General features: G+C 41.4%; 44 protein-coding genes, 1 pseudogene and 1 other annotated feature. Of the genes and pseudogenes, 3 read left to right on the plus strand and 42 right to left on the minus strand.

Going from position 1 to position 49,927, the window contains the following annotated elements; translation table 11 throughout:
* Positions 1-48: 48 nt before the first annotated feature.
* Together I4V44_RS13220 and I4V44_RS13225 are read right to left on the minus strand one after the other, a co-directional pair.
* Positions 49-1,254, minus strand: a complete 1,206-nt coding sequence (locus tag I4V44_RS13220; protein ID WP_196002836.1) for a hypothetical protein — start codon at positions 1,252-1,254, stop codon at positions 49-51.
* Between the two features lie 520 nt (positions 1,255-1,774).
* Positions 1,775-2,095 (minus strand): nucleotide pyrophosphohydrolase, encoded by a 321-nt coding sequence (locus tag I4V44_RS13225; protein WP_196002837.1) that lies wholly within the window; start codon positions 2,093-2,095, stop codon positions 1,775-1,777.
* 105 nt (positions 2,096-2,200) lie between these two features.
* On the opposite strand from I4V44_RS13225, the pseudogene I4V44_RS18330 reads away from it, so the two are divergent.
* Positions 2,201-2,284: pseudogene (locus I4V44_RS18330) on the plus strand (DUF6783 domain-containing protein); the annotation flags it as partial.
* A 68-nt stretch (positions 2,285-2,352) separates the two neighbouring features.
* Here I4V44_RS18330 and I4V44_RS13230 read toward each other — a convergent pair.
* The 22 genes from I4V44_RS13230 to I4V44_RS13335 form a co-directional block, all read right to left on the minus strand.
* Positions 2,353-4,170: a DUF6320 domain-containing protein gene (locus I4V44_RS13230; RefSeq protein ID WP_118593294.1), complete on the minus strand. Its 1,818-nt coding sequence runs from the start codon at positions 4,168-4,170 to the stop codon at positions 2,353-2,355.
* Positions 4,167-5,117, minus strand: a complete 951-nt coding sequence (locus I4V44_RS13235) for an alpha/beta hydrolase (RefSeq protein WP_207744258.1) — start codon at positions 5,115-5,117, stop codon at positions 4,167-4,169. Before I4V44_RS13235 ends, I4V44_RS13230 begins: the two co-directional genes overlap by 4 nt.
* Positions 5,118-5,258: 141 nt before the next feature.
* Positions 5,259-6,407, minus strand: coding sequence for a beta-aspartyl-peptidase (gene iadA / locus I4V44_RS13240; protein WP_044952676.1), 1,149 nt, complete (start codon positions 6,405-6,407; stop codon positions 5,259-5,261).
* 32 nt (positions 6,408-6,439) lie between these two features.
* Positions 6,440-7,960 (minus strand): putative basic amino acid antiporter YfcC, encoded by a 1,521-nt coding sequence (gene yfcC, locus I4V44_RS13245; protein WP_118593293.1) that lies wholly within the window; start codon positions 7,958-7,960, stop codon positions 6,440-6,442.
* A gap of 137 nt (positions 7,961-8,097) precedes the next feature.
* The gene (locus I4V44_RS13250) at positions 8,098-9,087 is read right to left on the minus strand and encodes a guanosine polyphosphate pyrophosphohydrolase (protein WP_062807829.1); all 990 of its coding nucleotides are present in this window, start codon (positions 9,085-9,087) and stop codon (positions 8,098-8,100) included.
* A 100-nt stretch (positions 9,088-9,187) separates the two neighbouring features.
* On the minus strand, positions 9,188-9,775 hold the full coding sequence (locus I4V44_RS13255; protein ID WP_118593292.1) for an ATP-binding cassette domain-containing protein: 588 nt from the start codon (positions 9,773-9,775) through the stop codon (positions 9,188-9,190).
* 71 nt (positions 9,776-9,846) lie between these two features.
* On the minus strand, positions 9,847-10,635 hold the full coding sequence (locus I4V44_RS13260; RefSeq protein ID WP_118593295.1) for an ABC transporter permease: 789 nt from the start codon (positions 10,633-10,635) through the stop codon (positions 9,847-9,849).
* Positions 10,613-11,587 carry an ABC transporter substrate-binding protein gene (locus tag I4V44_RS13265; protein WP_243102261.1) on the minus strand — a complete coding sequence of 325 codons (975 nt, stop codon included), beginning with the start codon at positions 11,585-11,587 and terminating at the stop codon, positions 10,613-10,615. Before I4V44_RS13265 ends, I4V44_RS13260 begins: the two co-directional genes overlap by 23 nt.
* 90 nt (positions 11,588-11,677) lie before the next feature.
* Complete coding sequence (locus I4V44_RS13270) at positions 11,678-12,526, minus strand: glucosaminidase domain-containing protein (protein WP_243098031.1); 849 nt, start codon at positions 12,524-12,526, stop codon at positions 11,678-11,680.
* A 1-nt stretch (position 12,527) separates the two neighbouring features.
* Positions 12,528-13,382: a bifunctional 5,10-methylenetetrahydrofolate dehydrogenase/5,10-methenyltetrahydrofolate cyclohydrolase gene (locus I4V44_RS13275; protein ID WP_019161829.1), complete on the minus strand. Its 855-nt coding sequence runs from the start codon at positions 13,380-13,382 to the stop codon at positions 12,528-12,530.
* Positions 13,383-13,552: 170 nt separating this feature from the next.
* Positions 13,553-14,182 (minus strand): cyclodeaminase/cyclohydrolase family protein, encoded by a 630-nt coding sequence (locus I4V44_RS13280; RefSeq protein ID WP_008703872.1) that lies wholly within the window; start codon positions 14,180-14,182, stop codon positions 13,553-13,555.
* Between the two features lie 92 nt (positions 14,183-14,274).
* The gene (locus I4V44_RS13285) at positions 14,275-14,943 is read right to left on the minus strand and encodes a DUF3786 domain-containing protein (protein ID WP_118572220.1); all 669 of its coding nucleotides are present in this window, start codon (positions 14,941-14,943) and stop codon (positions 14,275-14,277) included.
* A 120-nt stretch (positions 14,944-15,063) separates the two neighbouring features.
* Complete coding sequence (acsV, locus tag I4V44_RS13290; RefSeq protein ID WP_118569228.1) at positions 15,064-17,004, minus strand: corrinoid activation/regeneration protein AcsV; 1,941 nt, start codon at positions 17,002-17,004, stop codon at positions 15,064-15,066.
* A 123-nt stretch (positions 17,005-17,127) separates the two neighbouring features.
* Positions 17,128-17,913 carry a carbon monoxide dehydrogenase/acetyl-CoA synthase methytransferase subunit gene (gene acsE / locus I4V44_RS13295; protein ID WP_008703879.1) on the minus strand — a complete coding sequence of 262 codons (786 nt, stop codon included), beginning with the start codon at positions 17,911-17,913 and terminating at the stop codon, positions 17,128-17,130.
* Between the two features lie 100 nt (positions 17,914-18,013).
* The gene (gene acsC / locus I4V44_RS13300; protein WP_118569229.1) at positions 18,014-19,372 is read right to left on the minus strand and encodes an acetyl-CoA decarbonylase/synthase complex subunit gamma; all 1,359 of its coding nucleotides are present in this window, start codon (positions 19,370-19,372) and stop codon (positions 18,014-18,016) included.
* Between the two features lie 22 nt (positions 19,373-19,394).
* Positions 19,395-20,339: an acetyl-CoA decarbonylase/synthase complex subunit delta gene (acsD, locus tag I4V44_RS13305; RefSeq protein WP_118633017.1), complete on the minus strand. Its 945-nt coding sequence runs from the start codon at positions 20,337-20,339 to the stop codon at positions 19,395-19,397.
* Positions 20,340-20,746: 407 nt separating this feature from the next.
* The gene (gene acsB, locus I4V44_RS13310; RefSeq protein ID WP_118331015.1) at positions 20,747-22,873 is read right to left on the minus strand and encodes an acetyl-CoA decarbonylase/synthase complex subunit alpha/beta; all 2,127 of its coding nucleotides are present in this window, start codon (positions 22,871-22,873) and stop codon (positions 20,747-20,749) included.
* A 26-nt stretch (positions 22,874-22,899) separates the two neighbouring features.
* Entirely contained in the window at positions 22,900-23,664 is a 765-nt protein-coding gene (locus I4V44_RS13315) for an ATP-binding protein (protein WP_019161837.1), read from the minus strand.
* Positions 23,665-23,708: 44 nt separating this feature from the next.
* The gene (gene cooS, locus I4V44_RS13320; protein ID WP_118610664.1) at positions 23,709-25,601 is read right to left on the minus strand and encodes an anaerobic carbon-monoxide dehydrogenase catalytic subunit; all 1,893 of its coding nucleotides are present in this window, start codon (positions 25,599-25,601) and stop codon (positions 23,709-23,711) included.
* Positions 25,602-25,867: 266 nt separating this feature from the next.
* Entirely contained in the window at positions 25,868-26,638 is a 771-nt protein-coding gene (locus I4V44_RS13325; RefSeq protein WP_008703890.1) for an ATP-binding protein, read from the minus strand.
* Positions 26,639-26,730: 92 nt separating this feature from the next.
* Positions 26,731-26,913: a CooT family nickel-binding protein gene (locus I4V44_RS13330; RefSeq protein ID WP_008703891.1), complete on the minus strand. Its 183-nt coding sequence runs from the start codon at positions 26,911-26,913 to the stop codon at positions 26,731-26,733.
* A gap of 13 nt (positions 26,914-26,926) precedes the next feature.
* Positions 26,927-27,322, minus strand: coding sequence for a hypothetical protein (locus I4V44_RS13335; RefSeq protein WP_008703892.1), 396 nt, complete (start codon positions 27,320-27,322; stop codon positions 26,927-26,929).
* A gap of 345 nt (positions 27,323-27,667) precedes the next feature.
* Between I4V44_RS13335 and I4V44_RS13340 the strand changes: the two genes are divergently transcribed.
* Positions 27,668-28,495, plus strand: coding sequence for an aldo/keto reductase (locus I4V44_RS13340; RefSeq protein WP_096788350.1), 828 nt, complete (start codon positions 27,668-27,670; stop codon positions 28,493-28,495).
* A 282-nt stretch (positions 28,496-28,777) separates the two neighbouring features.
* Here the strand turns inward: I4V44_RS13340 and I4V44_RS13345 are convergent, their stop codons facing one another.
* From I4V44_RS13345 to I4V44_RS13360, 4 genes are read right to left on the minus strand one after another with little or no spacing between them, the layout of a single operon-like run.
* Positions 28,778-29,797 (minus strand): NAD(P)H-dependent glycerol-3-phosphate dehydrogenase, encoded by a 1,020-nt coding sequence (locus I4V44_RS13345; protein WP_118572219.1) that lies wholly within the window; start codon positions 29,795-29,797, stop codon positions 28,778-28,780.
* Between the two features lie 14 nt (positions 29,798-29,811).
* Positions 29,812-30,456: a glycerol-3-phosphate 1-O-acyltransferase PlsY gene (plsY, locus tag I4V44_RS13350; RefSeq protein ID WP_196002838.1), complete on the minus strand. Its 645-nt coding sequence runs from the start codon at positions 30,454-30,456 to the stop codon at positions 29,812-29,814.
* Positions 30,457-30,458: 2 nt separating this feature from the next.
* Positions 30,459-31,784, minus strand: a complete 1,326-nt coding sequence (gene der / locus I4V44_RS13355) for a ribosome biogenesis GTPase Der (protein WP_025577071.1) — start codon at positions 31,782-31,784, stop codon at positions 30,459-30,461.
* Complete coding sequence (locus I4V44_RS13360; RefSeq protein WP_025577072.1) at positions 31,747-33,129, minus strand: DUF512 domain-containing protein; 1,383 nt, start codon at positions 33,127-33,129, stop codon at positions 31,747-31,749. The genes der and I4V44_RS13360 overlap by 38 nt, the downstream gene beginning before the upstream one ends.
* A gap of 315 nt (positions 33,130-33,444) precedes the next feature.
* Between I4V44_RS13360 and I4V44_RS13365 the strand changes: the two genes are divergently transcribed.
* Positions 33,445-34,614, plus strand: a complete 1,170-nt coding sequence (locus tag I4V44_RS13365; protein WP_020994041.1) for a ribose-phosphate pyrophosphokinase — start codon at positions 33,445-33,447, stop codon at positions 34,612-34,614.
* Positions 34,615-34,741: 127 nt separating this feature from the next.
* Here the strand turns inward: I4V44_RS13365 and pgeF are convergent, their stop codons facing one another.
* From pgeF to I4V44_RS13435, 14 genes are all read right to left on the minus strand, one after another.
* Entirely contained in the window at positions 34,742-35,593 is an 852-nt protein-coding gene (gene pgeF, locus I4V44_RS13370) for a peptidoglycan editing factor PgeF (protein ID WP_196002839.1), read from the minus strand.
* Between the two features lie 60 nt (positions 35,594-35,653).
* Positions 35,654-36,019, minus strand: coding sequence for a YraN family protein (locus I4V44_RS13375; RefSeq protein WP_008703904.1), 366 nt, complete (start codon positions 36,017-36,019; stop codon positions 35,654-35,656).
* A 109-nt stretch (positions 36,020-36,128) separates the two neighbouring features.
* Positions 36,129-36,884: a ribonuclease HII gene (locus tag I4V44_RS13380; protein WP_196002840.1), complete on the minus strand. Its 756-nt coding sequence runs from the start codon at positions 36,882-36,884 to the stop codon at positions 36,129-36,131.
* Positions 36,881-37,726, minus strand: a complete 846-nt coding sequence (gene ylqF, locus I4V44_RS13385) for a ribosome biogenesis GTPase YlqF (protein ID WP_020994042.1) — start codon at positions 37,724-37,726, stop codon at positions 36,881-36,883. The genes I4V44_RS13380 and ylqF overlap by 4 nt, the downstream gene beginning before the upstream one ends.
* Positions 37,727-37,732: 6 nt before the next feature.
* Positions 37,733-38,338 (minus strand): signal peptidase I, encoded by a 606-nt coding sequence (gene lepB, locus I4V44_RS13390; protein ID WP_022380756.1) that lies wholly within the window; start codon positions 38,336-38,338, stop codon positions 37,733-37,735.
* Positions 38,339-38,411: 73 nt separating this feature from the next.
* Positions 38,412-38,759: a 50S ribosomal protein L19 gene (gene rplS / locus I4V44_RS13395; RefSeq protein WP_008703911.1), complete on the minus strand. Its 348-nt coding sequence runs from the start codon at positions 38,757-38,759 to the stop codon at positions 38,412-38,414.
* A gap of 127 nt (positions 38,760-38,886) precedes the next feature.
* Positions 38,887-39,762, minus strand: coding sequence for a methionyl aminopeptidase (locus tag I4V44_RS13400; RefSeq protein WP_008703912.1), 876 nt, complete (start codon positions 39,760-39,762; stop codon positions 38,887-38,889).
* A gap of 208 nt (positions 39,763-39,970) precedes the next feature.
* Entirely contained in the window at positions 39,971-40,903 is a 933-nt protein-coding gene (locus tag I4V44_RS13405) for an OmpA family protein (RefSeq protein ID WP_055052420.1), read from the minus strand.
* 15 nt (positions 40,904-40,918) lie between these two features.
* On the minus strand, positions 40,919-42,559 hold the full coding sequence (locus tag I4V44_RS13410) for a MotA/TolQ/ExbB proton channel family protein (RefSeq protein ID WP_008703914.1): 1,641 nt from the start codon (positions 42,557-42,559) through the stop codon (positions 40,919-40,921).
* Positions 42,560-42,836: 277 nt separating this feature from the next.
* The gene (locus tag I4V44_RS13415) at positions 42,837-43,451 is read right to left on the minus strand and encodes a histidine phosphatase family protein (protein WP_022379995.1); all 615 of its coding nucleotides are present in this window, start codon (positions 43,449-43,451) and stop codon (positions 42,837-42,839) included.
* Positions 43,451-45,868, minus strand: a complete 2,418-nt coding sequence (pheT, locus tag I4V44_RS13420; protein WP_196002841.1) for a phenylalanine--tRNA ligase subunit beta — start codon at positions 45,866-45,868, stop codon at positions 43,451-43,453. The genes I4V44_RS13415 and pheT overlap by 1 nt, the downstream gene beginning before the upstream one ends.
* A gap of 104 nt (positions 45,869-45,972) precedes the next feature.
* Positions 45,973-46,992: a phenylalanine--tRNA ligase subunit alpha gene (pheS, locus tag I4V44_RS13425; RefSeq protein ID WP_026648180.1), complete on the minus strand. Its 1,020-nt coding sequence runs from the start codon at positions 46,990-46,992 to the stop codon at positions 45,973-45,975.
* Between the two features lie 183 nt (positions 46,993-47,175).
* Positions 47,176-47,407, minus strand: a binding site (T-box leader).
* 59 nt (positions 47,408-47,466) lie between these two features.
* A complete protein-coding gene (gene gltA / locus I4V44_RS13430) occupies positions 47,467-48,861 on the minus strand; it encodes an NADPH-dependent glutamate synthase (RefSeq protein WP_022379996.1) in 1,395 nt (464 codons plus the stop codon).
* Entirely contained in the window at positions 48,861-49,748 is an 888-nt protein-coding gene (locus tag I4V44_RS13435; protein ID WP_055052424.1) for a sulfide/dihydroorotate dehydrogenase-like FAD/NAD-binding protein, read from the minus strand. The genes gltA and I4V44_RS13435 overlap by 1 nt, the downstream gene beginning before the upstream one ends.
* Positions 49,749-49,927 lie beyond the last annotated feature (179 nt).

Here is a 49,927-nt window from a genome sequence, read left to right on the forward strand (position 1 = left end):
AAGAAAACCGATGGCTTTGACTGTTATTAGTCTACACCATCGGTTTTCTCATGTCCAGCTAACCTCTGAACAGTAACCAAACCATTCTTTCTGCCTTTCCAAATCGCGAATTTGGGTAATCTTATTTTGTACTGCACACCTCTTATATAATTCATACGTAGTTAAAACCAAAATCTCCGAAGGCAAATATTTAACAGCCTTAAACATCTCAACCTCACTGTCATCAAAATAATCTGCCTCGTTTTTATTATTTCCTTTTTCATATTTATCTGCAAACTGTCCTTTACGAATTACTTCCGTCCAATAACATGCATTTTCCTCTGACATAGATATATTTATTAAGTATCTAAATACATCTTCTCTTGTAAATGGATATACACTAAACAATATATTCTCATCTACTAATTCCGGATAGTTTACATCTGCCATGCATAATGCCAATATTTCCATCATTTCAAACTCGGTATCAGGTTTGAGATATTGAAATCTCACTTCTTCTTCCGGGGTCATAAATCCTGTTTCAATCATATTTCCCCATGAACAAACAAAATTTTCTGTTTTGTCAATTTTTAAGCCCTCGCAAATATCCATATCAAGTTTTGTAGTTCTTTTTGTTGGTAGGAAATAATAGATTTCCGCAATAAATTCTTCTGTCTCGTTGTAAGCACTTGTCGTTTCTTCTATTAACCCTATAGAACCATCTGTTAATTTGACACAATTCTTAATGTAATCTAATTTAGTCTTGCCTTCTGGTAAAACAGCAATCCCTATTGGTTGTATTTCATCTTTTTCCACAGAACCCAACCACAGAATTTCCTGTCCACTATCATGAAAGAATGCTTCTATTTCCCGTTTCGCCGTATTATAAAACAGTTCTCCAACTTCATATTCCGTCAAAGAAAGATTTGAAAAGGGATAATTTATACTCGTTGTCTTCATAGCATCATAAGGCAGCAGATTGAACAAGCCAAGAATAAACACACAAGACTGCGTTCTTACAGTAACTGTCAAATCATATTTTCTTGCCAAATTTCCAATAAACGCCGCTACCCATAATTGTTTCAAAATTTCTTTATTTTCCTTTACTTTCTCCCGAATGAAGTTCATTCCCATTGCATATGCTTTATTGATTTCGTCTTCACACGCTTTTTCATTTCCTTGACAATATCTATTCAAATATCCTCGGTACAACTCTTTGCAATACTGCTCAAATTTCTCCCAACCACTTGTATAAATAAATTCCATTTTTTCCATTCACAGTTCTCTCCTCTTTGGTTTTTATAAATAAATCTTAACTCTTCACATGTACCAAAAAAGGAACACGCTTTGCCCCCTAAAAAAGGCCGCATTTCTGCGACCTTTCCTTCCGCTATCCTCTATCCCCTCTCTTTACCTCACCTCATAAACGACCTTCACAAAAGCACCTCTTTTGTTACATCTATATGTAAAGAACTATCTGTTTTTTTACATTTAAAACACGCTATACCAAGTTGTAAAGATTTTACTTTCAACTTCATTTATAAAAAAAGCTATAAGATTCCACTATTAGAATTCTTACAGCTTTCATTCTCATCATGTCACATCCCTAAATTATAATTATTTATCTTGTAACACTCACACAAAAATCTATGGGTTATTTTCGGGTTATTTCTTCCCCACAAATATCTTCCAAGTATTGATTTTACTGACTTTTTAAGGGGTTCTTCGAAGAGTGCCGTGGCATATAAATAGTATTTTTATCATTGTTCTTATAACGCCTCTTCCTTTTCCACTATTATAGCTGATCGTACTTGGCCGCACTCCCTTTTGCCTTATCTACCGGATACTTTGCTTCATTCTGCGACATCTTCATATTTATGATTTCATCTGCATCCAGTTCCAGTTTGCCTAACAGATTCTGACTATAAACCAAAACATCCGCCAATTCCTCCTTGACATGTTGCAGATCATATTCTTCATCAGACCACTGAAAACACTCTAATAACTCTGCTGCCTCAATTACGATTGATTTTGCAAGATTTGCCGGCGAATGAAACTGATCCCAGTTTCGATCTTCTGTAAATTTTCTAATTCTGTCTATTGTTTCATACTTCATAATTAAATACTCCTTTATTTTGCTACTTCTAACAATGCTTTCTGACAAAGTGAAATTATTCAGTTCAGCATTTTTAGAGCGTGTCTGAAAAAGGCTTTCTGCAAGATGTGCGTCACAATTTGTGGGATATTTTGCCCGGATGAGGGCGCCGTAGTGGGCTACGGCAACTGAATTCGGGTGAAATATCCCGCAAAGTGGGGCGTGCAGATTGCGGGAATGATTTTTCAGACACGCTCTAATGTTTCATCAACACTATTTTATACATGCAGATTTTTCTGCATCTCTTCTTTAAATTCTCTTCCTTTAAACAATATCACTGCTACAAGAAACAGGAAACATATTAACGCTCCAAACATACTTACTGTTGGATTTTTCACCACTTTGCATAAGAGTAAGATTCCCGGAAGAATCAATCCGTATCCGGCAGCCATAATTTCGTAAATAAGATACTCTCGCACAGGGCTTTTCCGCACCTTAGCGGTTACAAACATCGCTATAAGTGTAGATACACTCATGATTGGCAGCACAAGATCTACAGACCAACTGTGCCAACCGGTCAGTGCATCCCATATAAAGCAGATAATAGTACCGATAAAAAGCTGCCACATCGCATTTTTCAGCAAGTTATAGCGTTTAAAAAAGCCAATCGATGAGGCAATCCACATTGTCACAACGCCTCCGGCTGTAAATAAGGTCCAGCGAATTCTAGGATGGAAATTACACTCCGTAACAAGCATTGCTGCAACAATTGCAATACACAGAAAGCTATAAATTTTATAGACTTTCATTTCCTGTTCGCTTGGCTCATCTGTCTTTGGAAATTCAGGTTTTACTTTTTCAGATGCAATTCCCTGTTCTTTTAACAAGCGATAAAAATTACGTTCAATGTTCACTGTGTCGTATCTGGATGTAAATGCAAATGATAATTTATCCTGAAAAGAACACAAACACAATTCAAACTTAGGAGTGTTTGTGTACACACCAAATCGTTCAATATAAGGCACATAACTCGCATGCATTTTAACCGCACTCATATTAGAGAAGATTGCTGTCGTGTTCTTCTCTGAATATTTTGCCCCAGCCTGAATACATAGATTTTTCAATTCCAAAGGTGCAAGCCTCAGAATCGGATGCAGTTCCAAAGCAAGCAACTCGCTGATATGTGCTGACATCTTTTCTTTTGTCAGTTCTGTCTCAAAAAATTCTTTCGTATATTTCAGTATTGCCTCAAAACTTTGATCTTGTGTAGTAAAATTATATCCCGGCTCGATCCAATTAAAAAAATTCAGCATCGATAAAGACGGGAAAAACTTTCTTAAGTTAACCGGAACCATTAACACGACCGGCTTTTTCTTTTGCATTTTAGACATTTCTTCATTTATTGCCATCATAAATAATGCTGTCAAAAAGACTGTCATAGATACTCCGAGTTCCCTGCTCCGCTTCAATACTGCCTGAACTGAAACAACAGATTCATGGACGTGCAGATGATTTCCATCTTTCTTTTTTCTCCGTATCTGGAAAGCATGTAGTTTTCTTTTTTTCGGTCGTTTCTGATCTTTTGAATAATATTTCAAAAAACTATCAACTTCTTGATCTTGTACCGTCATATCTTCTGGTAACAATGAAACTGGTTCTAATCCATTTACTTTGTGAATAAGATAGAGATAATTTTTTACCAGTTCTTTTAAAAATTCTGTCGCTCCTGTGCCATCTGTCAATACATGGAATACTTCGAAGTTGATTCGTTTTTTATAATAGGTTACTTCAAAAAGCAGTGTCTTCTTATCCTTTATATAGAGTCTACTACAAGGCTCTTTGTACTCTTCCTTTACAATCGGTCGTAAATTACATGGCTCAAGATAATGCCAGAATAATCCTTTGCGAAGCACCATTAAAAACGTAGGAAATATTTCTATTGTCTGATTCAATGCTTCCTGCAAAACGTCAGGATTTACTTCTTCTTTCAATTCGCAGTAAAAACGAAACACTCTCGTATCTTTTTTATTACTGGCAGCAGAATATAATTTTGCTGCATTATCTAGTTTTCTCCAACGTGCTTTTTTCTTACTCACAGTGTTTCCTCTTTCAGAAATTCATTGATATAGGTAAAACTTTCCTGTACATGAAGCTGCTTGATCCCCAACGCAAAATATCCATGTAATGCATCTTTGATCCGATGTATCTCCACATAATTTCCAGCCTCTTTTAAGCGCTTCCCATATGCTTCCCCTTCATCTCGAAGTGGATCAAATTCACATGTAAGAATCAATGTATCAGGTTGATTCGCTAAATCTTCTGCTATGTATGGTGCAAAATAAGGATTCTTCTTATCCTCTTTATTTCTCGCATAAAGATCAATATAATCCTGCATCTTCCCAGCTGTCAAAAGATAATCTGTTCCATTTTCCTTAACAGATGGAAATGGTGAATTTTCTGTATAATCATTATATGTAGCCGGATAGATCAGTATCTGTCTTTTTGGCATAAATTCTCCATAATCTCTAGCCATCAAAGATAATGCTGCACAAAGATTCCCTCCGGCACTATCTCCGATCAATGTAATATTTTCGGGTTTTATGTTGAGCATAAAATCTCCGGAATATAATGTTTTCGCAACGGCATAACAATCTTCCAGACCTGCCGGGAATTTATCTTCCGGTGCCAGTCGATATTCAACTGCAACTACATATTGTCCGGTTGCATTAGCAAGCCGGGCACAAATTCTTTCATAATTATCGATACTCTCTGTAACCCAGCCACCGCCATGTATAAACAAAAGCATCTTTTTATCTTGAATATTATGTTTCTTTTCTTCACTCTCACGAAAACTTTTTTCAGTTGGAAAGAAAATACGAATCGGAACTGCATGACTCCCGTTATATATTTTCTCATCTATTTTTTTATAAAAAATCTTCATCGGATCCAATCGTTTTAAATCCGCCATATGACGAAATGCTTCTACTTCCACACCATCAAAAGACAGAGCTTTCAAAATCTTCTTCGCTGTCTGATTAATCAATACTATATTCTCCTTATACCCGTTCTTATATCTGTAAAAGACTACAAGCCTATTATATCATAAAGTGCTTATTAAAGTGAATTTAATATTGCAAAAAGCACCAGCCAACTGAATGACTGGTGCTTTTAACATCAATATACTTTATTTTGTATAAACTGTATTCCCTTTTGCAATTACTTCAACAAGCTGAAGTTCCTGGTCAAGAATACAAAGATCCGCATCATAGCCTTCTTCAACCTTACCTTTTCCTTTGAGCCGAAGAATATCTGCCGGATTAGATGTAATTGTAGAAATAGCTATTTCTAAAGGAATTTCTGTTTTAAATACACATTCCTTTACTTCCTTCAGAAGGCAGCTGGACTGTCCAACGCCCATTCCAAGGAATTCGCCATCACTACTGTACATCGGAAGGCTTCCCTGTCCATCAGAAGAAATTGTCATGCGGTCAGGATTTACTCCTGCATCCAGCATCCGTTTAATACCATTACATACACGTACCTCATCACAGATAGTTTCCCAATAGTCAATATCTTCATTTCCGGTAAAATCTACTGCTCCGCCTTTCAGCGCATACTCAATCGACTTGCCAAAAAGCATCTCATTTCGATTGATATGTGTTGGCAGTATTTGAGAAGCCGGTATCTCTGTCTCATCTACCACTCGTTCAATAAGATCTAAGCATCTCGGACTGTCGCCAAGATGAACATTTACAATACCAGCTTTCCCGGAAAGAACACCGCCAAGTCTTGTATCCGCAACGACACGCGCAAATTCCTCAAAAGTCGGCTGTGAAGAACGATGATCAGAAATCGCGATTTCTCCGGTTCCAATGATTTCCTGAATCATCATAATATCTTTGACAATACTGTCCGTCAACGTGTGAACCGGAATCTGATAACTGCCTGTATAACAGTATGCAGACATTCCCTGCTCATTCAATCCTTTTGTCTTTGCAACCAGTGCACACATATCACGACCGATTCCATCCGTTCCAAGGCAGCCAACAACTGTTGTTACTCCAAACTTCGTAAGTCCTTCCATAGTTGCTTCCGGAGTACGATTGGCGAATCCACCTTCGCCACCGCCTCCAAGTACATGAACATGACAGTCAATGAATCCCGGAGTTAAAAGTAACCCCTCTCCATTGATCATTTCTGCCTCAGAAAGAAATCCGTCTGCGCATATAGAGCCTGCATCTTTAATCTTGACAATCTTATCATTGATTATAAGTACATCTTTTTTCCCCAGATGCTGTGGGGCATAGACATCAATATTCTGAATTAATTTCATCATAAATCACTCTCAATTATCAAATGTATGTTTTAGAATCCAGTTCCAACTGCAATAAGAATTGTAATAATTGCACCAATCATTAATACGCCAAGGAATTTCCACATGAATTTAATCCAGTTAGACCACTCAATCTTTGCAATTGCAAGAGATCCGATCAGACATCCAGATGTAGGAACAATCAGGTTTGTAAATGCATCACCAAGCTGGAATGCAACTACAGCTGTCTGACGTGAAACGCCTAACAGGTCTGACAGTGGAGCCATGATCGGCATTGTGATTGCAGCCTGTCCTGTTCCGGATACAACGAAGAAGTTGAATACGGACTGGAACAGATACATAAGTACTGCTGCAACTGCTCCGGAAACTCCAGACAGTGCATTTGAAATATTATACATAATTGTATTAATAACCGTAGGTGTTGTCGGATCAGATCCACCAAGAACCTGCATGATACCCTGTGCCATAGCAACAACAAGTGCAGCACCAATCAGGTCTTTTGCTCCATCTTTAAATGATGTTGCGATATCATTCAGTTTCATATCGTTCAGTTTAAAGATAACTCCGATCACACCGGAAACAATTCCCATAATGAAGAACTGTGTAGCAATCTCTGGCATGTAGTATCCTTGAGTCATAACTCCCCAAATTACCCATACTACTGTAGCAGCCAGTGTCAGAAGAACTAAAATGTGTCCAAGACCAAATGAATGTCCTTCGTCAATTCCTGTTTTTTCATTCTGCTCACGGAAATATGCATCGGTCTTATATGCGATTGAGATTGTCGGAGTCTTTTTGATCTTTGATGCATAGAACATAGTCATTCCACAGCCGAGTGCTGTAAATACTACCCACATTACCATACGGAATCCTGCTCCGGAGAATACGTCAATACCTGCAATTCCCTGTGCAATACCTACAGAGAATGGATTCATCCATGATGAACCGAAACCAATCTGTGTTGCAACATAAGTAACAAGAACTGCAATAACTGAATCGTATCCAACTGCTACAAACAACGGACAAAGAATCATAGTAAACGGAAGTGCTTCTTCTCCCATTCCAAAAACTGCTCCACCAAGAGAAAACAATACGAAAAGTATCGGAATCAGCAATTTTTCTGCTCCCTTTGCCTTACGGATCAATCCAATCAATCCGGATTCAATCGCTCCTGTACGGATCATGATACCGAATGCACCGCCTACTACCATAAGAAATGCGATAATCTCGATTGCAGAACTGCTTACGATTCCGTTATACATATAGTTGAAGAATCCTGTTCCACCATCTCCACTAAAGAGTGCTACTCCTTCTGTTACTACATTTCCTGCATCATCTGTCAGATACTGGAAACTTCCGTCTTTGATTACTGTACGGGTTTTCTCAACACCATTGATCATATACGAAATATCCTGTGTTTCGTAAAATCCCTTTGGCACAAGGAAAGTCAGAAGTGCAGCGACAACAACTACTAAAAAGATAATAATGTAGGTGTCAGGCACTTGAAACCCCTTGTTAAAAGACTTTAACCCTTTTCCTTCTTTTTTGCTCATTTTCGAGTTTCCCTCCCATTTTTAATATACTATATCAGTGTACCATAGAATGCCTAAAATATAACTAAAAATTTACATATTTTATCAATTTTTGTCATTTCCCTGTATTTTTATACAGCAAAAGATAGGTGTTTTATTCAATCAATCACATCATTCTGAAATCTTGACAAATGTTCATAAGGTAATATCAGTCTTCCCCTGAACAGTCCGCACCCATCATTGATCAGACTGTTATCTACTGCGGAAAACATATTTACATCCAGATCTGCCAGTTCCAGCTGCAAAAGACGCATGCCCCGTTCATAGGCTTCATCAAAATAAACGCACTCGCCTTCTGGAATAGCATCACGTCTTGCACGCTCATCCTGCTGTTTCTTCTCATATCCCAGATGATTCGCCGGACCAATTTCCGCAGTGTCATCCATTTTCTGAGTACGTAGCTGCACCTCCATGAAAGAACGGGAACTGTTATCATAAACTGTGATATGTAATGACTGATATCCTTCCCCGCTGGTTCCACAGATATAATCCCGGTAATACATCTTCACATCTTCATTAAGAAGCGGCGACGTACTTTTCTTTACTCCATAGGCAGACTCCACCGTAAACCCTCGTTCTTCCAGGAACCCGGGAAGAACATTGGCAATCTCATAAAGATAGCGGATCGACGCCGTTTCCTGATCTTCTCCTGGTTTCAGATGACACTTGGGCATACACAACACAATTCTGTATGCAATAAAATCCCGAAAACAACTGAGTTTATTTTTCAGTTCCGACACAGGAGGATAGGTTCCATGTTTTGTATAATAATCGTAAATATATTCCACAATATAGCCGTTAAATTTCTCTTCTGCCCGGATCAGCGATTTGATCCTTCCTTTAAATGTAAACGCAAGAAACGGATATTCATGAGCCATATATTTATAAAATTCCCGGATCTTCTGGGACTGGGCCGTAAGGAAATCATTGTGTTCTAAAAGCTCTGTGATCTGAATCAGGAAATTCACATGCATCATATCAATCTCATTATGAGTAAGTTTCGCTTCTTTTCTCAGATCCCGGGTATATTTCTGTAAAATTTTTAAAACCGTATCTCCTGAATACAGGTAATCATTTAATGTAATCATAAGCTTTTCCTCTTTTGGAGTTATAGCGTGTTTGAAGATTGTAGAAATGATTTTTCAAACACGCTATAATCTATAACCGAAATTTAGTTTTTCATTAATTTTAATGCTTTGTCAATATATCTACTGTTCTGTCAGCCTTTAACCAAACTGCTTCTTTTTCTTCATGAGTAACAAAGATCAACGTCTTTCCCTCCGTCTTTTTCAAAATATAATCAATTGTTTTTGCTCTGGTTTTTTCATCAAGACCTCTGAGAGGTTCATCCATGATCACACAGTCTGATTCAGCCAGCAATGCCCTCAGGATAGATACTCTCCTGCGCATTCCTCCACTCAGTTCACGAACCGGTTTCTGCCAAACTTCAGTAAGCGCAACTGCTTTATACGCCTCCTCCAGTTCTCTGTCTGTTATTGTTTCTGTACATACCAGTCTTATATTAGAAGCAGCGCTCAGATTTTCACACAGACGATCTTCCTGAAATACTGCACTGAGTTTCCTGTTACTTACCCCTTTTATTTTCCCCTTATCCGGAACATCCAGTCTCAGAAGAAGCCGTATCAGTGTTGTTTTGCCACATCCGGATCTTCCTCTGATACAAGTGGTTTTCCCTTCCGGAAAAACACAGGACAAGTCTCGCAGTACCTGCTGCTCTCCGTATGCTTTACTGACATGATCTACCTTTATATCCATATCTTTTCTCCGCCTGTAACATACCTCGTAAATAATACATTTAAGAGGATTATCATAAATCAAAACTTCTATTATCTATGTTCTATCATATAAACTATCCTGCTTACAATTCCAAGAAAACACTTTTCAAATACAAAACTGATCACAATGATCACAATCGTCCACGCAAAAAGATCAGGAGTATTCAGGTATATTTTTGCATTATACAGCTTCTCTCCAATAGAACCTGAGGGTACTCCGATAACCTCTGCTGCCACTCCTGCTTTCCAGCACATCCCAAGTGAAAGTCTGCATGCAGAGAGAAAATAAGGCAGTACCTGCGATACATAAATATACCTGATCTGTCTTCTGAGATTCACACGAAATACTTTTGCCATTTCCAGTATCTTCCTGTCCGTCTGTCGTATTCCTTCAAGGATATTTGTATATATCACCGGCAGAACCATAAGAAAGGAAATAAAAACCGACAGATTTCTCGAAGGAATCCATATCAGGCACAAAATAATAAAAGATGCCACAGGTGTAGATTTGACCACTGCGATCACAGGTGCTATCAGGATTTCCACTGTTTTTGACCAATATGCCAATATTGCCAGAAAGATTCCCAGAAACACAGCCAGAAGAAATCCTGTCACAATGCGTACAAAACTAAATCCGACAGAATACCAGAAATTTCTGCTGAAAATCAGTTCAAAAAGCTTTTGGATAACAGAAACAGGAGATGCCAGAAGGATCTCCTGTTTCAGATACATACTCGCAAACTGCCAGATTGCAATCCAGAAAAGCACTGCTAATATACGAATTCCTGTATATTTCGTTCCATTGTCAGTTTTTGCTCTATCGTTTGTAATAGAATGCATCATCCGGCAACTGTCCTCCTATAATCTCAGGATTCTGATCATCCAGAGTTGCCAGATATCCTGAAAGCATGGTTTTCATCTCATCACCTTCAATAAACACAATACTGCAGTCAGGGATTGCTTTCTGTGCAACTTCTTTTGCAATAATATCATGATCTCCTATGATCTGGGCCGCAGCTTCTGTGTCACTGTTGACAAAATCTACAGATTCTTTATACGCATCCATAAAATCATTTACTTTATCTGCATGATCCTGAACAAACTCATTGTTTGCGATCACAACACCTGTCACAAGTTTACTTCCGTCATCCATGGAATCTTCCCACAGTTTATTCAGATTCAGGGCAACTTTCAGCTTATCGTTTTTCATCAGCGCTGTAGTTACAAAAGGCTGTGGAAGAAGTCCAACTGCTGTCTGATCCTGCACAAGTGCGGAAACCACCTCTGCGTGCTCAGATTTATATTCAACAGTCACATCTTTTTCAGGGTCGATTCCATTCGCTTTAAGAACAGAGTTCAGGGCATATTCCGGAGTTGCACCCTTTCCACTGGCATAAATGGTCTTTCCCTTAAGATCTTCCACAGATTTTACACTGTCTCCATTCTCCACAATGTAGAGAACACCCAACGTATTGACCGCCAGAACACTGACATCCTTATCTGTCTTCTGATACAACGTTGCTGCCAGATTTGCCGGAACAGCTGCAATATCAAGCTTGTCCTGTACTACCATCGGAACAATCTCATCCGGAGATGCAGCAATGGTAAAATCGTATCCGTCTTCATCAAGAAGCTGCGCCATTCCCATTGCTGTCGGACCTTTCAAGACACCTATCCGGACAGCATCCGAAGATGATCCTTCGGATGCCCATACACTGACCGCTCCAGTATTACCGGCCAATCCTGCACATATACACAAAGCCATTGCACAGATCATCAATTTTCTTTTCATTTTACTCAACATCCTTTCTTTATTTAAGAATTTAAAAATCATTCACAGCAGTTCAGAAAAACAATGTAAATAAGACGCTAAGTTCCGTTTTTATGTCCCGGATTTCAAATCTGTCAGTATTTTTCTTAATTTACTTCCATAATCCTTTCCTGCAGCCCAGCCACCGCCATAAGGATTTTCCTGGATTCCCAGCCATTCCACGTAAGGTGCAGTCTCTCTTGTCACGTAATCGAAGCGTTCATCTACACATTCCTGATTCAGGGAATCTGTGGAGGCGTAGGCTTTGAGATGCTGAACCTGAGCACGGATTCCTGTTCTTACGTCAGGAAATGCGATTCCTTTGACCCCACCTCCGGTTGTTCCAAGACCTGCGAAATTAAACTGGTCGATTCCCGCATCACCGCCGAAACTCAACCATCCGGTTTCCAGCATTGCCTGCGCAAAGACTACTTCGCCACGTACATTCTCGGCATTTGCCTCCTCTACAATAATGTTACAGAAGGTATCTATATCAGATGCTCCGCCGCCACTGAGTTCTTCAGATGGGTAAGTGCATCCCTGATTGTTGTATAATGAACACATTTCATCAACGGAAACAGTTGTTCCGCCCATAATCGTGTAGTATCCATAGGTATTATCTGTCGGGTCTTCATCGGAGATAACTTCTTCTCCGCTATTTTCTGCATTTTCGAGATATTTGGGTTTGGAGATCTGGCCCTCTCCTGAATGGTCAGTTTCCTGACTGTTTTTTTCTGTACTATCAGTTGTTTTAGCTATTGTATCGTCATCTGGGGTATTTGCAGCATCGTCTGCCGCGCTGTTTTCTGTATCAGTGGACGCTGTCCCTTCACTGGCACTTACTAAAGCAGGTGCCCCGAACATCAGGGCACCTGTCATTGTCATAAGCAGCCAGAAATTTTTTCCCAGCACTTTTTTCATCTTATGCGTTTACCTTTCTCATTGCAGCTTCTACCACATGACCAACCAGTACAGAAGTTGTTACACTTCCAACACCGCCAGGTACAGGTGTAATAGCATCTACGATAGGCTCTACTGCTGCGTAATCAACATCACCGCAGAGTTTACCTTCTGCATTTACGTTGATACCTACATCGATGATTGTCTGACCTTCTTTTACATATTCGGCACCAACAACACCGGCGCGGCCTGCTGCTACAATAATGATATCTGCTTCACGTGCTACAGACGGCATATCTACAGTTCTTGTGTGGCAGATTGTAACAGTTGCGTTCTTTTTAACCAGCATCATTGCTGCAGGTTTACCAACAACAAGGCTTCTTCCGATCACTACTGCCTTTTTGCCTGTGCAGTCGATTCCATAATGATCAAGGATTTCCATACAAGCCTGTGGTGTACATGGCGGGAAACCGATTTTCTTACCTGTGAATACACCGGACATGGAAAGGTCTGTCATACAGTCAACGTCTTTTTCAGGAGCAAGTGCGTTTTCGATCACTGCCTGATCCAGATGTTTTGGAAGCGGACGGAATAATAATACGCCGTGAATACTGTCATCTTTGTTTACTTTATCGATAGTTGCAAGAAGCTCTTCCTGAGCAACGTCCTCCGGAAGTAAAATCTTTTCACATGCAACACCTAAAGTTTCGCAACGTTTTGTTGCTCCTCTTTCATAGGATATATCGCTTGGGTTTTCACCAACACGAATAATGCAGAGGGTAGGATTTACTCCTTTTCCCTGAAGCTCTGCTACGTTTGCTTTGATTTTCTCGTTTAATGCTGCTGTTACTTCTTTACCTAATAACTGCTTAGCCATTTGTCGTTCCCTCCGAAATTATACGTTATTATTCTATACTGTATCTGAATGATTTCAGCATAATCGCCTCATAAATCATATGCACTCTGTAAAAATTACATCTAATAAATAACTTTACACTTTGTTAAAAGAGACGGAAAACAATACAGAAATTTCTATTTTATTTACTATTATTTCAGTCTGCCAAGTACGCTGTTGAATGTGTCATCTGCGATCTTTGTATATTTCTCAAGCATCGCATCTGCTTTTCTGTTTAATTCTTCTGCATACTCTCTGTCAGCCATGGATTTTGTGTTAATGTATACGTTCAGGCTGGCACCCTGTAATGCTGCTTTACAGAAAGCTGCACCAACGCCTGCATCACTGATGGCAAGCTTAGAGCCTTTTGCACCGAATTCTACGATCAGTTCAATTGCTTCACAGCATTTCTCCATGATCTCCATTGGTACAGAGCAGGCATCTTTTAATACGATCTCCATAACTCTGGCTTTCTCAGCTTTCTCTTCTTCTGTTTCCTTTGGCATTCCATATGCCTTTGATAATGGCTCGAATACTTCTGCATCACGCTCAATCAGACGAAGGAAATCCTTCTGTAACTGATCGCATTTTGCTTTTAATTCGTACATTTCGTCTTCAACATCCGCATATTTCTTTTTTCCTACAGTAAGGCTTCCTACCATATTTCCAAGAGCAGTTCCTACTGCACCAACTAATGCAGACGCACCGCCGCCGCCCGGAACCGGAGCCTTGGATGCCAGAACTTCAACGAATTCTGTACATGTACTTGTTGAAAATCCCATTTTTTCTCCCTCTTTCTTTCTGTTTATATTTACTTATTTGACTCTGATATCTGCGGATTATCCTGCAACCTCTATAATCCTGATATCATTTGTCATTTCTGAACGCATTTCAGGTATGCTTTCAGTGAACCGATGATCACATCTCCCATAACAGCCATATCCTCTGCCTGAAAAGAAACAGGGAAGTTGTCAGAAAAGAGAATCTGTGAAGACGGTGGAAATTCATCATCGCCTTCCCAGAGGATCATCTGCACTTTGTATTCCGGGAAAATCTCCACTTCATAAGCAATATCACCATGCTTTACAGAAACTGCCTTGATATGCTCCATAATTGCTTTGAAATCTCCCAGACGATTTCCATAGGAAAATGCCAGACGTTTGATGCATCTGCCGTCAAACTGCCTTAAATATACCTCGCCCCATGGCATCTCACGATATGTTTTAAATTTTCCGGAACTTTCAGATTTCACTCCATTTAAGAGAAAACGAATGGTCAGGATTCTGGCATAAATCATATCTTCCAGCGGATAAAAGCCTCTATCATCCGGCGTATGTGTTACTGTAAAATCCGGCCATGTAATCTGATACTGTGTTCCAAGAAAAGTTAATGTCAGTGTTTTTGTTTCTTCATCGTAAGGAATGGACAGCCTTGAAGCTATTTCTTTGGGATCTGCCGCTGCAAACTCCTGTGTATAATGCTCCCATGGCATTCTTTCCTTGCTGTCTTTTTCATAATTTAAATCATTTAAGCTAAAAGCCATTCTAAGTCTCCACAGACAGGACAGACAAAATATACTTGCCTGCCCTGTTACTTTTTATTCATTCAGGCGCGGCAATCGTTACGGTTCACTCCCGGTAACCTGCCGTATGCCGTATAAATATCAGCGGTTCTGAACCTCTTCCATTACTGTTGGGAACATACTGGTATCTGTATGAGGAATGAAACATGCTCCTACAAATTCATCCATATAGATCGGAACTGTGGAAAGTTCCATATATGTCATGTTAGAAGCCAGTTCGTATGTCTTCTTCTCTGCCGGTGTTGACAGAAGCATAAGATATGCACCTGTCAGGGAAGAGTTACCGATATAATGGAATTTCTCGATTGGAATATCCGGGAACATACCGATGTTGACTGCATTCTGCATGTTAATACCACTTCCGATACCACCTGCAACATAGACATCATCAATCATGCTCACATCAAAGTCCAGAGAAGTCAGCATGGTACGGATAGCTGAGAAGATCGCGCCTTTTGCACGGATAAAGTTATCAATATCAACTTCTGTGATCTCGACATCTTTTACTGATCCTGCCTCTTCTTCAAAAGCAAGGATATAGCTTCCCATTCCATATTTATCATGTTTGATTCTCTTACCTTCGCGGATAAATTTACCTTTCGGGTTGATGATTCCGCAGATATAAAGTTCACTGATTACGTCGATGATGCCGGAACCACACAAACCTACAGGTTTGGTTCCCGGATCACCTACGATCTTGTAAGTCGGTTCCATCGTCTCTTTATCAATGGTACATGCTTCGATTGCACCATCTGTTGCACGCATACCACAGCTGATGTCACCACCCTCAAAGGCAGGGCCTGCAGAACATGCACAGCTCATCATAAAGTCTGAGTTACCAAATACAAGCTCTCCGTTTGTACCAAGGTCGATAAAAAGTGAGAACTCTGGTCTGTTCCAGATCTGGCTGACCATTGTACCGGCTGTGATATCACCGCCTACATAGCTTCCGATATTTGGTGCCATAATAATATGGGCATCTTTATTAATCTCAATTCCCACATCGGAAGCAAAAAGGGAATTGGTCTTAAAGAATGCAGGGATATACGGTTCTGTACGTAATGGATCAGAATTGATTCCTGCAAACAGATGATTCATAGTTGTGTTGGATGCTACACACATCCTGTATATACGGTTTGCCGGGAAATTTGCACTTCTGCACATCTCATGGATCATAGGATTGATTGTTTCCTTGATGACAGCATCCTGCAGTTTTTTCTGTCCGCCAGGTTTCTGTGATTCCACGATTCGGTTAATTACATCCGCACCGAAACGAATCTGTCCGTTTCCGGCAGAACTCTTTGCAAGAATATCACCATTCTCCATATTAATCAGTACAGCTGAAACGGTTGTTGTACCGATATCTACTGCAAGACCACCGATCACTACATCTTCATCTTTACCGAAAATATCATATACAAACATATCATCAGATGTAGCACGAATCACACACTTCACTGCAAAATTATTCTCTCGCAGTACATCCGGAAGTTTCTTTAAAACTGCATAAGGAATCCGGACTCTGCTGATATTTAAATATTTGCGCAGGGCACGTGTCAGTCTCTCATTATCCGGCATTGTATCGTCTAAAGATGGCGGAGTCATGACAACATCCACTACCTCAAGACTGTTTTTCAGTTCTATGCCAGCAAGTTCCACATCTCGTTTGGCATTTTCAAAAATGGCTATTTCCTCTTTAGAGCTTAAATCAGCTACTTTCATTCTGCTCTTATAGGCAGATGCAATATCAGGTACCAGCACATTTACATCTGCACTGATCTTGCTGCAGCATGCAAGGCGCCATCCTTCCTGATATTCCTCATCAGAAATGTGTAATGTCTTTTTGCTCTCCAGTTCTCCGCTTTTTAACTGGACACGGCATTTTCCGCAGGCTCCGTTTCCGGAACATGGTGCATCGATCGCCACATTGGCTCCCCGTGCAACCTCGAGTAAATTATCCCCCGCATTGGCATAAGCTTCTACCACACTGCCATCTTCGAATGAAAATGTTACCTTAAACATTCGGCAACCACCTTTCTCATAGTCGTTAATAGCCTGTAATAAAACGAGGGCTGAAGACCGAAGCCTTCAGCCCCCATAATTATGTATTCAATTTATTCAAATACGCTTTATCAGAAATACTGATTAGATTTCCAGATAGGAATCTGCATACAGTGTATTGCCTTTGAATACATCACAGGATTTAATAGTTTCCATCAGACGAAGGTCGTTAGGGTTAACGATCGCAGATGTAAGACCATTCATCATAGCCATTGCTACAAGAGCAGAGTCCATGATCGGACGGATATGTTTCGGCATACCGTTACTGTTATTGGAAAGACCACCTGTGGAGTTCAGTCCCATATCAGAGAACATTTTGATTGCTTCAAGAACTTCCATCTGTTTGTCCTGCATTCCTTTTACAACCAGGAATAACGGGTCAAACCAGAGATCTTCAGCTTCCATACCAAGAGACATACCTCTTTCAAGCATGTTCTGGCAGTGCATCATACGTTCATCATTGTCTGCTGCTACCATACCGGAAGAGCAAAGTGCGATACAGATGGCATCGTTTGCTGCTGCAAGGTCAATGTTTGTGATTCTGTCACCAGCATCAGCGGAGTTAACGATCGGTTTTCCTTTTGCTCTGTTGTATACAGAAATACCAGCTTCAATAGCTTTCTTATTTGTTGTATCCAGTGCAAGCGGAACATTGTCGAATTCTGACTGAAGGAGCTGTACAGCCCATTTCATCAGGTCTTCTCCGTCGTTCTCAGCAGGTCCGATATTTACATCAAGGTAAGTTGCGCCAGCATCAAGCTGCTGTTTTGCTCTTTTGATGATCGGCTCTGGATCTCTTTCTGTAAATGCTTTGTTTACTGCAGGTGCAGTAGTGGAAAGTCTTTCTCCGATTGTTACAAATTTTGCCATAACCGTGTTCTCCTTTTTATTTATTTACACAGGATAAAACCTGTATGCTTCTCATTAAACGCCAGACCGGACAGATGCCCGGCCCGGCATGTTAATCCCATCAGATCTGACCGTCTGCCTGCATATCCTTTAAGAATTTAACAAGCTGTACAGCTTCTCTTGGTCCAACGATGATTTCCCATCCAGGAAGTTTTGCTTCAAGGTCACCCTTAAGAACTGCTACCTTACCTGGGATAATAAGCTTTCTGGATTTCACCTTAGGCTCAACATTTTCTTTGATATAAGCGGAAATGCTGTTGCCGGAGAATTTACCAGCTGCCCAGGATGTCAGTACGGAAAGTCCGCCTGCATCATTGATTACCAGGTTAAGCGGAACACCGGAACGCTCCAGCTCGCCGGATACAACGAAATATGTAAGAGCGAAGTCTACAGTAGTAACTACTACCGCATTCTCATCAGCACCATTTAACGGATAGATGCCTGGCTCAACTTTCATTGGTTTCTGCGGGTCAGTATAAACGTTCTGACGCAGACCATATAATGGAAGAGCTTCTGCATATGTCATCTGCTCCATAACGATGATGGAACCATATTTCATTGTAAACATAGATGCTAAAGCTGCCTGTAAGTGAAGGTCACCTTTTGCAATCTTAACAAGGTTTACGATAGATGGATAACCAAATGTTCTGTCCTGATCTTTCAGAGCTGCACGACGAACCTGTACAGTGTTTGCAAAGGTTTCTTTGATGTCAGCGCCTGTTGTATCAAGAACAAGGTTCTTGTTTCCAAGTTTTTCAAGAGCTGCTGTTGTATCATATAATTCATTTAAGTCTTTACCGGATACACCGAGAACAACACCTGCTTCTGTAGCAACTGCGTTCATTGCTTCATAGTTGGAAGCATCTGCACCGTTTAAGACCGGTTTGCTGTCTTTGCATACTGCAAGAGCTGCCTTTGCGATTTCAGGATCTTTGCATTCAAGAACTAAAGTTCTTCCAAGACCTGCTGCTTTTTCTACAAGTGCTGTATATTTAGCTGCATCTGCACCTTCGCCACAGTTTACATATACAAGTTCAGCATACATTCTTTCACCGATACGGTCATAATCTACCTTCGGGATCTCTGCAAGTTTTGCCTCTACTGTAGCATCATCCATGCATGTGCACAGAGCTACTGCATATCTTGGCTTGCTTACAAATGTTTTTTCGTGTCTGAATAATACTGTTTCTCCACCCAGACTATGTTCTTCTGCACCAGTACCAATTTTGATTGTCTTCATTGGCGGAGCAGTTGCCTCGGAAAGAGATGCTAAAGCTTCATCAGACATATGCGGACATTGTTCGATTTTCATAGCGCCCTGAGCAACCTTCATAGAGAAAGCCATACATGTTGGGCATCCGCATTCCTTACAGTTTTTCTTTGGTGTTAATTTAAAGATCTGAATACCATTCAGTGCCATTTTATTTGTTCCTCCTATTCAATTACGCAAGTGCTTTGATCATTCTGGAAATAGCTGCAACAGCTTCCGGATGTCTTAAGATGACTGCATCAGATCCGGCTGCAAGGTCAGCAGCAGCTGTCATAACTTCCATATCGATTCCACGCTCTTCTTCCGGTCCCCATTCAGGCATATCAGCTTCAGAAGCTGTAGCTTCTTTTACGCCCCATGTCTCAGCGGATACCGGTGTAATGATAGGCATCTGCAGCATGTTATCATTCTGAGATAAAGCTGCACCTTTGATACGGTCCATTGTAGATACAACGTACTCATATCCATATCCGGCAGCAGCACTACCGATATTCATAACGATCTTCTGTGCGTTAACGCCTAACTGAGTAGTTACAACGTTAAGCTGTTTAGCAAGGTTGATATCTACGGCAGATTCTGCACCTACGATCTGATCGTAAGCAAGTCCTGCTGCAGCACCGATTGCTTTGTAGTTTTCTTCTTTTTCAGAAAGGATCAATACATTTCTTCCCTGAAGAGCTTCTGCTACTTTCGGAAGAAGTTCAGCGTCTTTCTCTACGTTCTTGCATCCTTCTACTACTAATGGTGCATCAATTGCATCAGCAACTTCTTTTACAACTGCGATAAGTTCATCAACAGATTTGTTTACACCGTTCGGATCTCCACCTTCAAGGATAAGAGCTACAAAGTCAGCACCTTCCATATCTGCTGCTTTTTTAGCCATTTCTCCGATTGTGGAAGCTCCGTCATAGTATGCTTTGATACCTTCGGATACAATATTCTCAAGACCCATATCAGAGATTTCCACACCGATCTTAGGTGTGTTTTCTGATGGTGCATCAAAAGAATAGAATGGATAAGTAGAGTCTCCGCCGATTGTTACAGTCTTATCTCCGCTGCCAATGGTGACTGTATTAATCTTTGCATTGAATTTCTGAAGTTTCTGATTAAACGGCATTTTTTTGGCCTCCTTAAAAAAATTACTGTGTGTATGTATCTTTTCGCAGACTTACACATTATGTCGAATATAGTATACAACATTATCATACTTATTGACAAGGGCAGGATATTATGTTTTGTTAAAAATGCAACAATCTTTATACTGTATCTATAAATATAGCAACTGCTCATACATTTATCGCTGACCGGCCATACACTCCGCACATATTACCGGTCAGCATATATTACATCCATATCTTATCTTTACGAAATATAAGTGCTGTACTTTCACACGATCACAATATTGTCCGTCTTTGAACATAATATACTATGGTTTTTATCTATACGCTTTTGAGCGTTTAAACCCGGAGGCTTATTAAAAGCCTCCGCATGACTCACATAATACCTCCGGAAAAACCACCATCTTTACATCATCGGATCAAGGGCTAATGCCGGATGGCCTTTTTCTGTAAGGAATCCAACCAGTGTTTCCGGATCAGTAGCGATTGTTTCATCACCGATCATATCTGTAAAGTTTTCAATTCCGTAGAGTTCTTTTGCTGTGTTGTTAAGACGCTCAGCAACAAACTCTTTCAGTTCTTTTGGCATCCATACGATACGTTCAATACCGCCTTCTGCCTTCATGAACTTCTTGGAGCTGATGAAATGTTTACCATGTCCCATGAAACCAGGTGTCTGAACACCACCACCTGTCATGGATGCCATTTCTGAGAATGTCATTCCAAGAGGTGTCATGCCTGCATACTCACGGTTAGCGATAACAACACCATTGGAGAATGGCTCGATACCGCAGATACACTCGAAGCATCCGCATGATGTCATAGGATCCTGCATGATAGAGTACAGTGTAACGTGCTCTAATGCACCCTGGGAGAATTTCTTAACAGCTTCATCTACGTCTTCATAAGAACCAAGGTTCTCATCAATAGGTCTTTCTTTTGTAATTACCTGGCAAGGTCCGTTCGGATCCAGCTCGTTGGTAGCTTTTGCATCCAGCCATGAAACGGCACCGCAAAGTCCAAGTCTCTCAGGTGTAACAACACATACGTGAGACGGGGAGAATGCCTGGCAGAGGATACAGCTATAATATACATCTACAGATTCGTCTGTCAGAGTATTCAGACGGTCATCACGTTTCTCAAAGATCGGGATAGCAACTTCATGACGGATTCTTGTACACTCAGCAGGATCTGTGTAAATAGTAACTTCACATTTATCAACAACTGCGTCAAATTCGTTCTTAACCTGTGTATAGAGAACTTCACCGATATGTTTGATCTTGAAGCCTGCAGCAAACGCATCTTTGCTGATACGGATTCTCTGCATATCTCTCTGTCCTGTATGGTATACACCTTCGATACAGTTGATGTAGTTATGGAACTTACGCTCGATAACCGGTTCAAAGTCAGGCTGCATGTTTTTACCTGCAACTTTAACAACATATGCAATGCTGTTCTTGCTGCCAAGTTCCATGTCGTCTACTTCCGGACCAACAACTGTGATCTTGTGGTCTTCTACTTCACTTGGTTCACATGTATGTACAAGCTCTGCACAGTCTACACGGGAACCATCAAATTCAACCTGCATGTCTTTACGACGGATAATCTCACCTTCGAATGCAGATGCAAAAGCAACAGGGATATCAATGTTTGTAATTTTGATCTTGATGTCACGGGCTTCCAGAGAAGTTGCATTCCATTTGGAGATGTCTTTCTGGCAGATAAGGCTCTTCGGTACTCTTGCAACATCTTCCTGGTTTGTGATAACCGGGAATCCAAGAGCGATAGCGCCTGCACCACAAGCTACGATCACATCATTTAACGGTGCAAATGCATTAACAAATGCAGGTACACGTTTCATTGTGTATTCCATCAGAGTTGCAGCATCACCTGGTTTTACGTTACCGAAGATAAGAGCTGCACGAAGTGCTACAGATACTACATGGATAACTGCTGTAACGTCTTTTCCAAGCGGGATAACACGTACGTTAGCACCTGTCTTGTATCCAACTTCCTCTAACTGGTCAATAACGTCACCAACCAGAGTGATCAGGATACCCTGAGACTGATAGGATTTAACAAGGTCTGCTGCTTCCTGAGCGGAAGGAGCTTTTCCAAGGATAACTGCTACACCTGGGATATCGCCTGTTACAAGCGGTACACCAAGTTCACGGATCACTGCATCTGCAAGATGTCCGTAGCAAGGAGCTTCATAAGGAACTGCTCCGTCGATATATTTCAGAACTTCGATAAATTCTGCGCAGAGAGCTGTAGCAACACCTGACATAAATACGTCATTTGTTCTCTTCTCTCTTGTCATAAGAGTTTTTACTACTGCAAGAGCATCTTTTAACTCTGCAAGAGTTCCAACCTTTGTTCCTGTTACTGCATAGTAGCATGGTAAGGAATATGCTGTATCAGGGAAGCTGACTGCTTTGTCAGCGCCGTATTTTTCAATTGCCTGGTTAATGGCACCCTCTGTCAGTCCATAAACCGCATCGTTTCCCGCAAAAACACTTTCAAATAAAGTCACTTTTGTTTACCTCCTAATATATGAGATTATTGACGATCTATTTTTTCTTTTATCTTAATGATCTCATCGGTAACTGTTTTGCTGAAATCATATGGGGACTTGCCCTGTCTGTCCGCATCAATTACCTCTGTATTGTAATGAATCATTCCTAAAAGATCTTCCTGTGGAATCCGTTCTCTGATAAAGTTTTCGTCATCCTCGTTGCGTACCTTGTTTGCAACAACCTTTACCTGAGATACTCCCAGATCCTTTGCCAGACGTTTCACATTCTTGTATGTCTGAACGCTTCTTGCACCCGGTTCGATCACTACGATAAATGCGTCAACCCCTTCTGTGGTTCCTCTGCCGAGATGTTCCAGGCCGGCTTCCATATCAAGAATTACTACATCTTCTCTTCTCAGTACCAGATTGTTAATAATACGTTTCAGCATTACATGCTCCGGACATACACATCCGCCGCCGCCTGTCTCGACAGTTCCCAGGACAAGGAGACGCACGCCATTACAGACCTTACCATATTTCTCCGGGATATCGTCTACTTTCGGATTCAGATGATAGAACTGATTTCCCGCAGTCGCACCTGTACGTTCTTCCACAAGCTTACGCATTTTGGAAATTGGTACAATAGAATCCAGTGTTTCTTCATCAAAGCCTAATGCAAGACCAAGATTCGCATCCGGATCCACATCTGCTGCAAGTACCGGTCTGCCCTCTGCTGCATACAACCTGGCCAGCGTTGCTGCAAAAGTGGTTTTGCCTACGCCGCCTTTTCCTGTAACTGCTATTTTCATTTTACGTCATCCACCTTTTATTACATTTTTAAGATCACAGCAGATTAGATTCCTAATGCTGTTCTCTTCTCTTCGATTCTTTCGATCATCAGATCAACTAATTTCTCAATATCTGTTTCTACTGTATAAGCAGCTCCTGTCCATTTTCTTGTTCCCTCTGTAAGAAGTTCGCACATTTCTGAAGAACCGGAAGCATATGGATCAACACCAAGGAATGTATCAATACCGGTACCTACTACATAGTTACCGATGGATACAGCTTTTTCAGACATCCACTCAGGAGCACATCCAACTACAGGAAGCTGATTGATCTGAAGACCTGAATCTTTTGCAAGTTCAGCAGCAAGGATCATCATACGGGAAATATCTACGCATGATCCCATATGGAGTACCGGTGGGATATCAGCCAGTTCACATACACGTTTCAGACCTGCACCGCAGAGATCTTTTGCAGATTTGTCCATAAGACCTGCTTTTGCAGCTGCCTGTGCTGAACATCCTGATGCAATGATAACGATATCGTTGGCGATACATTTCTTCATCAGTTCAATATGTGCATAGTCAGGACGGATCTTAGGATTGTTACATCCAACCATAGCAACAGCACCACGGATAACACCGGAAGTGATGCACTCAAGTAATGGTTTGGTTGTTCCTGTCTCATCAACCTGAGAGTTTGTAACACTGTCAAGAACCTTAACGATTGCTTCTACGGAATATCCAACTGTAGCTTTCTGTTTCAGCTGTGGGATATGTACAAGTTCAGGTTTTCTGTTCTTGAAGTTATCAATAGCCATCTTAACGATCGCTTTCGCATTCTCTCCTGCTGTCTCAGCATTGAATCTGATAAATTCAGCATCCGGCATCTGAGCGATCGGAGAAGTTGTGATAAATTTAGTATGGAAGCATTTGCTTAAAGGTCCTAATGCAGGGAAGATACACTGAACGTCTACTACGATCGCTTCGCAGGCACCTGTCAGTACTACATTCTCCTGCTGCAGGAAGTTACCTGCCATCGGAACACCGCGACGCATAGCTACTTCGTTTGAAGTACAGCATACACCGGAAACAGTGATTCCTTTTGCTCCTACAGATTTTGCATAATCGATCATTTCTTTGCTGTCTGCATATTCACAGATCATCTCGGAAAGACTCGGATCATGTCCGTGTACAACGATGTTTACATTCTCTTCAACCATTACACCAAGGTTAGCTTCAGTGTCAATTGGCTTCGGAGTTCCGAATAATACGTCAGAGAACTCTGTTCCCATCATGGAACCGCCCCATCCATCAGCCATACCGCAGCGGATAGACTGTTTTACAAGAGCTTCCGGAAGAGAAGAACATCCCATATGAGCCATATGTAAAGAAGTGGAAACCTCACGGTCGATCGCACGTGGTGCAATTTCATTTTCAATCAGTTTCTCTTTCTGTCCTGCAGGCATTCTGTCAAGGAATCTCTGATATCCAAATGGTTTACCATATTCCATCAATCCTGTCTCAGCCATTTCATGAGCCAGATCATAGATATCTTTTCCTTCTGTCTCTACGCCCCATTCTTTTGCGATACGGATCAGTTTCTCAGGATCTTTTACCTGATAATTTCCGCCGTCTTTTGCACAATATAATGTGTGGCAGATTTCACGACCGTGATCAGAGTGAGTAGCTGCACCAGCTGCTGTAAATTTCAGGAAGTTTCTTCCTACGATACCATGGACGTCACATCCACAGATACCTCTTGGTGCTTTAGGGGTAATACGACATGGTCCCATAGCACAGATACGACAGCAGACACCCTGCTCACCGAATTTACAATGTGGAGTCTGGTTTTTTACACGGAACTGCCATGCGTCAGCTCCAACCTTTGCACCTGTCTCCAAAAGTCTGGCAGTAGCCTCTTCAAACTCTTCCACTGTAGTTAATTTGAATTCACTCATTATAGACCTCCTTTAATTCTGGTTTGTGTATTCCTTTAAGATACACATTTTTATTTTATTAATAATCCCACAGGCAGGAAATCCCGGTTATCTATATCTGAAGAATTGGCTCCGTTAAAGATAACTGTGATAACCTATCCCATCCCCTCCCATGGGTTATTTAACTTAAAAAATAAAGATGTAAACTTGTATTTATCTCTGCATATATAGATTTCCTATGCGCACAAACATCCCTCATCGGATTCTCATCCGACAAGGGGTGTATCTTATAATTTTAAATTATCAACGATTGCACGAAGTGCAGTCTTGACAGGGTTGTCTTCCGGAAGTGTGCTTGTAGGACGTCCTTCACAGTCATATTCATAAACTGTTTCATCCTGTGGAACAACACCAAGAAGTGTCAGTCCCTGATTTGCAATCTCTTCCTGAATTCCCTTATTCAATTCTCCTTTCGGTGCTCGGTTAATGATCAGACCAACTGTATCAGGATGCATATCACATTCTTTAATGAGTTCTGCAATCCTGCCTACTGCCTGTACGCCTCTTCTGGAACAGTCGCTGACCAGAATGGCAGTCTGCATGCTCGGAAGAACACCTCTGCTGATATGTTCCATTCCGGCTTCATTATCTACAACAATATACGGATAATTATTCTGGTATTTTGCAAGCTGAGTCTGAAGAAGACCATTAACATAACAGTAACAGCCTTTTCCCTGAGTTCTGCCCATGACAAGAAGATCAAAATCATCATCTTCTACAAGCGCATCTTCAAAACGCATTTCCGCGTAATCAGCCTTAGACATTCCGGTAGGAATTGGATTCTCTTTTGCAAGCTCTGCACGTGCAATTTCTTCACGCACATCGCCAAGAGTTGTCTCTACCTTTACGCCAAGAACCTCATTGAGGTTTGAGTTTGCATCAGCATCTACTGCAAGAATCGGCCCTTTACCCTTTTCACACAGGTACTGGATCAGCATTCCGCATAATGTTGTTTTTCCCACGCCGCCTTTTCCTGCGACAGCAATTACGTGTGCCATAAAACCAGGTGCCTCCTAAATCTGTCTTAGTATTCTTTCTATAAATAAAAAATGATGTTAAGGTCAAAAGGTGTTTTATCCCTATCTTAATATCAGTCACATTTCAGTTTCACAATACTGTTGGCAAGGTCAACCATTAAAATAGTTCCCTCGACCACTCTCTCATCTCCCATAATATCACGGAGAATCAATTTATTCCCATCCACATCTATACGGGAAACATTTTTAAAAATAACAGAATCGTCACTTTCTTTATATACAGTTGCCAGACACATGTGATGTCGCCTCCTATTTCATCTCTTCTTTAACAAGTGTTAAGGCAAGTCCAAGTCTCATATTGCCTTTCTGAAAATCTGCAACAGCTTCCTTAATAGTCTTACATGCTGCATCCATTCCCATCTTGGCAAGGTTATCAGCCATCTGATCCAGTTCCTGAGCATGATGCTCATTGTGCTGAAGCATATATGTCAGAAGAGCCAGTGTCTCATTCTTACAGTCACCTTCACTGCAGGATCCGCAATGAGCAGTATCACAGGCATGATCTGTATGAGAATGTCCATGATCATGACCTTCGCCATGAGTATGCTCATGAGTATGAGTCATACCATCTTCATGGGTGTGTTCATGGGTGTGTCCATGTCCATGCTGGACAAGATTCCCATTTTCATCTTTGATTAAATGCATGGTTAAATGCTCCCTTCTATTGAAAAATACACTGAATTTATAAAATTCAGTCTTTTTTTATGACAATAAATTATCAATTTACTGATATTATACATCTTTTTTTTCGTTTTCGCAAGCCATTTAGCATAAATAATCACTAAAAAAATTTTGAAATATATGCTTTGAAATAGCTTTTTTCACAAGAAGTGTTAATATTTTGACCGTTATGTTATATTGTTAACAATGTATTCTTGCAAAAACTTAATAATTTTTATGTACTTCTGACACATTTTTATGTTATACTTGGACAAGATTATCGGGCAAAGTAGCTTGCCCAAAGTGTATATAGGAATTGGAGGAATTGTTTTGGATAATACTGTTTTTCTGAATACAAACAGAGAGATGCCTTTACTCGGACTGGGAGTATACAAAGCCACCGGGGAAAATGAGGCCGAAAATGCTATTATTTCTGCTGTTGAATCAGGATACCGTCTGATTGATACAGCCTCCGTATATAAAAACGAAGAAAATGTAGGACGGGGAATCGCCAGCTGTGGAATACCGCGAAATGAACTTTTTATTACTACAAAAGTATGGAATACCGCACAGCGTCTGGGAGACATTCAGGGTGCTTTTGAAAGAAGCCTGGACCGGCTCAAACTGGATTATGTTGATCTGTATCTGATCCACTGGCCGGTTCCGGGATGTTATCTCAGCACCTGGAAAGTACTGGAGGAAATCCAGAAATCCGGGCGGGCTCTTTCTATTGGTGTCAGTAATTTTGAAATCCGTCATCTGGAAGAGCTGGAAGCCAATTCCGGAATTATACCTGCAGTAAATCAGATTGAATGCCATCCGCTCTGCTATCCGAAAGAGCTGATTGATTATTGCCAGAATAAAGGAATTCAGGTACAGGCATATGCCCCGCTTGCCAGAGGCGCATATCTTGATAACGATGTAATGTGTGTACTTGGAACCAAATACGCCCATACTCCCGCTCAGATCGGTCTGCGCTGGGCTACTCAGAAAGGAATTTCCGTAATTCCCAAATCCGTACATCCTGACCGCATCAGAAGCAATGGCAATATTTTTGATTTCACAATCGAACAGGAAGACATGGATCTGATCGATACTCTGAATGAGAATTTTCACAGTTCACATATTCCCGAGGATTTAAGGGACATTGCATTCTGATAAAGAGTAGTTAAAAAATATTTTATCATGCAAATGCAAAAAGCAGATGTATTTATATAACATCTGCTTTTTGCATATTTATCATCTCTGTCTATAGAATTTCCCGTAAATGATGCATTTGAAAGTTTTTCGTAACCATTCAGCAGTCAGCTATCCCGCGAAGTACTGAACAGTCACAGTTTTTCTATAACATCTCAGTCATAGCAATTCCATAAATTACTGCAAACAATCCAGTCCATCAGAGAGTGAAGTCCTGCGTCAGATATCTTTGCCGTGCTTAGTTTACTGTCCGTCTTCCCATGGAAGCATCGGCGTCTCCACTTTCTTATCTCTTACCATAAGGTCGATCACCGCTTCCGCTGCACTTTTTCCTTCGAACAGGACTTTGTTTATTTCTGTGATGATCGGCATTTCCACATCATATTTCTCAGCCAGTTCTTTTGCTGCTTTTGCGGAATAGACGCCTTCCACGATCATTTTCACTTCAGCCATTGCCTGCTCCATGGTATATCCTTTTCCCATCAGATATCCGGCTTTCCGGTTACGACTGTGGACACTGGCACAGGTAACGATCAGATCTCCGATTCCGGACAGACCATAAAAGGTTTCCATACGTGCCCCCATTTTAACACCCAGACGTGAAATTTCTGCAATTCCTCTTGTGATCAGGGCTGCTTTGGTATTATCGCCGTATCCCAGACCATCTGCGGTTCCGGCCGCCAGTGCGATCACATTCTTTAACGCTGCGCCAAGCTCCACTCCCAGCATATCCGGCGTGGTATAAACTCTGAAAACAGGGCTCATAAAGATTCCCTGCAGATATTCTGCTGTCTCTCTCTGGTGAGAACTTACCACACAGGTAGTCGGAAGTCCTTTTCCAACCTCTTCTGCATGGCTTGGGCCGGAAAGCACAGACACATTTGCCTGTGGAAGTTCCTGTTCAATGATCTCGCTTAAAGTAAGAAGAGTTTTTTCCTCCACACCTTTGGCAACATTTACAATTTTCTGTCCGTTTTTTACAAAAGGCGCCATACGCTTGCAGGTACTTCTGGTATAAGGCGAAGGAACTGCCAGAATTGCCACATCTGTATCCCGCAGGCTTCTCTCAAGATCTATTGTGATATCAATCGGTTCAGGAATCTTTACTCCCGGAAGTTTGCTCACGTGTTCCCGCTTTTCTCTTAATGTTGTTATCTCCTCCCCAAGCGCCGACCAGAGAATCACCTCGTGTCCATTATTGTAAAGAAGGATAGACAGGGCAGTTCCCCAGCTTCCCGCACCAAGCACACTTATCTTTGCCATATAAATACCTCTTTTTATTTATTTTTTTTGCTTAAATAAATTTTACTTTCTGTCCCGTCAAGAAGCCGTTTTATGTTCTTTTTATGTCTGTAAAATGCCAGTACTGTCAAGAGTCCCATAACAATATAAAGCTCGATCATATGATAAGAATCCATATGATAAGAACCCATCTGTCCAAATACGATCATACTGATAAATGCAGCCAGATATGCACTTACCGAACACAGAGAAACATAGTGTGTCAGGAAAAACAGTCCGAAAAATACAATTGCACAGATCACAAAAATCCGCCAGTCAAAAGCAATCACAAGTCCTACAGATGCAGCTACGCCCTTCCCGCCCTTAAAATTAAGATAAAACGGAAAATTATGCCCCAGAATACACCCAGCTGCTGCATAAAGGCTCAGCAGCGGCAGGATATCTCCATAAGAATTTCCAAATATTGCTCTTACGATCAGGATGGCCGCAATACACTTCAGACAGTCACACAACAGATTCAATGCCCCGGCCTTTTTGCCAAGTGTACGCAGTACATTTGTAGAACCCAGATTTCCGCTTCCCTGTTTGCGGATATCAATATGATAAATCTTTCCTAAAATGTATGCGGTCTGAAAAAGTCCGCATGCATATCCAATTGCCATACAAATCAGGCGTTCCATGATTATTCTTTTTCACCTCGTTCACGAATAATGAATTTCAGTGATGTTCCCGCAAATCCAAAGGCATCCCTGATCTTGTTCTCCAGATATCTGGTATAAGAGAAATGCATCAGCTCTTTGTCATTTACAAAGATAACAAATGTAGGCGGTTTGACAGCCACCTGTGTCATATAGTAAATCTTCAGACGTTTTCCCTTGTCAGACGGAGGCTGCTGCATTGCCACTGCCTCAGAAAGGATTTCATTCAGGACACCTGTCTGGATTCGCAGTGTCTGGTTTTCGATAACCGCATCGATCGTTTCAAACATTCTGGAAATCCTGAGTCCTGTTTTTGCAGAAATAAATACCAGCTCCGCATATGGCATATATGCCAGAACCTCGCGGATTCTGTTTGTGTGCTTATAAATAGTCTTATCATTCTTTTCAATGGCATCCCATTTATTTACTGCAATGATAACACCCTTTCCTCTTTCGTGGGCAATCCCTGCGATCTTGGCATCCTGTTCTGTAACACCCTCTGATGCATCGATCATTACAATGACAATATCTGCACGTTCTACTGCAGTCACTGTACGGATCACACTGTATCTCTCAATCTCCTCTTTAACTTTTCCCTTACGGCGAAGTCCAGCAGTATCAATAAAGATATAATCCTTTCCCTGCCATTTTACTCTGGTATCTACCGCATCTCTTGTAGTTCCGGCAATATCAGAAACAATCACACGGTCTTCTCCCAGAAGTTTGTTTACCAGTGACGATTTTCCTACGTTTGGTTTTCCCACAATGGCAATTCTCGGGATTTCATCATCTTCTTCTGTATCTGCATCCTCAGGGAAATGTTTTGCCACTTCATCCAGCATATCACCCAGCCCCATACGGTTTGCCGCAGAAATCGGAATCGGTTCACCGATACCAAGGTTATAGAACTCATAAACATCCATCATAAATTTCTGGATACTGTCTACCTTATTCACAACAAGGACAACCGGTTTGCCGCTGCGTCGGAGCATATCTGCCACCTTCGCATCGGAATCCACCAGTCCCTGATGAACGTCTGTGATAAAGATGATAACATCTGCCGTATCAATGGCAATCTGTGCCTGCTCTCTCATCTGAGAAAGGATGATGTCACTGCTGTCCGGCTCAATACCGCCTGTATCGATCATGGTAAATGTCTTGTCCAGCCATGTCACATCTGCATAAATTCTGTCTCTTGTAACGCCGGGTGTATCTTTTACAATAGAAATCTTCTCACCTGCCAGCGCATTAAACAATGTGGATTTACCTACATTAGGCCTGCCCACTATCGCTACTACCGGTTTGCTCATATATCTGTCTCCTTCTTATCTTTTTATGGTCTGGTGCTTCGATCAGACAGTTTACCAGGTCAGCACCCGGTTCATCTACCACTACAACTTCCGTCTTAAGAGCCTGTCTGACATCTTCCACCGTCAGGTCATCCAGAAAAACATCCTCGCCACTTCTGAGCATATTGCATGGGATCAGTACTTTTTCTCCCAGATTTCTCTGCGCAAGCTGATCCATAAGATCAGTAGCTGTGATCAGACCGGAAACTGTGATCTTCTCTCCAAAGAAATTATTCTTTACTGCATATACTTCAGCCTGGACATTCGGAAATTTCTTCTGTACCAGTTTTATCATTTTACCTATATAAGGCGCTGCCAGCCGTCCTGTTGCAACAGTGGCATTTACCTCTCTGTCATCGCCTTCAAGCTGCTCAAGTCTCTCTTTTACCTCTGTTTCAAGCAGACGCATCATACCAACACCATTCTCCAGCTGAAGGTATCCGTCATATCTGCCCTCCTCAGGAAGTTCATATCCTGCAAGAATATACCATTCATCCGAAGCATGTACAAAATGAATACCATGCTTCTTCACCATGATCTTCTGCCACCGCTCTACCTGACTGATCAGATACCTTGCATCCTCTTTATCAAAAGATTCCAGTGGATACAGACCTTTTCGATACCTGGAAAGGCCTACAGGTACGATTGAAACACTCTGCAGTACAGGCGCATATTCCGACAGTTTTTCCAGACTGTATTCCAGTTCATCCCTGTCATTAATCCCCTTGCAGAGCACAATCTGCCCGTTCATGGTCACATCACCTTTATAAAGCCTGTCAACTTTTGCAAGGGCATCTCCGGCAAATCGATTATGGAGCATTTTACAGCGAAGCTTAGGATTCATAGTCTGAAACGATACATTAATCGGGGAAAGATGAAACTTGATAATACGATCCAGATCATAGTCACTCATATTGGTAAGGGTAACATAGTTTCCCTGCAGGAATGACAGTCTGGAATCGTCATCTTTAAAATATAAAGTTTCTCTCATACCGGGCGGCATCTGGTCTATAAAACAGAAAATACAGTGATTGGAACAGGAGCGGTACTCATCCATAAGACTGTTCTCAAACTCCACGCCAAGATCATCTTCATATTCCTTTTCTACTTCCAGTTCCCATTCCTCGCCATTCTTCTTTCGGATAAGGAGCGTAACAAATTCGTCATTCATCAGATAACGATAATCAAACACATCCTCTACCGGCTGGCCGTTAATGGAAAGCAGCGCATCTCCCGGTTCCAGTTCCAGTTCTTCTCCGATACTGTCCGGAAGAACTCTGGATATTATGTGTAAATTTTTTTTCATGAATTTTACTCCATTGGAATGTAACCGGAAATTGTGTGTGGGATAAACTTTTCCGGCACATTTTGTTTCTCGATCATTCAGGAGCCGCTGATTTATTTACTGTGCAGGCACAGTAACTTTCTGACATTTACTCCTGATATCATATGACAGTAATTCCGGGCAAAATATACCTGCGCCCAGAATCCACTATCTTTTATATCATAACAATTGTAAAAGAAAAAATCAATAAATTCCTTGACGTATTTTAGGGCAAATGTTATATATTATATTGAAATCTATTTTTTGAGTATAAAATCACTACTTAGGAGGAGTATTATGCCAAACATAGAATTGTTGGAAAAATCCATGCCGGTTGCACCTATCCGTATTGCAGCTCTTGGATGCAGAGAACTTGCAGAAGAAGTTGACAGAAAACTTGTTAAATTCCGTAAAGAGCTGGTTGAACGCAAACAGCTCAGTGTTATTCCTCAGGGATACAGCGAAGAATCATTTATTGTAGAATGTGAATGCCCCCGTTTCGGAACCGGTGAAGGTAAAGGTTATATTAAAGAATCCGTTCGTGGCACTGACCTTTATATTATGGTTGATGTGACCAATTACAGTGAATCTTATACTGTATGCGGACACGAGAACCATATGTCTCCTGACAACCATTTTCAGGATCTTAAACGAATTATTTCCGCTGCAACAGGCAAGGCACACCGTATCAATGTAATTATGCCGTTCCTTTATGAAGGCCGCCAGCACAGACGTACTAAAAGAGAATCTCTGGACTGTGCACTGGCACTGAAGGAATTAAGCGATATGGGAGTTTCCAATATCATTACCTTTGACGCCCATGATCCACGTGTCCAGAACTCTATTCCGCTGAATGGTTTTGATAACTTTTTCCCTACTTATCAGTTTTTAAAAGCTCTGATCAAGAGTGTGCCGGATCTTCGTGTTGACAATGACCATCTGATGATCATCAGCCCTGATGAAGGTGCCATGTCAAGAGCTGTATATTTCTCCAACATCCTTGGAGTAGATATGGGTATGTTCTACAAACGTCGTGATTACTCTACAATCGTCAATGGAAAGAATCCTATTGTTGCGCATGAATTCCTCGGAGATTCCGTAGAAGGCAAAGATGTTGTAGTTATCGATGACATGATTTCCTCCGGCGGAAGTATGCTGGATGTTGCCAAACAGTTAAAGGAACGCAACGCAAAGAGAGTATTTGTATGCACTACCTACGGTCTGTTCACAGACGGTCTGGATAAATTTGATGAATATTACGAGAAAGGCTGGCTTGACAGAGTGATTACAACCAACCTGAATTACCGCATTCCGGAACTTCTCGAAAGACCATATTATGTAGAAGCAAATATGAGCAAATATCTTGCGAGCATCATTGATATCATCAATCATGATGTTTCCGTTGAGAAGGTTCGTTCCAGCAACGAAAAGATCATGTCTCTTATGGAAAAAGTAAATTCCAGATAGTTTTTCCGGCAGATGAATACGAAAAGGGGGAGCTGTTAACCAGCCCCCCCTTTTTCGTATTGTACAGTTAATCTGCAAATTCAGGATTACTCACTTCGCACTGTTGTGCTTATAACAATTTCAGGTTTTATGAACGTATGCCAAGAAAAGCCCCAAGATTTCCCCTTTTTCCATGGGAAGCCCTGTGAGAAAAGAGAAACTCAGGATTACAGCAGGTACAGAGATTTGGCATGGAAATGTTTTCTTCCGGGATTCCCGCTTCCAGAAAAATAATCTTGTTTGCCATCCACAGATTTAACTGATATTTTCCGTTTTCTTTTCTGTAAAACAGCTTGTTCCGGTATTTCTTATCAAAAACCTTTTCAAATTCTTCAATCACATCTTCGCTGACTTCATAACACTCCTGACAGATAGACGGTCCGATGGCCACTTTCAGATCTTTCGGATTACTTCCATACTCTTCAGACATCTTTTCTATGGTAACTGCACCGATTTTCTGAACCGTACCTCTCCATCCCGAATGAGACAGTCCAATCGCGTGATTCGCCGGATCAGCAAAATACAGTGGAACGCAATCCGCATAAAAGGTTGCGAGAACCAGCCCCGGAACATTTGTGATCATTCCATCTGTATCTGTATAATCACGCGGGATCACAATTCCCTTTCCGCGGTCTTTCTCTGTTACTTTCCGCACATTGTTGGTATGAGTCTGATCAGATGTAACGATGCTGTTCATATCAAATCCCATAGCATCAGAAATCCTTCTGTAATTTTCTTTCACGCAGGACTCCTCATCGCCTCTTGTAAAACTCAGGTTCATAGAACTGTAGATTCCTCTGCTCGCTCCGCCAAAGCGGGTGCTGAATCCATGAACAAGCCAGTTCATTTCTTCATATGCGGGATATGTAAGAAATGTAACATCTTTATTGTTTTTTACATTCATCTTTGGAATCTGTTCACTATTCCATTTTATCTTCATATTTCATTATTCCCTTCCTGCTGTATGGCAGATTATTCATCAAAGCAGTTTCTATAATTATTAGAGGATTGCAATATATTCAAACGCATTCTTAACCCAGTGTATTTCATCCCCGTCAATTCCTGCCACATCGAAACGGCATGGGATATCCACATTGTGATATTCCACTGTAAGAAAATACCTTGCCACCTTACATATGGTTTTCTGTTTAGCAGGATTTACTGCAGCCAGCGAATAACCGGAACTATTGTCTTTCCTGTATTTTACCTCAACAAAAACAAGATATTCTCCATCTCTGGCAATCAGATCGATTTCTCCAAATCTGCATCTGTAATTATATCTCAGAATAAATAATCCCTGCTGTTTCAGATAATCAGCAGCTTTTCGTTCGTAACAGCTTCCGGTAGACCGGGTATTTTTATGCAAATTCTTCCATCCATTTCTTTTTATATTATATGTAGGCATCTTTTGTTGTTACTGTGCATCACTCAGTGTATTGCTGTGTACTGAAGGATAGTAACCCTTTTGCGACTGTTTATATGAAATGTGTAATAAAGGTCTTTCTGTGGATCGGGGTTTCTCCGTATTTTTTCAGTGCCGCAATATGATCGGCAGAACCATATCCCTTATTTGATGCAAAGCCATATTCCGGGAACACTTTATCATATTCTTCCATCATTCTGTCCCTTGTCACTTTTGCAACAATACTTGCTGCTGCAATGGAAACACTCTTTGCATCTCCCTTAATAATGGGAACCTGCGGAATGGTGATCTGAGGAATCGTGACTGCATCATTGAGAAGAAGCTGAGGAACCACTTCCAGTTTACTTACCGCCTCCCGCATTGCCTCATAAGTAGCCTGAAGGATATTGATCTCATCAATACGCTCCGGGCTGCGCATACCGATTCCTACTGAAACCGCTTCCCTCATAATCACATCATACAGTTCTTCTCTTTTGGAAGCACTGAGTTTCTTGGAATCGTTCAGATAAAGGATCCGGCTGTCCTGTGGCAGAATTACTGCACATGCCACAACCGGGCCTGCAAGGGGGCCTCTTCCCACTTCATCAATTCCGCATAAATAACCAAGATGTTCATATTTATGCTCATATACCTTCATATTTTCAATACGCTGCTTCTCCGCTTCCAGAGCTGCTTCCTTTTTGCGGCACTGTGCGATCAGCTTTTGCACACCACTTCTTGTATCTTCTTTATAAATTTCATATAAAGCCGGGTAGCTGCTCATATCTGCTGCAGCAAACTCGGCTTTAATCTCAGTTATTGTTTTCATAATGGCGCCCACTCCAATGTGATCCGCCCCATTTTTCCGGAACGGAAATCATCAAACAGTATCAGCGAAGCTTTGGCATAATCCAGCTCTTCCTGCTTTTTCAGACACCCTCTGGCTCTGGCAATCGCCTCCAGAACTTCCACAGAAGTTCCCTCCTCTGTGATCTGATATCTCTCTGCCAGAATCCCTTTATAATTTTCGCGCAGATAATCGATCAGCCAGAGTGCCAGTTCCTCCATATTCAGAATGTCATCTTTGATAGAACCTACACATGCCAGACGGATTCCCACCTGCTGGTCTTCAAATTTCGGCCACAAAATACCAGGAGTGTCCAAAAGTTCTACTCCCTTATTCAGACGGATCCACTGTTTTCCTTTCGTAACTCCCGGCTTGTTTCCGGTCTTTGCACAGGCCCGTCCTGCAAAGGTATTGATAAATGTAGATTTTCCTACATTCGGGATTCCCACTACCATAGCGCGGATCGGACGGTTTTTAATACCGCGGCGTCTGTCTCTTTCTATCTTTTCCTTACATGCTTCCTGAATCACATTATTGATTGCTTTCATTCCAGAACCATTTCTGGAATCTACTTTTACAACATAAAATCCCTTTGCCTGAAAATAAGTTTTCCAGGCTTCATTCTGGCGCTCGTCAGCCAGATCTGATTTATTAAGAAGAATCAGTCTGGATTTATTTTTTCCCAGTTCATCGATATCCGGGTTTCTGCTCGAAAGAGGTACGCGGGCATCCACAAGTTCAATGATCAGATCGATCAGCTTAATGTCCTCCTGCATCTGTCTCTTTGCCTTGGTCATATGACCAGGGTACCACTGTACGTTCATATACACCTAACCTTTCAAAAATCCAAATTTATCTTTCGGGGAAATGACAAACCATACCTTTCCCACAATATATTTCTTATTGATATTTCCGATATCACCATACCGGCTGTCCTCACTGTTATTTCTGTTATCGCCAAGTACAAAATACTCACCGCTTTCCAGAGACACTCCATCGGATGCCAATCCCGCATTACTGATTTCAGGAAAATTCTTATTTTCATTATATACTTCTCCGTTGATCAATACTGCTCCGTTGGATATCTGTACAGTCTCACCGGGCAGACCGATCACGCGGCCGATATGCAGAGCCGCATCATCACTTCCACTGGTTTTATATACAATGATATCTCCCCGTTCAGGTGAGGATACTTTATAAACAGCCCTGTTTACAAAAAAGCGTTCTCCAACCTGCAGTGTGGGCTCCATGGCACTCTCCTGTACAGTCACTGATTGAAACAGCGCAATTCCCGCCAGAATGCCAAAAATGAGCACTACCGCTATCTGAAATATCCAGTTAAGGATTCCCCGGACTTTTTTATCTTCAAGTTTTGTTTCCAGCATATCTCTGGTCTCTTTCAGTGCCGGACTATCTTTCCATTTTCTGATATTCATCCAAATCTCCTGACAGATGGAAAAAGAGGGACAATACACAAGTTATTGTCCCTTCTTCTGCTAATTCATGAAATTATTTAACAAGCTCTTTAACCTTAGCTGCTTTACCTACACGATCTCTTAAGTAGTTCAGTTTCGCACGACGTACTTTACCACGACGGATAACTTCTACTTTTACTACATGTGGGGAATGAAGCGGCCATGTTTTCTCAACGCCTACTCCGTTAGAGCTCTTTCTTACAGTAAATGTAGCTCTGTTGCTTCCGCCCTGTTTCTTGAGAACTGTTCCTTCAAAAACCTGAACACGTTCACGGTTTCCTTCTTTGATCAGTGCGTGTACTCTTACAGTATCACCTGTGTTGAATGCCGGTACTTCAGCTTTTAACTGAGCTGCTTCGATGTTTTTGATAATTTCGTTCATTGTATTTTTCTCCTATTCTTATATGGATGTTCTTAATACATATCCTGTAACAGAGGACCATCTTTTTTCACAACAGTTGTGATTATACTATATAGCCTGATGTATTGCAATACTTTTTGCAAATTTTTTACCAGCAGATTACTTCACATCCTGTTTCCGTAACCAGAACAGTTACTTCCCACTGGGCTGAAGGAAGTCCGTCCTCTGTACGAACTGTCCACTCGTCAATCTCATCCGTATAAATTTCATCGCTTCCCATATTTACCATCGGCTCTATGGTAAACATCATACCCGGAACCATCAGGACACCTGTATTCTCTTCAGAAACAAAGCTTACCCATGGATCTTCATGGAACTCAACTCCCACACCATGTCCACCGATTTCTCTGACTACAGAATATCCGTTTTCTACTGCATGTTTATGAACTGCACTTCCCATATTTCCAATCGGAGTCCATGGTTTCACCTGAGAAATACCAATCTCAACACATTCTTTTGTGACCTTGACAAGTTTTTCTTTCTCCGGACTCACTTTACCGATGCAGAACATTCTGGACGAGTCAGAATAATAACCATTATATATTGTAGATACATCAACATTGATAATATCTCCCTCTTTCAGAATCTGCTCTTCATCCGGGATTCCATGGCATACCACTTCATTTACAGAAGTACACACGCTCTTTGGAAATCCTTCGTAATTTAACGGTGCCGGGATTCCCCCATGCCGTACAGTCTCTTCATGTACCCATCTGTCAATCTCTTCAGTGGATACACCTGGTTTAATATGCTCTTCCACATAATCAAGAACTGCGATATTGATTTTGCAGCTTTCTTTTATTTTCGCGATCTGTTCGGGTGTTTTGATCAGATCATGATCGATCACTGCATATCCTTTCTGCTTCATTATTTCCATTTTTTCATCAAATGCCTCATGGCATTTTTTATATTTTTTTCCGCTTCCACACCAGCATGGATCGTTTCTTCCAATTTTCAAAGACATGATAATTCCTCTTTCTTTTTTCTTATGTAGGGTACAGCGCATCATCACCATTACAGGAAACTGTGTACTGTTTTATCATACCACATTTTCTCTCGGAAATGTGAACTGTTATTGGTAAAATTACTCGTTATCTTTCGTGAATTGTAAGAAAAAGCATCTGCATCAAAGCATTTTTCAAACACACTCCGGAATTGAAAAATCCGGCAGTTTAATTGCTGCCGGATTTTTCAGAATCAGAAGTCTTATCTGTATTCATAATCTGATTAAGCTCATTTATCATCTCATCATCTTTCAGACGAAACTTTACTTCCACTCGTCTGGATGCATCCTTATCTACATTCCCATCGGAATCCAGAACCGGATTGGCTGAACCATGACCATTTACGGTCAGATAATTCTGAAGTTCTGAAATCTCATCAGAACTCAGGAAGTTCTCCCTGATTTCCGTCAGATACTGTGCAACTGCGAGAGAACGTTTCTGAGAAAGCTCCAGATTGTAATCATAGTCTCCGTCTGTGTCTGTATAACCGTCAATGATGATCTCAGCCAGATACTTCTTATAATCTTTCTGAAGAAGCACTTTACAGTAGATCGGAAGGATATCTGCAAGTTCCTGTTTGCCCTCATCTGTCAGTTCTGACTTATCATAGTCAAATAATACATTTGCATTGAGGGTAAGAGCACCTGTCTGAGCATCAATATCAACACTTACATTGTTTTTGGAAAACTCCTTCTGCAATGCTTCAATAACATCTGCCTTGACACCGATGATATTATCAATTTTCTTTTGCTGTGTGGCAAGAAGAGATGTTTTTTCATCAAGGCTGGCCTGCTGTTCCTTTAACTGTGCTGCCAGTTCTGCAAGAAGCTTTTTCTGCTTGTCAAGCTGTTCATCCTGGGAACTCAGCTTGCTGTTTTTCTCGTCCAGCTCACTCTGCTGTGCCAGAATTTCCGCTGTATACTGCTCCTGAAGAGCTATCTTGTCATCTCTCTCCTTAATACTCTCGTTATAACTTTTCTGAGCCTGAAAAAGAGTCACACACATAATCAGTATAAAAAGGAGCAGCACACCGGCCATCATATCAGAATAAGACCGCCAGACATTAAATCCGCCCTCTTCTGATTTCTTTCTTTTGCGCATATTTCTCTCCTTTTCTTATTTGAATAAGCTGAATTTACCTTTCTGGTTTTTGGAAATATTCTTCATATTTTTGTTCATCTCCTCCAGAAGTGCTTCCTGACGCTCGCTCTGTTCCTCCAGAAGTTTGCGTACTTCCTCCACAGATTCTTTCTGTGCCGCACTCTGAGCTGATTTTCCGCCTGAGAGATAAATATTGTTGTCTTCTTTCTGAACAGAAATATCTGCAAAGAGTCTGCGTACCTCTTCCATTGTCTCGTAAGTCATCTTCTGATAAGATACAAAGTCTTTCATCTTTACATCCAACTGTTCTACCAGTTTACGGTTAGCCTCAAGCACATCTTTTCCTGCCTGATTTGCAGCCGAAACCTTTTCCATTCCCTGCGCGGCAGCTTCCACATATTTCTGCATTGTCTGATTGCAGGCAACCCAGAATTTGGCAGAAGATTTCTCGGATTCATGCAGATAATCCGCAATGCGCTGATAATCCTGCTGCTGAAGCTTCTGGATTTCCTGATTATCCTGTGTGATTCTTGTTGCCGTAGACATATAACGGCCCTGAACCTGTCCCAGTTCATTTACAAGGTCTTTCATAGCTTCGCTCTGTTTTGCATATGAGGTATTCAGCTGATTACTCATCGTCTGATAGAGCCTTGTAGTATAATCAATATTTTCTTTCTGCGCTTCCTTCAGCTGTACAAGAGCTTCATTGAAATCTGTGAACTGCATTTTAAATGAACCGTTCATCTCCCGCAAAAAAGTACGCAGGATATCCTGAACCACATCCTCCTGACATTTTGTTACAGATTCTGTCAGAATCTCCAGAGATTCTGTCATCTTCTGGAAAGTAGGATTGATTGCTTTCTCAAAACTCTCTGCCATCTGTGAGGTAAGCTGCTCTGCCATCTGTTTCATGGCTTTTGTCTGAACCTTCTGACTTGCAAGCATCAGGTTTCTTGACTCGCTCTCAGCCGCCGGAAGTACATAAAGATGAAATCTCTCCAGAAATCCCTGAAGCTTCGCATCCATTCCCGAATAAACGCTTTTCATTCCGGAACTGTAGATCAGTGCAAATGCAATTCCATAGATAGAAGTAAGGAATGCTACTTTGATACCATCTACCAGGGCAGATACAGAGGTAGTCATTGTCTCATAGCTGGATGGCTCAAAACTCTTAAGCCCCCATACCAGACCAATAAAAGTACCAAGAATACCAAGGCTGGTAAAAATATCCGGTGCCATTTCCAGAATCTTCTTATGTACATGAAGATCAATCTCGTCCTCATTTATGTAATCTTCAACATCTCCGATTCCTTCCTGGTTTTTCTCCATGGCATCTACAAAGCTGTCCATTCTGTCATCCAGATATTTATGTTCAAACATCCCCTTCAGGCAGGAAAGATCTTCGCTTTTGGCTTTTCCGGGTATTTTGAATATACTGGAAAGCTCCTGCGTTCCTCTTGCAAGAGCCTCTCCAATGCTGTCTACCCGAAACATACCGCCAAACAGTCCGGCCAGATAGATCACAGCCATAACAGCGAGGAATGCAAAGTTATAAATCATCGTGCCTGATGAACCATTCCCGGTCAGCAGCGTCATGGCAACACATCCGCCAAGCACCACCAGAAAAAGAACCGTATTCATAATTTTTTTGCCCATAATACACCTCCTGTGATTATTTGCAGATTCTGCACAAAATTACAGACAATTTCCTTTTTCGTATATCATATCACAACGTCATATCTGTCACAAGTAAAAATATAGTTACTGTTCACAGTAACATAGCCAAAATTCATTCCAGATCGCCTGCGGCAATGGAATTTTGGCTTGTATGTCTCGGGATAGTGGTGTGTAAACAATAACAAAATATATTAAAAGTCCGGCAGAAAAGCTGTACTCAAAGCACAGTTTTCCACCGGATTATTTTACAGAATTGTTATATTTCAGAATAAACTTTATCTTCTTCCAGAAATCTGGCTTTTCCATCTTTTACTTCAAGCAGATTGATACTGCAGTTTGGAGGCACACATCCATGCCAGAAATGTTCCGGATCCTGATAGACATTCTGAAGCAGTGCACGAACTGCACATCCATGAGAAGAAACAAGAATTGTTTTGTCTGCCAGAGCAGGATCTGTCGTTTTCTCCACCCAGAATTCTCTGGTGCGTTTCAGGATATCAGAAATGTTTTCGCCGTTTTGAGGACGTTCAAATTTCTGTGGCTCTTCAAAGAAAATTTCCATTTCATGGCTGATGATCTTCCCTTGTTCATCCTTAAACCGGCTTCCTTCAAGAACTCCGAAATCAATTTCCTGGATTCTTTTATCCTCAATAACAGGAATCTGCCTGTTTCCCAGCACATAATGTGCTGTCTGTCTCGCTCTTGCCAGAGGACTGGTAAAACAGATATCAAACGGAACATCTTTTAATGCTTCTCCTGTTCTTTTCGCCAGTTCAATCCCTTCCGGTGCAAGGGGAATATCCATTGCCCCCTGCACTTTTTTCAGTTTATTCCACTGAGTTATCCCATGTCTTAATACATAAATCAGCATTAACTTCTCAACTCGATTCCAAGGTCTGTCAGACCATTCAGGATTTTCTTCATTGCAGCTGTAATCTCGCTCTCTTCCAGAGTCTTGTCATGGTGACGGAATACCAGAGAATAAGCCATGGATTTATATCCTCCTTTAATCTGGTTTCCTTCATAAATGTCAAATAACTGACAACTCTCCAGGATCTTTCCGCCTCTCTGAGTCAGAATATGTTCAATCTGTCCTGCAAGAACGGTTTTCGGAACGACCATACTTAAATCGCGGGTTACTGCAGGATATTTTGCAATTCCTGTGTATTTATGGTTGAAACTTGCAAATTCAAGAACCGTAAGGATATCAATCACTGCCACATAAGCCTTATCACCGATTCCATAAGTATCTGCAACCAGAGGATGAACCTCTCCCAGATAGCCCACAACCTTACCATCATAAACCATATTTGCCTGTCTTCCGGGATGAAGGTAAGTTTTTCCGCTGTTTGGATCATAATCTACTTTATCTCTCATTCCTACTTTCTCAAAGAACTCTTCACATACACCTTTCATGTCAAAGAAATCGCCGTTTCCATACATACCAAGTGTAAAGTGCATACGCTCATCCGGAAGTTCTGTAAGAGGAAGTGCTTTCGGACGATATACATTACCAAGTTCATAGAGACGTACATCTTTATTTCTTCTGTTATAGTTCGTAGCCAGAGAACTGAGCATACCGTTTAAAGTAGTTGTTCTCATGACACTGTAATCTTCTCCCAGAGGATTGCTGATCACGATTCCCTGACGGAGCTTACTGTCAGCCGGAAGTCTTAATTTGTCAAATACCTTCGGACTTTCGAAAGAATAGGTCATTCCTTCAGAGAAACCACAATATTCCGCAATATCACGTGCCACTGCTTCAATACGAAGTTTAAACGGAAGCTTACCTGTTGTAGCTTCACCTGTAGGCAGAGTAGTCGGAATCTTATCATATCCGAAAAATCTTGCAACTTCTTCTGCAACATCAGCTACATAATGGATATCCTGACGGAAAGTAGGAGCTACGATCTCATTTGTTTTTTCGTCATAGGTCAGTTCTACTTTTGCCAGATAAGCAAGCATTTCTTCCGGTGTCAGGTCAGTTCCAAGAAGAGCATTAATCTTCTCCGGTTTGAAAGGAACTCTGGATGGTTCTCTTACTTCATTGCAGATATCTACCATTCCACCTACGACTTCACCTGCCCCAAGTTCCTCCATCAGCTGGCATGCTCTGTCGATAGCTGCCTGCGCATTGTTCGGGTCAAGACCTTTTTCGAATTTACCGGAAGCATCTGTTCTCAGACCGATTCTCTTGGAAGAAAGGCGGATATTTGTTCCATCAAAACATGCAGCCTCGAAAAGAACAGTTTTTACATCGTCTGTGATCATAGAATTCTCTCCACCCATGATACCGGCAATACCAACTGCTTTCTCACCGTCACAAATCATCAGTACCTGATCATCCATGGTACGTTCCTGTCCATCCAGCGTTACAAATTTCTCATCATTCTCTGCACGACGTACAACGATTTCTTTTCCTGCAATCCTGTCCAGATCATATGCGTGCATTGGCTGACCAAATTCTTCCATTACATAGTTTGTAATATCTACCAGATTATTGATCGGACGGATTCCATTGGAAGCCAGACATCTCTGCATCCATTTCGGAGATGGTCCGATCTTAACATTCTTTACGACTCTTGCGCAGTAACGTGGACAAAGTTTCGGATCTTCTACTGTTACTTTTACATAGTCAGAAGCTTTTTCATCATTTCCCTTACACTCTACAACAGGAGGACAGAATTTCTCATTAAACGTAGCTGCCGCTTCTCTTGCAATTCCCAGTACGCCGTAGCAGTCAACACGATTGGATGTGATTTCATATTCAAAGACAACATCATCCAGGCCCAGTGCCTTGATCGCACTCTCGCCTACAACAGCGTCTTCAGGGAAAATATAGATTCCGTATTCCGGTGCTTCCGGATACATTTCTCTTGTGCTTCCCAGCTCTTCGATGGAACACATCATACCATAGGAATCGATTCCGCGAAGTTTTCCTTTTTTGATTTCAATTCCACCCGGTGTTTTCTTTCCGTCATGTCCACCGGCAACACGTCCGCCGTCAAGAACAACAGGAACCTTATCTCCCTCTTTTACATTAGGAGCGCCTGTAACAATCTGTACAGTCTCTGTTCCGATATTCACCTGGCAGATGATCAGTTTATCTGCATCCGGATGTTTCTCAATTTTTTCAATCTGACCGATCACGATCTTATCCAGATCTGCGTCCAGTTTTTCAAAGCCTTCCACTTTTGTTCCTGTCAGTGTCATGGCATCTGTATATTCCTGTGCTGTCACATCAAGATCCGGCACATACATTTTAATCCAAGATAATGAAGTATTCATTTTGTTAATCCTCTTTCTATATTATAGCTCAGACTTATAGCAGCTTTCCCGGACAGAAATTTCCTCTTGGCTGCATAGCTCTGTTGTTTCAGACAGTCATTTCATCAGAACTGTTTCAGGAAACGGATATCATTCTCATAGAGCAGTCTCATGTCATCAATCTCATATTTCAGAAGTGCAATACGTTCAAGACCTACGCCAAATGCGAATCCTGTGTATTCTTCCGGATCAATTCCGCACATGCTTAATACATTCGGATGAACCATACCGCAGCCAAGGATTTCAATCCAGCCGGAACCTTTACAGAAACGGCAGCCTTTACCACCACACTTGAAACAGGATACATCCACCTCTGCGCTTGGCTCTGTGAACGGGAAGTGATGTGGTCTGAACTTAGTTTTTGTCTCAGGTCCGAATAATTCCTGTGCAAACTCCTGCAAAGTTCCCTTAAGATCTGCAAAAGTGATGTTCTTGTCAATAACAAGACCTTCGATCTGATGGAAAGAAGGAGAATGTGTTGCATCTACTTCATCTGAACGGAATACACGACCAGGTGCGATCATACGGATCGGCAGCTTTCCTTTCTCCATAGTACGTGCCTGAACCGGTGAAGTCTGGGAACGAAGAAGGATAGAATCGTTGATAAAGAAAGTATCCTGTTCATCACGTGCCGGATGATTTTCCGGAATATTCAGTTTAGTAAAGTTGTAATCCGCATACTCTACCTCCGGTCCCTCTACTACTTCATAACCCATACCAATAAAGATACGCTCTACTTCTTCCAGGGCAATGGTGTTCGGGTGACGGTGACCGATTTTAGCTTTCTTTGCAGGTAAAGTCACATCAATCACTTCCTGTTTCATCTTCTCTTCACGTGCTGCTTCTTCCAGTTTCTGTTTAGATTCATCAAGAAGTGCTTCTATCTTGCTTCTTGTTTCGTTTACAAGCTGTCCAACCTTCGGGCGCTCTTCCGGTGCAACATCTTTCATACTCTTTAAAATTGCAGTCAATTCACCTTTTTTACCAAGGTATGCCACACGTACTTCGTTCAGTTTTTCCAGACCTTCGGATTCACTGATCCGTTTTCCGGCTGCTTCAGCCAGTTCCTGAAGTCTTTCTTTCATATCCATGTTCTCTTTCTCCTTTATGTCATAATGTCAGAGAAGAAAAATCGTTACTGAGAACAGAATGAACAGTAACGTAAAATCTGACTCTGACTTGATAGCCACAAATCGCTCCGTTGCAAAAGCAGTTCTCGCAATTCATGTTATAATAGCAGAATTGGCAAACAAAAAACTCCGTCCCACTAAAGGGACGGAGTAAAATATCCGCGGTACCACCCTGCTTCCTGCATTTTCTACAGGCTCTCGGTCTGCTTAACGCGCAGTAACGTCATTTCCTACTCAGTAAATACTGTCATTCAGAAATGCGGCTCCGGTGGGAAATTCAGGAAATATCTGAACCTGAGGCAGCTTCCAGCCGATGGCTTCCTCTCTCTGACGGAAAATAAATCCCTGTAAACACCTTCTAAGCTTTTCATGATTATCAACACTAGTAATCATGCCACAGACGTCAAAATCTGTCAAGTACCATTTACATTATTTATTTTTAAGATATTCATCGATACCTTTGGCACCAGCTTTACCTGCACCCATGGCAAGGATAACAGTAGCTGCACCTGTAACAGCATCACCGCCGGCATATACACCATCTTTAGATGTCTTACCTGTTTCTTCTTCAGCAATGATACATCTTCTCTTATTGACTTCAAGACCTTTTGTTGTAGAAGAAATAAGAGGGTTCGGGGAAGTACCAAGAGACATGATAACTGTATCTACATCCATGTCATATTCAGATCCCGGAATTTCAACCGGACGACGTCTTCCGGAAGCATCCGGCTCACCAAGTTCCATCTTGACAACCTTCATACCTTTTACATGACCGTTCTCATCTACAAGGATTTCCTTCGGGTTAGTAAGAAGATCAAAGATGATTCCCTCTTCTTTTGCGTGATGAACTTCCTCTGCTCGTGCAGGAAGCTCTGCTTCACTTCTTCTGTATACGATATGTACTTCAGCACCAAGTCTTAAAGCTGTTCTGGCAGCATCCATAGCAACATTACCACCGCCTACGACTGCTACTTTCTTTCCTGCTGCGATCGGTGTATCATAAGAATCATCAAAAGCTTTCATCAGGTTGCTTCTTGTAAGATATTCGTTGGCAGAGAATACACCGCTTGCATTCTCACCCGGGATACCCATGAACATTGGAAGTCCGGCACCTGATCCGATAAATACAGCTTCAAATCCTTCGTCCTCGATCAGCTGATCGATTGTTGTGGATTTACCGATAACAACATTAGTCTCGAATTTAACACCTAATTCTTTAACTTTTTCAATTTCTTTCTTAACAACTTTCTGTTTCGGGAGACGGAACTCCGGAATACCGTAAACAAGAACACCGCCAAGTTCATGAAGAGCTTCAAATACAGTTACATCATAACCAGCTTTTGCAAGATCACCTGCACAGGTAAGTCCGGAAGGACCGGAACCGATCACTGCAACTTTATGTCCGTTCTTAACTTCTGCTCCAACAGGTTTGATATCATGTTCCAGAGCATAGTCAGCAACAAATCTCTCCAGCTTACCGATAGAAACAGCTTCACCTTTGACTCCGCGGATACATTTACCCTCACACTGGGATTCCTGAGGACATACACGTCCACAGATAGCCGGAAGTGCGGAGGATAATCCGATCACTTTGTATGCTTCTTCGATCTTTCCCTCTTTAATCTCTTCAATAAATCCAGGAATATTAATGGATACAGGACAGCCTTCCACACATTTCGGTTTCTTACAGCCTAAGCATCTCTGTGCTTCTTCCATTGCTTCTTCCTGATTGTATCCAAGACAAACTTCTTCAAAGTTTGTTGCACGCACCTTTGGATCCTGTTCTCTTACAGGAACTTTCTTTAACATCTTTGCATCTGCCATTACTTGTCACCTCCACAATGTCCACATCCGCCATGATGGGTATCACCTTCCTGAAGTTTCAGTAATGCACGTCCCTCTTCAGTCTTATACATCTGGCTTCTCTTCATAGCCTGGTCGAAATCAACGAGATGTCCGTCGAATTCCGGTCCGTCTACACATGCAAACTTAATCTCATCGCCAACCTGAAGACGACATGCGCCACACATACCTGTTCCGTCAACCATGATCGGGTTCATGCTGACAATTGTATGAATGCCAAGCTTCTTGGTAAGAAGACAGACAAATTTCATCATGATCATCGGTCCGATCGCTACACAGACATCGTAATGTTTGCCTTCGTTTGTTACCAGATCCTCAAGAGTCTTAGTAACCATACCTGCACGGCCATAGGAACCGTCATCTGTAGTAACATAAAGATTGGAAACTTCTCCCAGTTCTTTCTCAAGGATAACCATATCCTTAGTTTTTGCACCAAGAATAACATCTGCTGTGATTCCATGTTCATGGAGCCATTTTACCTGTGGGTAAACAGGGGCTGTACCAACACCGCCGGCAACAAATACCATTTTCTTTTTCTTTAATTCTTCGATATCTTCCTCAACAAATTCAGAAGGACATCCAAGAGGTCCTACGAAATCGCGGAATGCATCTCCTGCTTTTAATTCTGCCATCTTGATGGTAGATACACCAATCTCCTGGAATACGATTGTGACCGTACCTTCTTCACGATCATAATCACAGATAGTAAGAGGGATTCTCTCACCCTTCTCATCTAACTTAACGATAATAAATTGTCCTGGCTGACAATGGCTTGCAACACGCGGTGCGTGTACAACCATAAGATGGATCTTAGCTGCCAGTGTTTCAGCTTTTAAAATCTTATACATGGTTTTCCTCCTCGCAAATAATAAACCTCTATTAATAATACGCCAAAATCTGACATATGGCAAGGGCTGATTTGTAGCATATATAAGATTTTTTTGTTACTGGTTACTGTTCAGAGGTTAGCTGGACATGAGAAAACCGATGGTGTAGACTAATAACAGTCAAAGCCATCGGTTTTCTT

The organism is Blautia sp. 1001283B150304_161114_C9 (assembly GCF_015668165.1).
Classification (GTDB): domain Bacteria; phylum Bacillota; class Clostridia; order Lachnospirales; family Lachnospiraceae; genus Blautia_A; species Blautia_A wexlerae.

Bases quoted from the DNA above. Each gene is read 5' to 3' on its own strand.
- I4V44_RS13220 (WP_196002836.1), bottom strand. From the start codon at position 1,254: ATGGAAAAAATGGAATTTATTTATACAAGTGGTTGGGAGAAATTTGAG.
- I4V44_RS13225 (WP_196002837.1), bottom strand. From the start codon at position 2,095: ATGAAGTATGAAACAATAGACAGAATTAGAAAATTTACAGAAGATCGA.
- iadA (WP_044952676.1), bottom strand. From the start codon at position 6,407: ATGAAATTAATTCAGAATATTGATGTCTATGCCCCACAGCATCTGGGG.
- yfcC (WP_118593293.1), bottom strand. From the start codon at position 7,960: ATGAGCAAAAAAGAAGGAAAAGGGTTAAAGTCTTTTAACAAGGGGTTT.
- I4V44_RS13250 (WP_062807829.1), bottom strand. From the start codon at position 9,087: ATGATTACATTAAATGATTACCTGTATTCAGGAGATACGGTTTTAAAA.
- I4V44_RS13255 (WP_118593292.1), bottom strand. From the start codon at position 9,775: ATGGATATAAAGGTAGATCATGTCAGTAAAGCATACGGAGAGCAGCAG.
- I4V44_RS13260 (WP_118593295.1), bottom strand. From the start codon at position 10,635: ATGCATTCTATTACAAACGATAGAGCAAAAACTGACAATGGAACGAAA.
- I4V44_RS13265 (WP_243102261.1), bottom strand. From the start codon at position 11,587: ATGAAAAGAAAATTGATGATCTGTGCAATGGCTTTGTGTATATGTGCA.
- I4V44_RS13270 (WP_243098031.1), bottom strand. From the start codon at position 12,526: ATGAAAAAAGTGCTGGGAAAAAATTTCTGGCTGCTTATGACAATGACA.
- I4V44_RS13275 (WP_019161829.1), bottom strand. From the start codon at position 13,382: ATGGCTAAGCAGTTATTAGGTAAAGAAGTAACAGCAGCATTAAACGAG.
- I4V44_RS13280 (WP_008703872.1), bottom strand. From the start codon at position 14,182: ATGGGATTTTCAACAAGTACATGTACAGAATTCGTTGAAGTTCTGGCA.
- I4V44_RS13285 (WP_118572220.1), bottom strand. From the start codon at position 14,943: ATGGCTTTTAGCTTAAATGATTTAAATTATGAAAAAGACAGCAAGGAA.
- acsV (WP_118569228.1), bottom strand. From the start codon at position 17,004: ATGTTTAAGGTAACATTTTCATTCGAAGATGGCAGTGTGGTAGAAGCT.
- acsE (WP_008703879.1), bottom strand. From the start codon at position 17,913: ATGGCAAAATTTGTAACAATCGGAGAAAGACTTTCCACTACTGCACCT.
- acsC (WP_118569229.1), bottom strand. From the start codon at position 19,372: ATGGCACTGAATGGTATTCAGATCTTTAAATTAACACCAAAGAAAAAC.
- acsD (WP_118633017.1), bottom strand. From the start codon at position 20,339: ATGCCGTTTAATCAGAAACTTCAGAAATTCAATGCAAAGATTAATACA.
- I4V44_RS13315 (WP_019161837.1), bottom strand. From the start codon at position 23,664: ATGAAAATAGCAGTTACAGGAAAAGGCGGCGTAGGCAAAACCACTTTT.
- cooS (WP_118610664.1), bottom strand. From the start codon at position 25,601: ATGAGTGAATTCAAATTAACTACAGTGGAAGAGTTTGAAGAGGCTACT.
- I4V44_RS13325 (WP_008703890.1), bottom strand. From the start codon at position 26,638: ATGGCACACGTAATTGCTGTCGCAGGAAAAGGCGGCGTGGGAAAAACA.
- I4V44_RS13330 (WP_008703891.1), bottom strand. From the start codon at position 26,913: ATGTGTCTGGCAACTGTATATAAAGAAAGTGACGATTCTGTTATTTTT.
- I4V44_RS13335 (WP_008703892.1), bottom strand. From the start codon at position 27,322: ATGCATTTAATCAAAGATGAAAATGGGAATCTTGTCCAGCATGGACAT.
- I4V44_RS13345 (WP_118572219.1), bottom strand. From the start codon at position 29,797: ATGGCAAAGATAAGTGTGCTTGGTGCGGGAAGCTGGGGAACTGCCCTG.
- plsY (WP_196002838.1), bottom strand. From the start codon at position 30,456: ATGGAACGCCTGATTTGTATGGCAATTGGATATGCATGCGGACTTTTT.
- der (WP_025577071.1), bottom strand. From the start codon at position 31,784: ATGAGCAAACCGGTAGTAGCGATAGTGGGCAGGCCTAATGTAGGTAAA.
- I4V44_RS13360 (WP_025577072.1), bottom strand. From the start codon at position 33,129: ATGAAAAAAAATTTACACATAATATCCAGAGTTCTTCCGGACAGTATC.
- I4V44_RS13365 (WP_020994041.1), top strand. From the start codon at position 33,445: ATGCCAAACATAGAATTGTTGGAAAAATCCATGCCGGTTGCACCTATC.
- pgeF (WP_196002839.1), bottom strand. From the start codon at position 35,593: ATGAAGATAAAATGGAATAGTGAACAGATTCCAAAGATGAATGTAAAA.
- I4V44_RS13380 (WP_196002840.1), bottom strand. From the start codon at position 36,884: ATGAAAACAATAACTGAGATTAAAGCCGAGTTTGCTGCAGCAGATATG.
- ylqF (WP_020994042.1), bottom strand. From the start codon at position 37,726: ATGAACGTACAGTGGTACCCTGGTCATATGACCAAGGCAAAGAGACAG.
- lepB (WP_022380756.1), bottom strand. From the start codon at position 38,338: ATGAATATCAGAAAATGGAAAGATAGTCCGGCACTGAAAGAGACCAGA.
- rplS (WP_008703911.1), bottom strand. From the start codon at position 38,759: ATGAACGAAATTATCAAAAACATCGAAGCAGCTCAGTTAAAAGCTGAA.
- I4V44_RS13400 (WP_008703912.1), bottom strand. From the start codon at position 39,762: ATGTCTTTGAAAATTGGAAGAAACGATCCATGCTGGTGTGGAAGCGGA.
- I4V44_RS13405 (WP_055052420.1), bottom strand. From the start codon at position 40,903: ATGCGCAAAAGAAAGAAATCAGAAGAGGGCGGATTTAATGTCTGGCGG.
- I4V44_RS13410 (WP_008703914.1), bottom strand. From the start codon at position 42,559: ATGGGCAAAAAAATTATGAATACGGTTCTTTTTCTGGTGGTGCTTGGC.
- I4V44_RS13415 (WP_022379995.1), bottom strand. From the start codon at position 43,451: ATGCTGATTTATGTATTAAGACATGGGATAACTCAGTGGAATAAACTG.
- pheT (WP_196002841.1), bottom strand. From the start codon at position 45,868: ATGAATACTTCATTATCTTGGATTAAAATGTATGTGCCGGATCTTGAT.
- pheS (WP_026648180.1), bottom strand. From the start codon at position 46,992: ATGAAAGAAAGACTTCAGGAACTGGCTGAAGCAGCCGGAAAACGGATC.
- gltA (WP_022379996.1), bottom strand. From the start codon at position 48,861: ATGGCAGATGCAAAGATGTTAAAGAAAGTTCCTGTAAGAGAACAGGAT.
- I4V44_RS13435 (WP_055052424.1), bottom strand. From the start codon at position 49,748: ATGTATAAGATTTTAAAAGCTGAAACACTGGCAGCTAAGATCCATCTT.